This window comes from Streptomyces sp. Ru71 (genome assembly GCF_002920535.1).
Classification (GTDB): domain Bacteria; phylum Actinomycetota; class Actinomycetes; order Streptomycetales; family Streptomycetaceae; genus Streptomyces.
Window position 1 is genome coordinate 1 of sequence record NZ_PQSS01000015.1, and the last position, 55,120, is coordinate 55,120.

The window sequence follows — 55,120 nt, forward strand, 5'->3', positions numbered from 1 at the left end:
CCGTCCTCGGGTCCTGGTCGGTGAGCGAGTCGACGATGCCGCGCGCCGCGTAGAAGGCGTCGCTGGTCGCCGCCTGGTGCGGGTCGACGCAGGTCGGGTCGGAGGACAGGGCGAACGTCAGACGGCCTCCCGCGTCCGCGCCGGGCCGGCCGCTGCCAAAGGAGCCGGAGGAGCAGGCGGTCAGCGGCAGGGACAGGCACAGCGCGGAGACGAGCAGGACGGCATGGCGTCTGGGACGGGGCATGGCGGAGGAACTCCAGTGGCGAGGACGGTGAAGGAAAGGGGGGAGGGCTGGATCAGAGAGACGAGGGGCCGATGTCCGGGGTGAAGGAGGGGGCACGGCGGTGTGCCCCCTCCTTCACCCCGGGTGTCAGGGACGGCCGAACCGGAAGCCGACACCGCGGACGGTGACGATCCAGTCCCGGGCGCCCAACTTGGTGCGTAACGCGCTGACATGGGTGTCGATGGTGCGGCTGGCGCGGGCGCCGGGTGTGTAACCGGAGCTGTGGAAGCCCCATACGTCGGCCATCAGCTGGGCCCGTGAGTGCACGGTGTGCGGCTCGGAGGCGAGCCGGTAGAGCAGGTCGAACTCCTTGCGGGTCAGGCTGATCGGCCGTCCGTTGAGCCGCACCGCCCGGGTCTCGGGATCGATGCAGAGGGAGCCGAGCGCGAGGGGTGCCGCCCCGGCCGCCGGCGCCGCCCGCAGCCGGGTGCGCCGCAGCACCGCTTCGATGCGGGCCAGCAGCTCCCGCAGGCCGTACGGCTTGGCCATGCAGTCGTCGCACCCCGCCTGTAAGCAGAGGATGCGGTCGAGATTCACACCCGAATCGGTGAAGGCGATGATGGGGACGTCACTGACGGCGCGTACGGTGCGGCACACCTCCAGGCCGTCGATGTCCGACAACCGCAGATCGACGAGAAGCAGGTCGAACTTGTCGTGTATTTCCAGCGCCTCGCTTCCTGTGCTGCATTCCTGCACGTCGAATCCATGGCGTTTCAGCTCGCTGCTCAGGGATTTGCCGCCGGACACGTCGGAGTCGACCACCAATGCTCGCATGTTCTCCCCCGATTTCTGTGCCGCAGGCGTACACCCGATGAGCAGGCTGGCGGATATCACTGGGGAACCACAAGGCAGGTCCCCTTTCTTTCACAAGCCTGTAAAGTCGGTGAGGAGCGACGCCGGTGGCGCTCCGCCACCCATAGGGGCGCGAACTCCCAGGCTAGGTCGGTGCGTTGCGGTCGGCAGTGAGCTGAGTCACAAGGCGTGTCCGGGGTCGGCGCCGTGGCCGGGGACTGCCGCGGATTTGTACATCCTCTGACCTTTCTCTGACATTTCTCTGTCGTTCCTCTGCCGCTTTTATGCCGGCGGCCAACGTCAAGAAATCAAGGCACCGGTTGACGATCGTCTGACAGCTCCCTTTGCAGGTCCTGGACTTCGCCGGTTGAAAACACAAGCAGTGGTGGATCAGGCTGTCGGTGTCGCTCGAAATGACCCTCACGAGGAGGGAGAGCTGTATGGATGCTTCCGTGGTCGTCGTGGGAGCGGGGCCCGCCGGGCTCATGCTCGCCGGAGAATTGCGGCTGGCCGGCATCGACGTCATCGTGCTGGAACGACTGGTGCGGCGTACCGGAGAATCACGCGGACTGGGATTCACCGTCCGCACCCTGGAGACCTTCGACCAGCGCGGGCTCCTGCCCCGCTTCGGTGACCTGCACACCGGCACCGAGGGCCACTTCGGCGGGATACCGCTCGACTTCGGCGTCCTCGGCGCGGGGCACCGGGCGGCCAGGACCGTCCCGCAGTCCGTCACCGAGACCGTCCTGGAGAGCTGGGCGCGCGAGCTCGGCGCCGACATCCGGCGCGGGCACACGTTCCTCTCCCTGGACCAGGACGAGACGTCGGTCGCGGTGCGGGTGGGCACGGACAGCGGGGAGCAGACCCTGCGCGCCCGCTACCTGGTCGGCACCGACGGCGGCCGCAGCAGCGTGCGCAAGGCGGCCGGCTTCGACTTCCCCGGCACCGCCGCCACCACCGAACTGCTCCTCGCCGACATCCGGGGCGTCGACGTGACACCCCGCATGACCGGTGAAGTGGTCTCCGGGGGCATGGTGATGGCCGCGCCGCTCGGCGGCGGCGTGCACCGGGTCATCGTCGGCGAGCGCGGCACCCCACCGCGCCGGCGCGACGGACCGCCCCGCTACGACGAGGTCGCCGACACCTGGAAACGGCTGACCGGGGCGGACATCTCGCACGCCGAACCCGTCTGGGTGAGCGCCTTCACGGACGCCACCCGGCAGGTCACCGAGTACCGGCGCGGGCGGGTCCTGCTGGCCGGGGACGCCGCGCACATCCATCTGCCGGCCGGCGGACAGGGCATGAACACCTCGATCCAGGACTCGGTGAACCTGGGCTGGAAGCTCGCCGCCGTGCTCCGCGGGACCGCACCCGCCGGCCTGCTCGACACCTACCACACCGAACGCCACCGTGTGGGCCGCCAGTTGCTGGCCAACACCCGCGCGCAGTCGCTGCTCATCCTCGGCGGCGACGAGGTGCAGCCCCTGCGGGACGTGCTGGGCGAACTGCTCGCCTACGAGGACGTCGCCCGGCATCTCGCCGCCAAGGTCAGCGGTGTGGAGATCCGCTACGACGTCGGCGGCGGGCGGCATCCGCTGCTCGGCGCCCGGCTGCCCGCACTGCGCCTGACCGCCGGGCGGCGGACCACCAGCAGCACCGCCCTGCTCAGGAGCGGGCGCGGCGTCCTGCTGGACCTGGAGGACAACCGGTGGCTGCGCCGCCGCGCCGCCCCCTGGCGCGACCGCGTCGACATCGTCACCGCCACGCCCGAGGAAGCCCTCGCCGCCCCGGAGGAAGCCCTCGCCGCCCCGGAGCAGGCCTCCGCCGCACCCGAGGCGCCGGCGGCGCACCCCACTTCCGCGGTGCTGCTGCGCCCGGACGGCTATGTGGCCTGGGCCGCGCCCGGCAGCCACCACGACCTGCCCACCGCACTGGACCGCTGGTTCGGTCCCGCCCGGACCCGTCTGCGAGACCGGTCCCGGACCCGTTCCCGAGAGAGGTAACGATGCACAGCACCCTGATCGTCGCGCGGATGGAACTCGGCTCGGCCGACGACGTCGCGCGCCTGTTCCGCGAGTTCGACGCCACGGAGATGCCCCACGTCATGGGCACCCGGCGGCGTCAGCTCTTCGCCTACCGCGGTCTGTACTTCCACCTGCAGGACTTCGACGACAACGACGGCGGCGAACGCATCGAGACCGCCAAGTCGGACCCGAGGTTCGTGGCCATCAGCGAGGACCTCAAGCCGCACATCGAGGCCTACGACCCCGCCACCTGGCGCTCCCCGGCCGACGCCCTGGCGCACCGCTTCTACCAGTGGAACGCCTCATGAGCGTCGACGACGCCCGCCGGGTCGTGATCACGGGCATCGGTGTCACCGCGCCCGGCGGAATCGGTACCAAGAACTTCTGGCAGCTGCTCGTCGACGGGCGCACCGCGACCCGCCGCATCTCCTTCTTCGACGCCTCGCCCTTCCGCTCGCAGATCGCCGCCGAGGTCGACTTCGACGCCGAACTGGCCGGGCTGACCCCGCAGGAGATCCGCCGCATGGACCGGGCCGCGCAGTTCGCGGTCGTCACCGCGCGGGAGGCGGTCGAGGACAGCGGCCTCGCCTTCGACAGCCTCGACCCGAGCCGCACCGGCGTGACCATCGGCAGCGCGGTCGGCGCCACCACGGGACTCGACCAGGAGTACCGCACGGTCAGCGACGGCGGCCGGCTCGACGTGGTCGACCACCACTACGCCGTACCCCACCTCTACAACTTCCTGGTGCCGAGCTCCTTCGCCACGGAGGTGGCCTGGGCGGTGGGCGCCGAGGGCCCCAGCACGGTGATCTCCACCGGCTGCACCTCCGGCCTCGACGCCGTCGGCTACGCCACGGAGGTCATCCGCGACGGCCTCGCCGACGTCATGGTCGCCGGCGCCACCGACGCGCCCATCTCCCCGATCACCGTGGCCTGCTTCGACGCCATCAAGGCCACCACCGCACGCAACGACGACCCGGAACACGCCTCACGCCCCTTCGACGCCAGCCGCAACGGCTTCGTCCTCGGCGAGGGCTGCGCCGTGTTCGTCCTGGAACGCCTCGACCGCGCCCGCGCCCGGGGCGCGCACATCTACGCCGAGGTCGCCGGCTACGCCACCCGCTCCAACGCCTTCCACATGACGGGCCTGCGCCCCGACGGCCGGGAGATGGCCGAGGCCATCCGGGTCGCCCTGGACGAGGCCCGGCTCGACGCGGACCGGATCGACTACATCAACGCGCACGGCTCCGGCACCAAGCAGAACGACCGGCACGAGACCGCCGCCTTCAAGGCGAGCCTCGGCGACCACGCCTACCGCACGCCCGTCAGCTCCATCAAGTCGATGGTGGGGCACTCGCTCGGCGCCATCGGCTCCATCGAGATCGCCGCCTCCGCGCTGGCCATGGAGCACCACGTGGTTCCCCCCACGGCCAACCTGCACACCCCCGACCCCGAGTGCGACCTGGACTACGTGCCCCTCGTCGCCCGTGACCAGCTCACCGACACGGTGCTGTCGGTGGGCAGCGGCTTCGGCGGGTTCCAGAGCGCCGTGGTGCTCGCCCGGCCCGAGCGGAGCGCACGATGAGCCCGCGCGCGGTGGTCACCGGGCTCGGCGTGGCGGCCCCCAACGGACTGGGCGTGGACGACTACTGGAAGGCCACGCTGGAGGGGCGCAGCGGCATCCGGGGCATCACCCGGTTCGACGCGTCCTCGTACCCCTCCCGGCTGGCCGGCGAGATCACCGGGTTCGTCGCGGAGGACCTGCTGCCCAGCAGGCTGCTGCCGCAGACCGACCGGATGACCCGGATCGCCCTGGTCGGCGCGGACTGGGCGCTCGCCGACGCGGACGTGAGCCCCGGCCGGCTGCCGGACTACGACATCGGTGTGATCACCGCCAGTCACTCGGGCGGCTTCGAGTTCGGCCAGAACGAGCTGAAGGCCCTGTGGAGCAAGGGCGGCCAGTACGTCTCCGCCTACCAGTCCTTCGCCTGGTTCTACGCCGTCAACAGCGGCCAGATCTCCATCCGGCACGGCATGCGCGGACCCAGCAGCGTCGTCGTCAGCGACCAGGCCGGCGGCCTCGACGCCCTGGCGCAGGCCCGCCGGCAGGTGCGCAAAGGCACCCCGGTGGTCGTCTCCGGCGCCGTCGACGCGTCGATCTGCTCCTGGGGCTGGGTGGCCCAGCTGGCCGGCGGCCGGCTCACCACCAGCGACGATCCGCGCCGCGCCTACCTGCCCTTCGACGCCGGTGCCTCCGGGCACGTTCCGGGCGAGGGCGGTGCCCTGCTGGTCGTGGAGGACGCCGAGCACGCCGAGCGCCGCGGCGCCCCACGGATCTACGGCGAGATCGCCGGCCACGCGGCCACCATGGACCCCCGGCCCGGCAGCGACCGCGCGCCCGGACTGCGTACCGCCGTCGAACTCGCCCTGCGCGACGCGGGAACCGACGCCGACGACGTCGACGTGGTCTTCGCGGACGCCGCGGCCGTCCCCGAACTGGACCGGATCGAGGCCGAGGCGATCAGCGCGGTGTTCGGGCCGCGCGGCGTCCCGGTCACCGCTCCCAAGACCATGACCGGCCGCCTGTACTCCGGTGCCGCCCCCCTCGATGTCGCCGCCGCGCTGCTCAGCATCCGCGACGGCGTCATCCCGCCGACCGTCGGCACCGCCCTCGCCGGCGACTACGACATCGACCTGGTCACCGGCGTGCCCAGGACGGCACCGGTGCGCACCGCGCTGGTGCTGGCCCGCGGCCAGGGCGGCTTCAACTCCGCCATGGTCGTCCGCGCCGCCGGCCGCTGACCCACACCTGCCGGCTCCCACCACCCACGGAAAGGCTCTTCCATGTCCACATCCGCCCTGTTCACCCTCGACGACCTGCGCCGCGTCCTGCGCGAGGCGGCCGGCGCCGACGAGGGCGTCGACCTCGACGGCGACATCCTCGACACCGAGTTCGAGGCCCTCGGCTACGAGTCGCTCGCCCTGCTGGAGACCGGCGGGCGCATCGAGCGCGAGTGGGGCATCTCGCTCGACGACGACGCGCTCGGCGACGCCGACACCCCGCGCGCCCTGATCGACGCGGTCAACGCGCGGCTGTCCGCCGCCAAGGCCGCCTGAGGAGGACCACCATGACACAGAGCACCCCACGCGTCGCCCTGGTCACCGGGGCCACCAGCGGCATCGGACTGGCCGTGGCACGCCTGCTGGCCGGCCAGGGACACCGCGTGTACATCGGCGCGCGCAGCGCCGAGAACGTCGCCGAGACCGTCAAGCGCCTCCAGGACGAGGGGCTGGAGGTGGACGGCTCGGTCGTCGACGTCCGCTCGCCGGAAGAGGTGCGGGCCTTCGTCGGCGCGGCCGTCGAACGGTTCGGCACGATCGACGTCCTCGTGAACAACGCGGGCCGCAGCGGCGGCGGAGTCACCGCCGACCTCGCGGACGAACTGTGGGACGACGTCCTCGAAACCAACCTCACCAGCGTCTTCCGGGTCACCCGGGAGGTGCTGAACGCGGGCGGCCTGCGCACCAAGGACCGCGGCCGCATCATCAACATCGCCTCGACGGCCGGCAAGCAGGGCGTCGTGCTCGGCGCCCCCTACTCGGCGTCCAAACACGGTGTCGTCGGCTTCACCAAGGCCCTCGGCAACGAACTCGCGCCCACCGGCATCACCGTCAACGCCGTCTGCCCCGGATACGTCGAGACCCCGCTGGCGCAGCGGGTACGGCAGGGCTACGCGGCCGCCTACGACACCACCGAGGACGCGATCCTGGAGAAGTTCCAGGCGAAGATCCCGCTCGGCCGCTACTCGACGCCCGAGGAGGTCGCGGGCCTGGTCGGCTATCTGGCCTCCGACACGGCCGCCTCCATCACCGCGCAGGCCCTCAACGTCTGCGGCGGACTCGGCAACTACTGACCACCCACTTCATCGGAGGCATCATGACGAAGCGTCAGGTCGAACACGCCATCACGGTGGGAGCGGCCGCGGCCGACGTCTACCGGCTGCTCGCCGAGGTCGAGAACTGGCCGCGGCTCTTCCCGCCGTCCGTGTACGTCGACTACCTGGAGCGCGACGGCAACGAGGAGCGCATCCGCATCTGGGCCACCGCCAACGGCGAGCCCAAGAACTGGACGTCCCGCCGCGTCCTCGACCCCGAGGGCCTGCGCATCCGGTTCTGGCAGGAGGTCTCCGCCCCGCCCGTCAAGGAGATGACCGGCACCTGGATCATCGAGCCCCTCGGCGCGGCCGAGACCCGGGTGCGGCTGCTGCACGAGTACCGCGCCATCGACGACGACCCCGAGGGCCTCGCCTGGATCGACGAGGCCGTGGACCGCAACAGCAGGGCCGAACTGCCCGGCCTGAAGACCAACCTGGAACTGTCCACGCAGGCCGCCGGACTGACCCTGTCCTTCGAGGACAGCGTCCGCATCGACGGCTCGGCCAAGGACGTGTTCGACTTCCTCAACGAGGCCCAGCTGTGGACCGAGCGGCTGCCGCACGTCGCCGCCGTCGAACTCACCGAGGACACACCGGGCCTGCAGACCCTGCGCATGGACACCCGCACCAAGGACGGCTCCACCCACACCACCGAGTCCGTGCGGGTCACCTTCCCGCACCACAGGATCGCCTACAAGCAGACCACCCTGCCCGCCCTGCTGACCCTGCACACCGGCTACTGGCAGCTCGACGAGGGCCCCGACGGCGTCACCACCGCCACCTCCCAGCACACCGTCGTCATCGCCGAGGAGAACATCGCACCTGTCCTCGGTCCGGACGCCGGCGTGCCCGAGGCGCGCGCCTACCTTCGGGAGGCTCTCGGCGGCAACAGCCGCGCCACCCTGGGCCACGCCAAGGAGTACGCGGAAGCGCGGCGCTGACCATGGCCGCACCCCCGCACACGGCGGGACACACCGACGTGATCGTCGTCGGCGCCGGGCCGGTCGGGCTGCTGCTCGCCGGTGAACTCAGGCTCGCCGGCGCCGGCGTCACCGTCCTGGAGCAGCTCACCGAGCCGACCCGGGAGTCACGCGCCTCCACCCTGCACACCCGCACCATGGAGATCCTGGCCGAGCGCGGACTGCTGGACCGCCTCGGCCCCCTGCCCGGCGGCGGCCCCGGCCACTTCGGCGGCCTCCCGCTCGACCTGGGTGCCGCCGCCCCCGGGCATCCGCACGCCGGTCAGTGGAAGTGCCCGCAGAGCCGCCTCGAAGCGGTCCTGCAGGTGTGGGCGAGCGAACTTGGCGCCCGCGTGCGGCGCGGCCACGCCGTCACCGGACTGCGCCAGTTCGACGACCGCGTCGTCGTCTCCGCCATCGAACTGGGCGGCCAGCCAGAGCAGTTGACGGCCTCCTACGTCGTCGGCTGCGACGGCGAACGCAGCACCGTACGGCAACTCGCCGGGTTCGACTTCCCCGGCGACGACGGCACCCTGGAGATGCTCCGGGCGGACGTGGCCGGCATAGACGTGCCCGACCGGCGCTTCGAGCGCAGGCCCCACGGGCTCGCCACCGCGCACCGCTGGCCCGACGGCACCACCCGGATCATGGTCCACGTCCACGGCGCGACACCCGGGGCGCGCACCGGCCCGCCCGCCTTCGAGGAGGTCGTCGCCGCCTGGGCGAAGGTCACCGGCGAGGACATCGGCCACGGCACGCCCGTATGGCTGAACGCCTTCGACAACACCCGCCGGCAGGCAGCCCGCTACGTCCGGGGCCGTGTCCTGCTCGCCGGGGACGCCGCCCACGTCCAGATGCCGGTCGGCGGACAGGCCCTCAACCTCGGCCTGCAGGACGCCGCCGCACTGGGCCGGGCGCTCGCCGCCCACGCCACCGGACGCGCCCGCGGCGGCGAACTCGACGCCTACCACGCCGCCCGCCACCGCGCCGGCGCCCGCACTCTCACCGACATCCAGGCACAGGCCCGGCTGCTGCTCGGCGGACCCGAGGTGGACGGCCTGCGCTCGGTGTTCGCCGAACTGCTGGAGCTGGACGTGGTGCGCACCCACCTCGCCCGCGGCATCAGCGGGCTGCGCGACACCGGCCACACCCCCGAAACCCCCGAGAAGACCAGGAGTTGACCCATGAGCCGGCTCACCGGAAAGACCGCACTCGTCACCGGGTCCAGCCGCGGCATCGGCCGCGCCATCGCCGTGCGCCTCGCCCGGGAGGGCGCGCTCGTGGCCGTCCACTACGCCGCGAACGAGGCCGCCGCCCAGGAGACCCTGGAGCTGATCGAGAAGGACGGCGGCCACGGCTTCACCGTCCGCGCCGAACTCGGCGTGCCCGGAGACGTCCACGAACTCTTCCTCGGACTCGAACAGCAGCTGAAGGACCGTACCGGGGAGACCACCCTCGACATCGTCGTCAACAACGCGGGGGAGACCACCCAGGAGGGCGTACGGCCCGAGGACGTCACGGCGGAGCAGTTCGACCGCCTCTTCGCCGTCAACGCCAAGGCCCCCTACTTCCTCCTCCAGCGGGCCCTGCCGCACATACCCGAGGGCGGCCGCGTCATCAACATCTCCTCCGGGCTGACCCGGGTCGCCAACCCCGACCAGGTGGCGTACGCCATGACCAAGGGCGCGATCGAGCAGCTCACCCTGCACCTCGCGCGGCTCCTCGCCCCGCGCGGGATCACCATCAACAGCGTGGCCCCGGGCATCACCGACAACGGCAGCCCCGTGTTCGGCATCCCCGAGGCCGTCGAGCAGATGGCCGCGCTCTCCGCGTTCAACCGGGTCGGCGAGGCCGGGGACGTCGCCGACGTGGTGACGTTCCTCGCCACCCACGAGGCGCGCTGGATCACCGGGGCGTTCATCGACGCCAGCGGCGGGACGCTCCTCGGATGAGCGTCGACGAGCGGGTGCGGGAGCTGGCCGGCCTGAAGGAGAGCGTCGCTTCGGGCCCGGACCCGGCCGCCACCGAACGCCAGCACGCCCGGGGCAAGCTCACCGCACGCGAACGCATCGACCTGCTCCTCGACAAGGGCAGCTTCACCGAGGTCGAGGCGCTGCGCCGGCACCGCGCCACCGGCTTCGGCCTGGAGTCGAAACGCCCGCACACCGACGGGGTCGTCACCGGCTGGGGCACGGTGGAGGGCCGTACGGTCTTCGTCTACGCCCATGACTTCCGCATCTTCGGGGGCGCCCTGGGCGAGGCCCACGCCCAGAAGATCCACAAGCTCATGGACATGGCCATCGCGGCCGGTGCCCCGCTGGTCTCCCTCAACGACGGCGCAGGCGCCCGCATCCAGGAGGGCGTCTCGGCCCTGGCCGGCTACGGCGGCATCTTCCAGCGCAACACCCGTGCCTCCGGAGTGATCCCGCAGATCAGCGTGATGCTCGGTCCGTGCGCGGGCGGCGCCGCCTACAGCCCCGCGCTCACCGACTTCGTGTTCATGGTCCGCGACACGGCCCAGATGTTCATCACCGGACCCGACGTGGTCCAGGCGGTCACCGGTGAGGAGATCACCCACAACGGGCTCGGCGGCGCCGATGTGCACGCCGCCACCTCGGGCGTCGCGCACTTCGTCCACGACGACGAGGAGAGCTGCCTGGAGGAGGTCCGCTACCTGCTGTCGCTGCTGCCGGCCAACAACCGCGAACTGCCGCCCCGGGCCGCCGCCGACGACCCCGCCGACCGCGAGTCGGAGGCGTTGCTGCGCCTGGTCCCCGCCGACGGCAACATCGCCTACGACATCCGGGACGTCATCGAGGAGATCGTCGACGACGGCGAGTACCTGGAGGTGCACCAGGGCTTCGCACCGAACCTGGTGTGCGCGCTGACCCGGCTGGACGGCCACGTCGTCGGCATCGTCGCCAACCAGCCGTCGGCGTTCGCCGGGGTGCTGGACATCGCGGCGAGCGAGAAGGGCGCGCGGTTCGTGCAGTTCTGCGACTCCTTCAACATCCCGCTGGTCACCCTCGTCGACGTCCCCGGCTTCCTGCCGGGCGTCGGGCAGGAGCACGACGGCATCATCCGGCACGGCGCGAAACTGCTGTACGCCTACTGCAACGCCACCGTGCCGCGCGTCTCGATCGTCCTGCGCAAGGCCTACGGCGGCGCCTACATCGTGATGGACTCGCGTTCCATCGGGGCGGACCTGGCGCTGGCCTGGCCCACCAACGAGATCGCCGTCATGGGCGCGGAGGGCGCGGCGGGCGTGGTCTTCCGCCGCGAGATCGCCGCCGCCGACGACCCCGCGGCGATGCGCGCCCGGAAGATCGCCGAGTACCGCGAACAACTGGTCCACCCCTACTACGCGGCGGAGCGCGGACTCCTCGACGACGTCATCGACCCCCGGCAGACCCGGCCCCTGCTGTGCCGCGCCCTGGCCATGCTCGCCACCAAACACGCGGACCTGCCGCCCCGCAAGCACGGCAACCCGCCCCAGTAGCCCACCACCCCGGCCACGGGCCCGCGTCGGCCCCAGCGAAAGGTAACCCAGTCATGGACGTCGGACTCCTCTTCGACCTGCGCAACCCCGAGCAGTGGCACCGGCCCTGGGCCGGGCACTACGCGCGCACCCTGGAGTTCTGCGAGGAAGCCGACCGGCGCGGCGCGGGCGGCCTGTGGTTCACCGAGCACCACCTCTTCGCGGACGGCTATCTGCCCCAGCCCCTCACCTTCGCCGCGGCGGCCGCCGCCCGCACCCGCACCGCCCGCATCGGCACCTCCGTCGTGCTGCCCGCCCTGCACCATCCCGTCGACCTCGCCGAACAGGCCGCCCTGGTGGACCTGATCAGCGGCGGACGCCTCGAACTGGGCCTCGGCGCCGGCTACCGGCTGCCCGAGTACGACCTGTTCGGCGCCGACTTCACCCGGCGCTTCAAACACACCGAGAACAACATCGCCGAGATCCTGCGGCTGTGGCGGGAGCGCGCCGTGACCCCGTCACCGATCCAGGACCCGCCGCCGGTGTGGGGCGGGTTCTACGGCCCGCGCGGCGCACGGATCGCCGGCCGGCTCGGCATCGGCCTGCTGCACATCTCCCGCCCGCTGTTCGCGCACTACCGGGAGGGCCTCGTCGAAGGAGGCCACGACCCGGACACCGCACGCGTCTCCGACCTGCTGCCCATCATCCTCTCCAGCGACCCCGAGGCCGCCTGGCGGCGCATCGGACCGCACCTGGTCCATCAGGTCAACTCCTACCGTCAGGGCGCCCTGGAGGGCCGCGGCGGGGACGACGGCTTCCAGCCCCTGACCCTCGAAGACCTGCGCGACCCGGACGCCGAGGACACCCGCGGACTGCTGGACATCCTCACCCCCGAGGACGCGGCCGACCGGATCAGGGAACTCACCGACGGACTGCCCGTACGGCACCTGATCTTCTGGGCGAGCATCGCCGGCATGCCGGACGACCTGGTGACCGAGAACATCGAGCTGATCACCGAGAAACTGCCGCCGCTGCTCGCCCGGGACACCGCCGCGACCGGATCACCGGCATGACGACGGCACCCGCCCACCTCGCACGACGCGAGGGGAGCTGGAGCCTTCGGGACTGGGCTGTCCTGCTCACCCTGTCCGCCAACATGATCCTCGACGCGATCGAGGTCTCCATCGTCCTGGTCGCCCTGCCCACCATCCGCGCCGACCTCGGCCTGTCGCTGTGGACCGTCCAGTGGCTGATGAGCGGCTTCGCCCTCGGCTTCGCCGCCCTGCTGATCGCCGGCCCCCGGCTGACCGCGCGCTGGGGCAGGCGCCGCGTCTACCTGGCCGCGATGCTCGGCTTCGCCGCTGCGTCGGTCGCCGGCTCCCTCGCCGACGCCCCCGCGCTGCTGATCGCCACCCGCGTGGTCAAGGGACTGTGCGCGGCCCTCACCGCGCCCACCGGCCTCGCCATCATCGCCACGCTCTTCCCCGAGGAACGCCGAGCACGCCGTGCCGTCTCCGTCTACTCCCTCTTCGGCGCCGCCGGCTTCACCGCCGGGCTCCTGCTGTCCGGCCTGCTGCTCCAGGTCAGCTGGCGCGGGACGTTCCTCTTCCCGGCGCCGCTGGCCCTGGCGCTGCTGCTGGTCGCGCTGCGCCTGATCCCGCGCGACCGGGGCACCGGGCCGCCCGCCCGTCCCGTCGCCCCGCTGCTGCGCAACGGTCCCCTGCTGCGTACGGCCCTGTGCGCGGCGACCCTCAACGGCACCTACCACAGCCTGCTGTTCCTGATCACCTTCCGGACGCAGGAGGAACTCGGCTGGGCCCCCTGGCGCAGCGCGCTCGCCCTGCTGCCGGCGTGTCTGCCGCTCGCCGTGACCGTGCCGTTCGCCGCGCCCATGGTGGCCCGGTGGGGAACCCGGCGGCTCATCGCCCTGGGAGCCGCCGCTCCGCTCGCCGGGCAGGCCCTGTCCCTGTGGCGGCCCCGGGCCGGGTACGCCACCGGGACGCTGCCGGCACTCGCCCTGGTCGGCGCCGGGTTCGTGCTGTCCTTCGCCGCCCTCAACATGCGCGCCGCCGACGCGGTCCCGCCCGTGGACCGGCCGGCCGCCGTACCGCTCTACCAGACGGCCGTGCAGCTCGGTGCCGTACCGATGCTGCCGCTCACCGCCTGGCTGCTCACCACGGGGGACGGCTACCGCCCGGCCCTCGCCCTGATCACCGCCGTCGGCGCGGTCGGCCTGCTGACCGCGACCGCCGGAACCCGCACCACCGACAGAGAGGATCAGCCATGAGCCGAGAGCAGCCCCCGCTCTCCCTCGCCGTCATCACCGCCACGGTCCGCGACGGCCGGTTCGGCCCGACCGTGGCCCAGTGGTTCCGCACCCAGGCCGCGTCCCGCCCCGACGTCGTCACGCACGCCGTCGACCTGCGCGACTTCCCCCTCCCGCTGACCCTGCCCGAACCCGGGCAGCAGCCCCCGGCGCAGGCGGCCCGCGTCCGGGACGAGCTGGGAGCGGTGCTGGCCCGGGCCGACGCCTATGTGGTGGTGACCCCGGAGTACAACCACAGCTTCCCCGCCTCCCTGAAGAACGTCCTCGACTGGTTCCTCACCCCGTGGGCGGCCAAGCCCGTCGGCTTCGTCTCCTACGGGGGGCTGGCCGGCGGACTGCGCGCCGTCGAGCAGCTGCGCCAGGTCTTCGCCGAACTGCACGCCGTGACCGTCCGCGAGAGCGTCAGCTTCCACAACGCCTGGGAGCGCTTCGACGAACACGGCGAACCGGTCGACACCGCCGCGAGCGAGGCGGCGGCGAAGACCCTGCTGGACCAGCTCGTCTGGTGGGGACGGGCCCTGCGCTCGGCACGCGAGGAGCACCCCTATGGCGGCTGACACCCGGCCCGTGCCGCTCGGCACGCCGCCCGACATCCGGCGCTCCGACGTCAGGGCCGTCTTCGTCACCCAGTGGTACGTCCCCGGCCGTGCCGCCGGGCTCGCCTCGCTCGACGAGGTGGCGGAGCAGTGGGCCGGCACCCCGTGGCCGACGGGCATCCTGTCCTTCGCCGCCTACCTCGGCACCGACGACGACACCGCCCTCACCTATGTGCAGGCGAGCCGGCCCGACACCTACCGCCCCTTCGTGCGCGCGCTGCGCGGCCCGGCCCGCGCCGAAGGCGTCGAGTACCGGCTGCGCCGCAGCGTCGTTCTGGAGCCGGGCCTGCCGGGCGCGGTCGTCGTGGCGAGCTTCGACGTCGACGGCCCCGAACGCCAGGAAAGGATCATCGAGTCCGTGGCCGGCGCGGTCACCGGCGCCCCCGCCGAGCAGCACCCGGGCATGCTGACGGCCAACTTCCACGCCAGCACGGACGGCACCCGCGTCCTCAACTACGCGGAGTGGACGACCGACGAGGCCCACGTGGCGTTCCTCGCCGGAGCGACCCGCAGGGCGACGTTGCGGGCCACCGGGGAGACACCCGGCGTGCGCCCCATCGGCTTCAAGCGCTACCACCTGCACCGCAGCATCAGCATCGAACATCCCCCGAACGACAGGAGACAGCCGTGACCATCCTGGTGACCGGCGCCCGAGGCCGCGTCGGCCGCACCGTGCTGCGCCAACTGCTCGACGCCGGTGCCCCGGTGCGCGCGGCGAGCAGCAGCCCCGGCACCGCCGGACCGCCCGGGCAGGTGCCCACCGCACACCTCGACCTGGCCGCACCCGGCACCTTCGCGGACGCCCTGACGGGCGTGCGCAAGGTCTTCCTGTACGCGCGGCCCGACACCGCCGCCAAGTTCACCGAGGCCGCCGTGGCGGCCGGGGTCGAACACGTGGTGCTGCTGTCGTCGCTGGCCATCGACGCGGACGGGGCGCAGGACAGCCCCATCGCCCAGCAGCACCTGGTGGTCGAGGAGGCGCTGCGGGCGTCCGGGATCGGCTTCACGTTCGTGCGGGCCGGGGCGTTCGCCGCCAACGCCCTGCAGTGGGCCGGGCAGATCCGCGAGCGGCGGGCGCTGCGGCTGGCCTACCCGGACACCCACAGCGAGCCCGTCCACGAGGCCGACCTGGCCGCGGTCGCGGTCCGGGCCCTGCTCGACGACACCCACCGGGGGGCCGTCCTGCGGATCACGGGACCGCAGTCGCTGTCCGCGCGCCGGCAGGCCGAGCTGATCGGCCGGGCCATCGGCGAGAGCGTGGAGGTGACCCGGATCAGCCGCGCCGAGTACCGCGCACAGCTGACCGCCGTGTTCCCGGAGGCGATCGTGGACACGCTGCTGGACTTCCAGGCCGAACGCGACGGAGTGCCGAACCCGCCGCACCCGGACGCGGAGGCGGTGCTGGGCCGGCCGGCGCTCGGGTTCGGCCAGTGGGCGACGGAGCACGCCGAGGACTTCCGCTGACGCGACGCCGGCCGCCGACCCACGCGGTGCCCCGCCCCCAGCCGGGGGGCGGGGCACCGCGTCGTCGTGCCGGGCGCGTCACCACTCGACGGGCAGCTCCCTGACCCCGCGCATCACCCGGTTGGTGTTCCAGACGACCTCGTCGGCCGGCACGGCGAGCCGCAGCCCGGGGAGCCGGCGGACGAGGGTGGCGATGACGGTCTGCAGCTCCACCCGGGCGAGCGGCGCCGCCGGGCAGTGGTGCGGGCCGTGCCCGAAGGCCAGGTGCGGGTTGGAGGCCCGGGTGAAGTCGAGCTCCTCGGGCCGCTCGAAGACCGTCTCGTCCCGGTTGGCCGAGTCGTTCTGGGCCACCACGGCGTCCCCGGCCCTGATGACCCGCCCGCCGAGGGTGAAGTCCTCCACGGCTATCCGGGAGAACGGCGCGACGCTGGTCGCCAGCGGCGTGTACCGCAGCAGCTCCTCCACGGCCCCCGGCACCAGGTCGGGGTCCTTGACCAGGGACTCCCACAGCTCGGGCCGCGACAGCAGGGTGAACAGGAAGTTGCCGGTCTGGTTGGCGGTCGTCTCGTGCCCGGCGGTGAGCAGGTCGACCGCGAAGATGGCCAGTTCGCGCTCGCTGAGCCGGTCGCTGCCCTCGCGGGAGGTGACGAGCCGGCTGAGGAGGTCGTCGCCGGGCGCGGCGACACGGCGGGCGATCAGATCGCGCAGATACGCGTCGAGGCTGTCGCGCGCGGCCTGGATGGAACCAGGGTCCTCGACGGTGAGCGCCATCATCTCGTCGGTCCAGGCACGGAACCGGTCGCGGTCCTCGGCCGGGATGCCGAAGGTCTCGCAGATCACCGTGATGCCCATCGGCCAGGCCAGCTGGTGCGCGAGGTCGGCGGGCGGACCCGCGGCCTCAAGCTCGTCGACGAGCGTGTCGACGATGGACTGCACCCGCGGGCGTACGGCGTTGACCTGCCGCACGGTGAACGCCTGGGCGGCCAGCCGGCGCAACCGGGTGTGCTCCGGGGGATCCATGCTCAGCAGCGACTCGGCCTGCTGGATGAGCGGGCTGGAGCGCGGCACGTCCTTGCCGACGGCCGCCGCCCGGCTGAGCCGGGGATCGGCGAGCACCGCGCGGACGTCGTCGTACCGGGTCACCAGCCAGGCGTCGCCGCCGTGCGGCATGGTCACCCGGGCGACCGGCTCGTCGCGGCGCAGCCGGGCGTAGGAGGGGTCGAGGTCGAGGCGCTGTGAGGTGAAGTCGGAGGCGAGGAACGGGCAGGACGCGGGGGATTCACCGGAATCGGTCGAAGTCATCGAGCGTTCTCCGTCGCTGAAAGGAACACAGATGCTGACCCGACGACTGTAAAAGTCGTTCCGTGCGTCGACCGTCAGTGATTCAATGAATTGTCCATAATTCCATGTCAAGAAAATGAGAACCGCGACAAGGGGGCCGCTCGTCCCGCAGCCCCGCGTCACGTCACACGTGTCCGACCCGGAATCCCACCCCTCTCACGGTGCGGATCCAGTCACTGTGTCCCAACTTGCTGCGCAGTGAGCTGACATGGGTGTCCACGGTGCGGCTCGCCCGGGGGCCGAGCGCTTCCGGCCGCGGATCCTCCCAGATCTCCTGCATCAGGCGCTGCCGGCTGACCACCTTCTCGGAGTGCCGGGCGAGGTAGTACAGCAGGTCGAACTCCTTGCGGGTCAGGGAGATCGGCCTGCCGCGCACCATCACCTCACGGGCGGCGGCGTCGATGCTGAGTCCGCCGATCGACACGGTCGTCAGGGAGTCGCGGGAGCCCTCGCGCGGGTGCGTGCGGCGCGTCACCGCCTCGATCCTGGCGATCAACTCCCTTACTTCGTACGGCTTGTCGAGGCAGTCGTCCGCGCCGGCGCGCAGGGCGAGGACGCGGTCCAGTTCGTCACCGCCGGCGGTGAACGCGATGATCGGTGTGTGCGCCGTCTCGCGCATGCGCCGGCACACCTCCAGACCGTCGATATCCGGCAGGTCGAGGTCGAGCAGGACCAGACCGGCCTGCGCGTACGCCTCCAGCGCCGCCGTGCCGGTGGCCGCGACGGTGACGTCGTGGCCGTGGCGTTCCAGTCGGTCCGCCGACGAGCCGGGGCCCTCGGCCGGATTTCCCACCGCGAGTATGTGCACGTTTTCTCCTTCGCTCGGATCGAAGCGTGCGGGTGCTGTGGACTATTCGGTGTGCGCCTCCCTCATCGGGTGGTCGCGCTTCCTTGATGATTCATCGAAAACGCGGATGGGGAACGGCCCGACGGCGGTCTTAAAAAAGAGTTCACAACCCAAGCGGTTGTGCCGCGCCGTCAGCCGGCCGTTCCATAGGCCTGCAGGAAGGTGTCCACGGCGGCCCGGCCCACGGTGTGCAGTTCGCTCTCGGGGACCTCGCGGGTGCCCAGTCGGGACCGGGCCTCCATGGGGGCGGTCAGCAGGGCCAGGAACTGCTCGGCGGCCTCGGCCGGGTCGCACGGCCGCAGCCGCCCGGCGAGCGACAGGCGCGCGAGGCGGTCCGCCAGCGCCTGCTTGAGACGGCTCGCGCCCCGCCCCCACACGACCTCCAGCAGGTCGGGGAACTGGGTGATCTCCGCGTACAGCAGCCGCCGCAGCGACCAGGACCGCTCGTCGCAACACTGCAACAGCAGCCGGTGGGCGACGTCTTCGAGTCTTTCCCTCAGGTCGCCGGCCTGCGGCTGCCCGGCCTCGTTGCCGGTGCCTTCGTCGGCCAGCAGGTCGACCACGGCGAGGTTCTCGGCCATGACGGCGTCCGCGGTGGCCTCCAGGGCGCTGCGGAAGAGGTTCTCCTTGTCCCCGAGGTGGTTGTAGACGGTGTGCTTCGCCACCCCCGCGACCTCGGCGATCTCCTCCATGCAGGCCCGGGCGTAGCCCCGTCGGGCGAACACGGTGAAGGCGGCGCCCAGGATCGCCTCCCGCTTGTCGATACGGCCACGGGACGCCGTGCGGCCGGGGGCCTTGGCTGCCTTCGTTCCAGTCACGTGCGCCATCGTACCGGGCCGGGCCGGAAACTGCACTGACTGGTGCAGTTTGGTGGGCTCGTCATTGCAACTGAACGCTCCCGGACCCTAGAGTGCACTCGTCAGTGCATTTTTTCGCTCGCACGCGTCAACCTTCCCCGTCCTCCTTCGACCGACCGGAGAAGCGTCATGGCACAACCCCCGGACGAACGTCTCGACCCGGCACTGCGCCGGCTGATCGCAGTGATCCTGCTCGGCGGGATCATGGGCATCCTGGACGGCTCGATGGTCGCCGTCGCCGCCGAGACCCTGGCCGAGGACTTCCACACCTCGCTCGCCACGATCAGTTGGGTCTCCACCAGCTATCTGCTGGCCCTCACCGTCTCCATCCCCGTCACCACCTGGGCCGTCGACCGGTTCGGCGGCCGCCGGCTGTGGCTGCTCGGCCTGGTCGTCTTTCTCGCCGGCTCCATCGGCTCGGGCCTGGCCTGGAACGCGGGCAGCCTCATCGTCTTCCGCGTCGTCCAGGGCCTCGGCGCGGGCCTGCTCGACCCGCTGATGCTCACCCTGCTCGCGCGCTCCGCCGGACCCGCCCGCGCCGGGCGGGTGATGGGGCTGATGGGCGTCGTCGGCTCCAGCGGCCCGGTGCTCGGCCCCGTCGTCGGCGGGATCATCCTGCAGGGCCTGCCGTGGCGGTGGATGTTCCTGGTCAACGTGCCGATCGGGCTCGTCGCCCTGCTGCTCGCGCTCAGGACGGTGCCGAGGGACACCCCGCCCGTCGACCAGCAGCACACCCCGCTGGACGTCCTCGGCATCGCCCTGCTCGGCCCCGGCGTCGCCTCCGGCGTCCTCGCCCTGTCCCAGGCCGCCGAGCGCGCCACGGTCACCGTGTGGCAGGTCCTCGTACCGCTCGCCGCCGCGATCGTCCTGCTCGGCGGGTACGCCGTGCACGCGCTGGGCGCCCGGCGCACCCCGCCGCTGATCGACCTGCGGCTGTTCACCCGGCGCAGCTTCTCGGCGAGCGTCACGGTCGGTTCGCTGGTGGGACTCGCCACCTTCGCGAGCCTGTTCGCGCTGCCGCTGTACTACCAGCAGGCGCGCGGCCACGGCACGTTCGCGACCGCGCTGCTGCTGGCGCCGCTCGGGGTCGGCTCCGCGATCTCCATGCCGCTGACCGGGCGGCTGTCCGACCGGATCGGCTCGCGCTACCTGGTGCTGGCCGGAGCCGTCGTCGCCGGGCTCAGCGCGCTCGCCCTCACCCGGGCCGGCGCCCACACGGCCGAGGCGTGGACGGCTGTCGCCGCCTTCACCCTCGGACTCGGACTGGGCTCGGTCGGCGCACCGACCATCGCGTCGCTGTACCGCACGCTGCCCCCGGCGCTCGTACCGCAGGGCAGTTCGGTGCTGTACATGCTCAACCAGCTCGGCGCGTCGATCGGCATCGCGCTCGTCGCGCTCGTCGTGCAGACGGCCGGCGACGGCGACGCCGTACGCGGATTCCACGCGGCCGCCTGGACCGTCACCGTGGCACTCGCCGTGACGCTGGCCGCCGCCACACTCCTGCCCGGTCCACCGAAACCGGCCCCGCAGGACGACGGCGGCGATGCCGCGGTCACCGAGGACGCCGAGGCAGTGGAGCCCGGCAGCGCCGTAACGGCCGTGGCGGGCAAGGGGGATGCGCAGTGAGCGCACTGGTCGTCGCGGGCGGCACGGACGGAATCGGCAAGGCGCTCGCCGAGCTGTATCTCGACCGAGGTGACACGGTCGTCGTCATCGGCCGGGCCGAGGACAAGGGCCGGGCGTTCCTCGACGCCGCCCGGGAGCGGGGCGCGGGCGAGCGGGCGCACTTCGTGCGGGCCGATCTCAGCCTGCTGGCGCAGACCTCCCGGGCCGTCGAGGAGATCCGGGACCTGCTGCCGGTGGTGGACGCGCTGGTGCTGTGCGCCCGGCACTACCGCTCGCTGCGGACCGAGACCCCGGAGGGCCTGGAGGAGAACTTCGCCCTGTTCTACCTCAGCCGCTATCTGCTGGGCCACGGACTCGTCGAGTCGCTGCGGAAGGCCGACCGCCCGGTCGTCGTGAACGTCGCCGGACCCGGCGCCGACCTCGGGCTGGTGCGCTGGGACGACCTGCAGCTGCGGCGCGGCTACCACGGGGGAGCGGCGCTGGGGCAGGGAGGCAAACTCAACGACCTTCTCGGTGTGTCCTTCGCCGAGCGGTACGGGGTGACGCCCGGCATCCGCTACGTCCTCATCCACCCCGGGGTCACCGCGACCAGCTTCTCCGGCGTGTACGACGAGGCGACGCTGCCCCACATCAAGTCGATGCAGCGGCACGCCAAACCGGTCTCGGCGGCGCTGCCGCCGATCGTCGCCGCGATCGACTCGCCGCCGAACGAGCCCCTCAGCGCGTTCGTGGAAGGCCACCGCATCGGTGTCGACTCACCGGGCTTCGACCGCCGTGCCGCCCGGCGGCTGGAGGAGCTCACCGAGCAACTCCTGTCGGGCGTCTGACATTCCTGCCAAAACCTTGCGCACTTCTGAGACGGCGCCTCTTGGGCGCGGGGGAGGACCCGACGGACACTGGCCCCGTCCGGCGGATCTTCCCCCGCCCCCTCCCCCGGAACCTGCCCGAGGAGCCTCGTATGTCATCGCAGCCTTCCCCCACCACTGCCCGGCCCGTGCTGGACGACCCCGACAGCGCCACAGCGCTCGTCACCACGGTGGCGGTGTCCGGCCCCGGGCAACAGCAGGAGGTCGCCGAGTCGTTGGCCGCCCACTGGGAGTCGCGTCCCTGGCCGCGGGAGCTGATCTCGCTGACCGTGTACACCGACGGCGACGGCGACTCGGTTCTGGTCTACGCCCAGTGGTCGTCGCCTAAGGCGCCGGCACAGGCGCTCGGCGACGGCGGGAATCCGCTGCCGGACGGGCTCGGCGCGGTCGCCGACACGGTGGCCTTCCGGCACTACCGGGCCGTGCGGGGCACCGCCGTACCGGAGGATGCGCCCGCGCCGCAGTCGTTCCCGGTCGCCTTCTTCGACACCGCCGACGAGAGCGCCGCCCGCGCCTGGCTGGACGGCCTGCTGGAGTCGGAGGAGCGCTCCGAGGGCGAGGACCGCGCCTACCCCGGCGCGGTCGCCGCCCATCTGCACATCAGCCTGGACGGCACCCGCGTGCTCAGCTTCTCCGAGTGGCTCACGGAGGAGCAGGCGGTCGCCCACATCACGGCCGTGTGGGAGCCGGTGCTGAAGGAGTTCGGCGGCACCGGCTCGCTGTACCGGCACTTCCGGACCCTGCGCGGGTAGGCCCGGCCCCGCCAGGGGTCAGTGCGCGGTCCGGCGAGGGGTCAGTGCGCGGTCTCGGGCGGTGGCCAGGGCCCAGATCACGAAGGTGTCGATGGCCATCATCACCACGGACCACACCGGCGCGTACGGCAGGAAGAGGAACTGCATGACCAGGCTGAGCGAGGCCAGGAACATACCCGCCAGCCGCGCCCAGGTCATGTCCTTGAGCAGACCCCAGCCGGTGACCGCGGCCAGCGCCCCGACGACGATGTGGATGACGCCCCACCCGGTCAGGCTGATCTCGTAGACGTACGTACCGATCCGCGCGTACACGTCGTCCTCGGCGACCGCCGCGATGCCCTGCAGTACAGCGAGGACGCCGCTGCACAGCAGCATGACGGCGGCGAAGACGACCCCGCCCGCGGCCCAGCCGGCGCTGGTGTCGGACCGTTCCGGACACAAGGAGCTGTCCGGGCGGTTGGGCTGTGCGGCTTGCTGGCTCATGGGTGTCCCTTCAGCCGGCTCCGCGGGTGAAGACCCGCCTGGCGTCTTCGAGCCTCGGGGGGAGCGCGGGCGCACGGCCATGCGGGCTGCGCCGACCGGGTGATGCGCTCTCGCTGTCGGCATGCGCTCGCGGGCCGGCGCCCTTTCACTGGGACGGAGCGAGAATCCGGCGGCGAAGGAGGCGGCATGGCGGGACACCGGCACCGGGCACGGAGTGCGGCGGCAGTACTGCTGACGGCGGTCGTGGCGACGACGGCTGTCGGCTGCTCGGACGACAGCGGCTCGTCCGGCACCCCGAGCAACGCGGCGTCGGCCGCCGCCTCCGCGGCCTCCCGGGGAGCGTCGGCGGCATCGTCACTGGCGTCGCAGGCGGCGTCGGCCGCGTCCTCGCTCGCCTCCGAGGCGTCGGAAGCACTGGCCTCCGCGAGCGCCGAGGCCAAGCGGCAGCTTGAGGAGGCCGGGAAGGGCGTCGACGCCGAGGACGATGTGAAGCTCGGCGCCGTCACCACCGGCAGCGACGGACGTGTCGCGGTCCCGGTGACCGCTCACAACACCGCCGACTCCGCAAAGTCGTTCGCGGTGCAGGTCACCTTCAAGGACGCGGACGGCAACCTGCTGGACACGGTCGTCGTCACGCTCAAGGACGTGCCCGCCGGTAAGTCCGACAACGCCGTCGCGAACAGCCACCGCAAGCTGACCGCCGGCGTACGGGCCGACATCGGCACGGCCCTGCGCTACTGAGCCCGACCGGCCGGACCGGCCGGCCCGGCCAACGGTCACCGGGCGCCGTCCCGGCTCAGCGGGTCATGGCGTGACCGTTCCGTCCTCGGATGCCGCCAGGGCCAGCGGCCTGGGCGAGCCCGAGGGCACCTTGCGGACGAACGCCGAGCGCAGAGCGTGGTACGGGGCGTCGGGGGTGAAGAAGATGCGGCGCATCCGGGCCAGTTCGTCGCGCCGGTACTCGGTGAGTGCCCGCCGGGACTCGTCACGCTCCCGCCTGGCCCGTTTGGCGTCGAGGCGTTCGCGCAGATCCGCCGAACGCGCCAGCGTCGCGGCCAGGCGGTCGACGTCGTGGCCGAACGCCGAGGGCGCGGCCGGGACCAGCCGGTCGACCAGGCCGAGCCGGGCGGCGGAGACGGAGCTGACCGGCAGCGCCTCCCGCACCAGCCGTGCCGCGGTCTCCGCACCGGCACGCCGGGGCAGGCTGTAGGTCCAGTACTCCGACCCGTACAGCCCCATGCGCCGGTAGTGCGGGTTGAGCACGGCCCCGGTACGGCACCACACCTCGTCCGCGGCCAGGGCGAGCATCACCCCGCCGGCCGCCGCGTTGCCGCCGAGCGCGGCGACCACCAGCCGGTCCGTGGTCCGCAGCACCGCCTCGACCAGGTCGTTCATGGCGTTGAGGTTGGTCCACGACTCACCGGCCGGATCGGCGGCGGCCTCGATGACGCCCAGATGGATGCCGTTGGAGAAGAAGTCCCGTCCGCCGCTCAGGACCAGCACCGGGGTGGGCCGCTCCAGGGCGTGCCGGTAGGCGGCGAGCAGCCGGCGGCACTGCTCGGAGCTCATCGCCCCGCCGGGGAAGGAGAAGGTGAGGAAGCCGACGTCGCCGCGCTGCCGGTAGCGGATGTCGGCCCAGGTGCGCCGCTGCGCGGGCAGTTCGAGCGGCACGGGGACCTCGGGGACGCCCCGCAGCCGGTCGCCGAGCACATCGGTGGCGGGCCGGCGGAAAGGGTGGGGGTCGCCGGAGACCCGGCGGGGCCGCAGCTCCGGGATCCACACCGCGCCGTCCCGGGTGGCCCGGCAGACGGCACCGTGGCGAGTGGCCAGCAGTTCGCCGGGTCGGCCGCGCAACGCGTCCTCGGGATACCCGCCGTGCAGGAACAGTTCCTGGCCGAGGAGGGTGTCGCGCACCCCGGGCTGGGAGTCGGCGCCGCGCAGCTTGCGCAGGACGGTGTCGGTGTCGTCCTTGTGCCAGTCGATCCGCCGCCGCTCCTGCCGGAAGAACTCCCGCCGGACGACCTCGACCGACGGATCGCTCTGCCGCTGCGGTTTGTAGGAGCCGCCCGCGTAGCGCTCCACGGCTTGCAGGACCGCGGCCACCGCCGCGTCGGACACCTCGCCCCGGTACAGGTCGCTCTTGCCGACCGGCCGCACCGCGAAGGGCACCGACGCCCAGATGTCCCCGGCGTCCATGCCCGCCTCGGCCTGCAGGACCGTCACCCCCCAGCGCGGCACCCCCTCGGCGATGGCCCAGTCGAGCGAGGACGGGCCGCGGTCACCGGGCGGACCCGGGTGCACGATCAGACAGGTGTGCTCCCGCCAGATGTCCTCCGGAACGGCCGTCTTGAGCATCGGTGCGACGATCAGATCGGGGCCGAACTCGCGCACGGCCGCGCGGACCGCGTCGTCACCGTGCGAGGCGAGCACCACGTCCAGGCGGTGGCCGCGGTCGGCGAGTTCGGCGTACACCCGCTGGCACAGGCTGTTGAGGGCGCCGGCGACGAGGAGGATGTCCATACGGCCTCTTCACGGGGGACGAAGCGGAGGGCGGATGCCCCGGACCGACAGCAGGATCGTCGCATCATCGACACCGGCTGTGGACCGCAACGACCGGTATTGTCGATTTCCGCTCGGATGGCCCACCGCGGCAGGCCGACTGCCGCTACCGTGCGGGGCGTTCCGCTCTCTCATCCCTTGAGCAGAGGCAGGCAGGGGTCGGCGAGGAGGGCGTCCAGGTCGGGGTCGGCGTCCGCCGCCCAGGCCGCGTAGCCGTCGGGGCGGACCAGTACGGCGCCGGGCAGTCCGTCCACCGGCTCGGCGCGGACCGCGTCGAGGTCGGGCGGGAGGACACCCGCGAAATCCAGCAGGACGGGCTTGCCGGTGCGGAACAGTGACGGGTCGACGCCGGCCACCCGGTGACCGGCCAGCGGGTGGCCGCCGGGCACGTCGTAGGAGTGCGCCAGCCCCGACATCAGCCCGGCCAGATGCCGGTTGGCCTCGGGCAGGCGCATCAGGTCGATGAACACCTCGCGCAGTTCGGCGATGTCGGCGCTGGGGCGCGGGTCGGCCAGGACGCGCTGCGCCCGGGTGATGTGCAGCGCCCAGGCGCCGGCGGGGTGCCGTTCGGCGTGGTAGGTGTCCAGCAGGTCGGCCGGCGCCCGGTCCCGCAGCACCGCGGCCAGCTTCCAGCCCAGGTTGAAGGCGTCCTGCACGCCCAGGTTCAGGCCGAGCCCACCGAACGGCGGGTGGATGTGCGCGGCGTCCCCGGCGAAGAACACCCGGCCCAGCCGGTAGTCGTCGACCTGCCGGGTGGCGTCGCCGAACCGGGAGGCGTTGTCCACGGCGGCCAGCACGGTCTGCTCGCCGTACACGACGCGCAGCAGCTCGGCGATCTCCTCGAAGGTCACCGGCCTGTCCCTGGCCCCCTCCTCCGCGTCCGCCACCCCGCCGGTGAACCGGTAGCGGTCGCCGCCCACGGGCACCAGCATCACCCAGTGGCCGTCGGTCTCGCGGGTGAGCGTGCTGACCTGCCCGAGGGACGTCGGAACGAGATCGGACACCGAGGACAGCCGCACGTCGGCCAGCACCGCGGTGAACGTCCCCGCCCTGCCGGGGAACGGCACGCCGAGCAGCTTCCTGACGCTGCTGTGTCCGCCGTCGCAGGCCACCAGATACGGGGCCGCCATGCGTCGGTCGCCGGCCGTCACCACCACGCCGTCGTCCGACTGCTCCACCGCCGTCAACGGCGTGCCGCGCAGCACCTCGACGCCCAGCGCCGTGGCGCGCTCCTCCAGCACCTCCTCGATCTCCCACTGCGGGATGAAGAGCGGCTGGGGGTGCGCGGTGTCCCAGGCCGTGCAGTCGAGCGGCACGGGCAGCAGCGCGAAGTTGCCGCCCACCGGCTCGCGGGAGAACGCCCTTGCCCGCATCGGCTCCAACAGGCCGCGCAGTTCCAGCAGTTCCTGGGTGCGCGGCTGGATCGCGCCGCCCTTGGTCTGCTCGATCCGGGCCGGCAGGCGCTCCACCACCAGGGTTTCCACACCGGTCAGCGCCAGCTCGCAGGCCAGCGTCAGCCCGGTGGGGCCGGCGCCCACCACGATCACTTCGGTCATCGGTCCTCCTCGGGTCAACCGGGTGCAAATCTACACTCGGTGCAGAAAAAAGCTACACCGGGTGCAGGAAAGTTCCAAGTGCAGGTTTTCGCTACGCTGGACGCATGACAGGGCTGAGGGAACGCAAGCGGGCTCGGACACACGCCGCCATCTCGGACGCGGCCATCGCGCTCTTCCTGGAGCACGGCTTCGACCAGGTGTCGGTCGCGCAGGTGGCGGAGGCCGCCGAGGTGTCCAAGCGGACGGTGTTCGCCTACTTCCCCACCAAGGAGGACCTCGTCGTCCACCGCTTCGCCGACCACCGGACCGAAGCGGCCCGCGTGGTGCGCGCCCGCCCCTCCGGCACGGGACCGCTGGCCGCCCTGCGCGCCCACTTCCTGGCCGCCCTGCGCGACCGCGACCCGGTCACCGGCCTCAACGACGTGCCGCAGATCCTCGCCCTGACCCGCATGGTCCGGGAAACCCCGGCGCTGCGGTCGGCGGCGCTGCGTTTCCAGGAGGGGGCCGAGCAGGCGCTCGCGGAGGCGCTCCAGGAGGCCGTCGGCGTACCCGATCTGACCGCGCGCCTGGCTGCGAGCCATGTGCTGAACACGCAGTGGCTGCTGTCCATGGACAACTTCCGGGCGCTGGCCGCCGGCCGCTCCGCCGACGAGCGTTACCCCGAGGCGGTCGCGGACGCCGAGCACGCCTTCACGCTGCTGTCGAAGGGGCTGGGCGGGTACCTGTAGGGGCCGTCGACCGAACGGCTGTCGCCTGACGCACCGTCACCGGTCCCGTCGACGGCGGCCCCGACGCCGCCCGTTCAGGCGGCGGACCGGCTGTCCGCCCGGGCGCGGGTGGCTGTGGGGGAGGCGGCGGGAGCTGCCTCGCCCGCCCCGGGTATGCCGAACAGCGGCAGGCCGTGGCGTGCGCGGAACCGGCGGGCGTACACGGCGGTCACCGCGGCGACCAGGGCGAGCAGCGCGACGGACTGGACGCGGGCGAGCAACGGGACCACGTCCGTGGGAAGGGCGAGCGCGGCCAGCACTCCGGACCCGCCGTCGAGGAGCTGCTCCGCGCCCCACAGAAGGGTGAGGAACCGCAGCGCCCGCCGGAAGTCGGCGCTCTCCCGCCACAGCCGGCTCCGGGCCCGGGCCGCCGCTCCCCGGTGCAGCCGCTGACCGAGCTGGAAGGCCAGCGGCCTGCCGGTGAACCCGGTGCCGAGCACCCAGCCGCCGACCACGAGGGACAGCACCGCGTCCTTGCACAGCAGGACGCGGGTCCCGCCGCCCATGAAGGACGCCAGTCCGGCGGCGGCCAGCAGCACGGTGAAGAACAGGTCCACCCCGTCGATCCGCCGATGCCGTATCGCGCCGGACAGCAGATGCAGTGCCGGTGGTGCGCCGCTCAGCAGCAGCGCCGTGGCCTGGCCGGCGCCCAGAGCACGGGCCGCGTAGTAGACGACCAGCGGCAGGAGGATGTCGACGGCGAGGGAGACCAGCGGGCCGTAGAGCCTCCCCGTCGGCTGCGCGCCGCTTGGCTTCCCGCCGGTCGGCTTCCCGGCCGTGCCCGACCCTGCGATGTGATCCGTCGTGTGCGTCATGGTCGTCCCTCCTCCTTCGCGGGACCCGCGGCAGGTGGCGGCGGGTGACGTGCGCCGACCGGCGTTCCCGAGTCGCGGGCGGACGCCCTGCGATCTGCGCAGAACGTTAGGTGTCGGACAAGCCCTGTCGGATCGGAGCAGGGGTGGAGAACCGGGTGGACATCAGGTGGAGGAACGGGAGGGGCGATTCACGCCCAGGTACTGCACCCCAGGGTGCAGAGCCCCGGTCGCGAGGCCGGTGCCGGGGCGTTGTCAGACCCGTCTGCGATGGTGGGTGCACCGGTGGCAGAGACGTCACCCGGATCGGCGTCGAAGGGGGAGACCGTGGAAACGCGCAGCGACGGCTGGGCCGGCATGGGCTGGGACGGATGGCAGGATCACGACGAGGTCCTGCGACGGCTGAACCAGGGTGCGGATCCGGAGGTGTGGGGCGGGGGACGACCGCTGCACCGTGCCGCGGCCTTCGGCTCGCCCGAGGTGGTGACCGAACTGGCCCGGCGCGTCGCGGACGTGGACGCGACCGAGGACGGGGCGACCGCGCTGTGGGAGGCGCTGTTCGCGGGCCGGCCCGGCAACGCCCGGGCCCTCGCCGCCGCCGGGGCCGATCCGTGGCGCCCCCTCATCGGCGGCTGGTCACCGGGGCGGCTCAGCCTGGCCGGTCCGACGCCGGACCTGTTCCCGCGTCCGGACGGCGAGCCGGGGCTGACCGAGCAGGAACAGGCGAGCGCCGACGAGGGCCGGCGCCTCGTCGCCGCACTGGGCACCTTCCACTACGACGGCCTGGGCCTGGCATGCGTCGCCGGCATCGACGCCGACGAGGCGATACGCAGGCTTGAGGCGACGCCGGCCGACGGCGAGGAGATGCGCGAACTCGTGGAGGATCCGTACGAGTACGACCTCGACGAGAGCCTGTCGTTCGTCGGGGTCACCACGGTGCCGGGCGGCTGCGTCGTCACCCAGCCGTGGGGGTACGCGCCGTCGATGCCCGGCGTCCAGACCCGGTTGTCCGCCGGCACCGTGAGCTACGGCCTGTACGCCAACCCCAAGAGCGGCAACCAGGGCAGCGTCACGCGCGACGGCGTCATCGAGGGATGGGACCTGCACCCGGGCGGTGCGCCGTGGCCGGACGCGACCTCCGAGGAGGTGCTGCGGTCCTATCTGTACTCCTCCCACGCGGTGGCCTACTGCTGCGCCTATGTGGGACTGCGGCTCACCGACGCACGAGCGGTCGTCGGCCCGCCCGACGCGTGGGTGCGACTGCCCGAGGCGGACTACTGGTCCCATTGATCCATGGCAGTGACACACGAGCAGTTGGCGGGGGCGGCGCGCGCCGCACTGGGTGGCGGGCGGCGGCTGGAAGCCGTCGAGCGGGTCGCGGGAGGCAGCAAGAAGGGGGTCTACCGCCTGGTGATGGACGACGCGACCACCGCGATCGCCTACATCTGGGACGACAGCGAGAACTACTGGCCGTCGGCGGAGGGCGACGACGACCTCACCGACCCGTTCTCGCACGGTCTCGGGCTCGGCCTGTTCGAGGCCGCGCACGCGCGGCTGGCGGCGCTGTGCGTCCGCGTCCCGGCGATCCGTCTCGTCGGCCGCGCAGGCACCCACTGCGCGGCCGACCTGGCGATCGTCGACGACGTCCCGGGCGAGAACCTGGAGGAACTGCTCGCCCGCGATCCGCGCGCGGCAGCCCCCGTCATGGCCGAGCTGGGCGAGGCGCTGGAGCTGATGCGACGTCACCGGGCCCCGGCCTACGGCAAGGTGGCCGTGGTGGACGAGGGGCGAAGGTCGCGGGGGACGTCGTGCGAGGGCGTGGTGCTGGAGCGCGCCCTGCGTGACCTCGCCGAGGCGGCGGCGCGCGACACGCGGATCGCGTGCGAGCGTGACCGGCTGCGGGAGCGGCTGCTCGGCCTGGCGTCGGCGGTGCGGCCCCGCACGGAATTCGCCGTCGTGCACGGCGAGTTGGGACCCGACCATGTGCTGGTGGACGCGGACGGCCGTCCTGTGCTGATCGACATCGAGGGCTCGATGTACTTCGACGTCGAGTGGGAGCACGCCTTTCTGCGCATCCGTCTGGGTGACGCCTACGGTCCGCTCGCGGCCGGCGGGCTGGACGAGGACCGGCTCGCGCTGTACACGCTGGCGCAGCGGCTGTCGCTGACGGCGGGCCCCCTGCGGCTGCTCGACGGTGACTTCCCCGACCGGGCGGCCATGGCGGGCATCGCCGAGTACAACCTGACCAAGGCCCTGGAGTTCGCCCGCACCTGAACACCGCGTCGCCGCGATGGCTTCGTGGAGGCGGAAACACCCTCCATGGCCTCACGAGGCGGTCAGCGCAGGCCTCCGCTGCCGTAGGGACCGTACAGGTCGAGCAGCCGGGTCCGGGCGGCGTGCAGCCGGTGGGCGACGACGCCGCCCACCCACTGCGAGATGCTCCGCCCGAACTCGGGGTCGGCATCGCACAGCGCGCGCACGAACACGGCGTCGAACTCGTAGGCGCGCACCGGCGTCGAGGCCCTCGCCCCCAGCTGCCACATGTGCGGGGCGAAGAGCCAGGAACAGCCGACCAGCTCGTCGTGCCCGAGGGACTCGATGACGGCCGGCCGGCGGCCCGGTACCCGCATGTGCAGCTCGACCGTGCCGGTCCGGACGATCCAGAACCGGTCGGCACGGCCGCCCTCGTCGAAGATGCGGGCCCCCATCGTGAAGGCCACCTCCCGGCCGTTGTCCAGCAGCCGCTGCCGGTGCTCGGCGGGCAGCACCCGCGGCATGCTCGTCGTGAGGGGAGCGTTCATGGCAGGCCTCCAGAAGTCTCGACCCCTGCCCTGCCCAGCGTGGTCGCCCGTGAGGCGCCGGACCATGGGCCACTCGGCCCTGGCCGGGGACGTGCGGCCCCTGTGGCGGCGACCGCTGTGCGAAGAGGCTGGAAGCAGGTCGCCGAAGAGGAGGCATCCCTCATGGTCCGCACCGTGGTCGCCGGGCTCGACGGTTCCCGGGAGAGCCGGGGCGCCGCCGAGTGGGCCGCGCGCGAAGCAGCACTGCGTGGTCTGCCGCTGACGATCGTGCACGTCGCCGAACCGGTTCCCCTTCCGTGGGCGCAGGCTCCGCTCCTGGGTGAGGAGACCCGGGCGCGGTGGTCCGAGCGGATCTCCCGGGAAACGGCCGACGGCCTGCGGCTGCGTCATCCCGGTGTGGACCTCGCCGTGGTGCGGTTGGCGGGGCGGGCGGCCGACCTGCTGTCGGCCGCCGCCGCGGACGCGGAACTGATCGCTCTGGGCTCCCGCGGCATGAGCGGTGTCGCCGGCTACCTGGTCGGCTCGGTGGGACAGGCCGTGATCGCACGGACCCAGGTGCCCGTCGTACTCGTGCGGGCCGGTGAGCAGGCCGCCGACGAGCACGAGAGCGACCCGGTGGGCATCCCGTCCGCCGCCACCGCCTTCCGGCCCGTCGTCCTCGGTCTCGACACCGCCGGGCCGGCCGAGGAGCTGATCAGGTTCGCGTTCGACGAAGCCGACCGGCGCCGCACCGCCCTGCGCGTCGTGCACGCCTGGGCGCTGCCGACGTACTACCTCTACGGCCTGTCCCTCGATGCCGGGCTGCACGACAAGATCGCTCGGGACAAGGGCGCCGAGTTGGCCGAGGCGCTGCGCGCGTGGCGGCGCAAGTTCCCCGCCGTCGAGGTGGGCGAGGAGTCCCGCTCGGGCAGCGCCGCCGCCCTCCTGATCGACGCGGCGCACGCCGCCTCGCTGGTCGTCGTCGGCCGCCGCGTCCGCCGCGCCCCCGTCGGGCCGCACATCGGTCCGGTGGCCCACGCGGTGCTGCACCACGCCCCCGCCCCCGTCGCCGTGGTGGCGCACGACTGATCCGTGCGGCGGGCCCCACCGCCCCGCCGGACCGGCCGGAGTCACCGGCTCGCGCGACGTCGGGACAACAAGGAGAGGAGGCGGAGCGCCATGACCGTCAACGTGCTGGTCGCCTACGGGACGACCAACGGGTCCACCGCACGCATCGCCGAGACGGTCGCCGAGGTGCTGCGCAACCGGGGACTGGCGGCCCATGCCATGCCGGCCGGGGCCGTCAGGGACGTGACGCAGTACGACGCCGTCGTGGTCGGCGGCGCTCTGTACACCGGCCGCTGGCACAGGGACGCCCGCCGGTTCGTCCGCCGCAACCGGCGCGCGCTGTCGGTACGTCCCGTGTGGCTGTTCAGCAGCGGCCCGCTGGACCCGTCGGCGTCCGAGCGGGACATCCCGCCCGTGCCCGGGGTGCGGCGCACGCTGCTGCGGCTCGATGCCCGCGAGCACGTCACCTTCGGCGGCTGCCTGGAGGAGGGCGCGAAGGGACGCGTCGCACGGATGATCCTGCGTGGCGGCAAGGGCGGCGACTTCCGCGACTTCCCGAGGATCGAGCAGTGGGCGGCACGGGTCGCCGGTGAGATCGCCTCGGAGACCGACGGCTGACCGCTCGGTACGGCTTCGTCCCGAAGGCGTGGGCTGCCGCTCGGTCGCCGGTCACGCCGCCCTGACGAGGCGGTTGGCGAAGGTCGACATCGTGTAGGTGCCGATGGCCATGACGACCTCCAGCGCGTTGCGTTCGGTGTATCCGTGGGCGAGGAAGTCCTTGACGGTGTCGTCGTCGACGGCTCCGGTGGTGGCGAGGACGTCGAGGGTGAAAGCGCGGATCGCCGCGAGCCGTTCGTCCTCCGGGGCGCGTCGCTCGCGCAGGGCGGTGACGAGTGCGGGGTCCGCGCCGAGCTTGCGGAGCTTGCCGGTGTGCAGGGCGACGCACAGATGGCACTCGTTGCGGACGGCGACCGTCGTGATGACGACCTCCCTCGACAGCGGATCGAGGGTGGAGCGCTCGAAGCTCGCGCTCAGCGACAGGAAACCGTTGAGCAGCTCGGGAGATGCGGCAAGTCGGGCGACGGCGTCGGGCACCGCGCCGCCGGACGCGTCGGCCAGGGCCTGCATCGCCGGTCGCGACTCCTGCGGGGCGCTTTCCACGGTGTGTGCGGGGAACATGGAGCCTCCTAGAATGGTCAACATGGTTGACGACGAGATGATGGTAAACCAGGTTGCCTTTTCTGGGAAGGGAGACGGGAAGGGAGAGGGGCAGGGCGCCGGGAAGGACGGCGGCAGGGGAGTGGGGCAGGGGGAGCCGCGCGCCGACGCAGGTCGCCCGAGAGCCGGCTACGAGTTGCCGCTGCTGCTGTTCGCGGGCTTTCGCACGCTCATCGACGAGCTGCACACCGAACTCGCCCGGCAGGGACACCCCGAGGTCCGCCCGGCGCACGGATTCGCCCTCCAGGCCATCGGGCCGGACGGCAGTGTCGCCACCGACATCGCCCGCCGCCTGGGCATCTCCAAGCAGGCGGCGGGCAAGACCGTCGACCGCCTGGTCGCGCTGGGCTACGCCGAGCGCGCCGACGACCCCGCCGACGCCCGCCGCAAACTGGTCCGCCTGACAGCGCGCGGCTTCGACGTACTGGCCCGCTCGGCCGCGATCTTCGACCGGCTGCGCGCCGACTGGTCCGCCGAGCTGGGCGAGGAACGGGTGAGCGCTATGGAGGACGACCTGCGCGCGGTGGTGTCCCCCGGAGCCTTCCGGCTGGACGCGGCCGGGTGGATCGGCGGCGCGATCTGATCGCCCCGGCAGGACGACGACGTACGGGATCCGGCGCGTACGCCTCGCGGGGGCGCGGCCTCATGACCGTGACATCGTCCCGTGGGGGAGGCGTGCGAGGCAGGGAAGCCGCGGCCCGGGCCCGACCCGACGGTGGCACACCGGAGCCGCCGGCCGGGCCCGACCGTCGCCGCCGTCCCGGGAGCGGGCCATGACCCCGGGGGGCGACGGCGTCCCGTGCGTACGGGAGGTTTCCGCGCCCGGACGTCCCAGGGGTTCGGCTGACCCAGGGCCCATGGCCCCGAGGCGGCTCCGCGATGCCGGCCCGGTCCGGCCGCGAGCGGTGGTGCCGGTCCCGCTCCGCGCGGTGCCTGTCCCTTACCGTGGCCTTCGGTGCGGTACCTCCGTGCAGGAGATGGGGAGCGAGACCGTGGCGTTCGCGGAGTCGGCCGAGGGTGGAAAGCCGCCCTCCCGTGAGCCGGCCGGGGCGCCCGAGCGGCGGTCCTGGGCGCCGCTGCTGGCAGTGTGCGCCGGCTACTTCATGGTGATCCTGGACGTGACCGTCATCAACGTCGCGGTGCCGGTGATCGGCCGGCAGCTGTCCGCCTCGCTCACCGGCATCCAGTGGATCACCGACGGCTACACCCTGGTCTTCGCCGGGTTCCTGCTCACCGGCGGCGCGCTGGGCGACCGGTTCGGCAACCGCAGGGTCTTCTGCTCGGGCGTGGCGGTGTTCACCGCCTCCTCGGCCGCCTGCGCGCTCGCGCCGAGCAGCGCCTTCCTGGTGGCCGCCCGGCTGGTGGAAGGGCTGGGCGCGGCGCTGATCGTGCCCGGTTCACTGGCCCTGCTCCAGCAGTCCTATCCCGGGCCGGCCGCCCGCTCGCGCGCCTTCGGACTGTGGGGCTCGATGGCGGGCATCGCGGCGTCCGCCGGGCCACTGCTCGGCGGCCTGCTGGTGTCCACGGTGGGCTGGCGCTGGGTCTTCCTCGTCAACCTGCCCGTCGGCGCGGCCTGCCTGCTGCTCACGCTGCGCCATGTGGCGCCCTCGCCGCGGTGCGCCACCCGGCCCCTGGACTGGCCCGCGCAGTGCGCGATCGTGACGACCGTGGCCCTGCTGACGGGCGCACTCAACGAGGCGGGGCGGCGCGGCTGGTCCGACCCGGCGGTTCTCGCCGGTCTGGGCCTCGCGGGGACGGCGGCCGCGGCGTTCGCGGTGCGCGAGCGGCTGGCCCGCTCACCCGTCCTGCCGCTGGGCCTGCTGCGCTCCCGCGAGCTGAGCGGCGGAGCCGTCATCGGCCTGTTGTTCAACTTCGGCTTCTACGGCATGGTCTTCACCGCGAGTCTGGACTTCCAGCACCAGCGTGGCTTCAGCGCCCTGCGCACCGGGCTCGCACTGTTCCCGGCCGTGGCGATGACCATGTTCGCCTCCGTCCTGTCCGGGCGGCTGACCCGCCGTACCGGCGATCGACCGCTGGTGGTCTCCGGCATGCTGCTGGCCGCCCTGGGGCTGGCGGGCTGGGCCGCGGCCGGGGACGACCCCGCCTACGCGCTGCTGGTGGTGCCCCTGATGGCCGCCGGATTCGGGACGTCCTTCGCGCTCACCGGTGCGACGTCCACCGTGATGGGCGCCGTACCCGCGGCCTCGGCGGGTGCCGCCTCCGCGCTGTTCAACACCACCCGGCAGATCGGCAGCGCCACCGGCGTGGCGCTCGGCGGCAGCCTGCTCGCCGCGGCCGCCGACCCCGCCACCGGGCTGCGCACCAGCATGGCCGTCGGGGCGCTCGCCTACCTGACCGCCGCGGGCCTGGCGTGGCTGTGCGTACCGGCGAGCACCGGGCAGAAGTGACGGGCACCCGGCGCGAGAACACCGTGCTGTGGCACAGGGGGCTGGTTGGGCTGGTGGTGCCGGGGCACCCGGTGCGTCGGCCGGCCGAGGGGCCGGCTTCCTCCAGCTCCACGGAGGCGCACGTGGCCATTCGTCACCCCTGGGCCCCTTCCGGTTGTCCAACGAGACGATCGTGCGCCGCTGCGAGGAAGGGGCCGGGTGGAGCTGGAGGCCCACGCCGGGCGCCTGGGCACGGCGCGCACCGCGAGCGAGCTGCGGCCGTGGAGCGAGCGCCCCCGGAGCCAACGCCGCACGCGCCGCGCTGCGCCGCCACCGCCCACCGGGCCGGGCAACGGCTCCTGGCCCGCGGGAACCGCACCGGGGAGCGAAGCTGACGCCAAGAGCCAAGGTGGGCGCATCCGCCCGCGACCCCGGACGGGAAAGGCAAGGAGAGCCCCGGGCCGCAGGGGCCGGCTGACGGACGGGCGTGCCCGGACCGGCAACGGCAGGGAAGGAAGGCGCCGATGGACAGCAGTCCGCTCACCGACCGGACCGTGGTGGTGACCGGAGCCGCCCGGGGACTGGGCGCGGCGCTGGCGCGCGAGGCCGCCCGGCGCGGCGCCCGCGTAGCCCTGCTCGGCCATGAACGCGCCGCCCTGGAGGCCGTCGCGGCATCGCTCCCCGGTCCGGCGCTCGCCCTGGAGACCGACGTCACCGAGCCGGAGGCGCTCGCCGCGGCGGCGCGCACCGTCCACGCCCGCCTCGGGCCGGCCTCGGTCGTGATCGCGAACGCCGGTATCGCCGAGGGCGGTCCGTTCCTGGCGTCGGATCCGGTCACCTGGCGGCGGGTGGTCGACGTGAACCTCGTCGGCAGCGCCTACACCGCCCGCGCCTTCCTGCCCGACCTGATCGCCACGGCGGGTTACCAGCTCCAGGTGGCGTCCCTGGCTTCGCTCGGCGCCGCCCCCCTGATGAGCGCCTACTGCGCCGCCAAGGCAGGCGTGGAGGCCTTCGCGCACAGCCTGCGTGCCGAGGTGGCCCACCGCGGCGTCGGCGTCGGGATCGCCTACCTCGGCTGGATCGACACCGACATGGTGCGGGACGCCGACCGGAGCGACGTCCTGCGCGAGCTGCGCGCGCACATGCCGCCGCCGGCCCGCCGGGTGCACAGCCCGGAGCTGGCCGCCGCCCGGCTGGTCCGGGCCGTGGAGCGCCGCCGTACCGCCGTCTACCTGCCCGCCTGGCTGCGGCTGGTGCAGCCGGTGCGTGCCGCGCTGCCGCCGGTCGTCCTGCGCGTCACCCGCCGCCGGCTGCCCGGCCTGGAGGCCGGGGGCCTCCTGCGGGACACCGGGCCGCTCGGCGCGGGCGGCCGGGCCGACCGCGCGGCACACCGGTCGGGCGGCTGGCCTGCCAACCGCAGCTGAAAGACGTGCGGACCGAGGCCGGCCGTGTCCTGAGGCACGCCCGGGCTGCGCATCCGTAACCGCCGACCGCACGGTAGAGACCGGGAGGCACACCTGAACTCCCCACGGACCCGACCCACGACAGACGACCGGCGGCAAAGGCGGGCGCATGCGAGACGAACACCCCGACACGACGACCGGGCCCCGGCCCAACCCCTCCGGCGAGCCCCTGACCTGCCTGGTGACCGGTGCCAGCGGCTACATCGGCGGCCGGCTGGTGCCGGAACTGCTGGACGCGGGTCACCGGGTGCGCTGCCTGGTCCGCACCCCGCGCAAGCTGCGCGACCAGCCCTGGGCGGACCGGGTGGACATCGTCCAGGGCGACGTCACCGACGCCGCCTCCGTGGCCCGGGCGATGCGGGGCGTCGACGTCGCCTACTACCTCGTGCACGCGCTCGGCAGCGGCCGCGACTTCGAACAGACGGACCGGGAGGCCGCCCGCGTCTTCGGCGACCAGGCCCGCGGGGCCGGCCTCCGCCGCCTCGTCTACCTCGGCGGACTCACCCCCGAGGGCGTCCCCGAGGCGCGGCTGTCCCCGCACCTGCGTTCGCGCGCCGAGGTCGGCCGCATCCTGCTCGACTCCGGTGTGCCCACGGCCGTCCTGCGCGCCGCCGTCATCATCGGCTCCGGCTCGGCCAGTTTCGAGATGCTGCGCCACCTCACCGAACGGCTGCCGGTGATGGTCACCCCGCGCTGGGTGCACACCCGGATCCAGCCGATCGCCGTACGGGACGTGCTGCGCGTCCTGGTGGGCTGCGCCGGTCTGCCGCCCGACGTCAGCCGCGCCTTCGACATCGGCGGCCCCGACGTGCTCACCTACCTGGAGATGATGCGCGGGTACGCCGCCGTCGCCCGGCTGCCGAGGAGGCTCATCCTGCCCGTGCCCGTGCTCACGCCCGGCCTGTCCAGTCAGTGGGTGGGCCTGGTGACCCCGGTGCCGGCCTCGATCGCCCGCCCGCTGACGGAGTCGTTGCGCCACGAGGTGGTGTGCCGGGAGCGGGACATCGAGCGGTATGTGCCCAACCCGCCGGGCCATCCCCTGGGCTTCGCGCGGTCCGTGGACCTGGCGCTGCGCCGGGTGCGCGACGCGCAGGTCAGCACCCGCTGGTCCTCCGCCTCCGTGCCGGGCGCTCCCAGCGACCCGCTGCCCACCGACCCGGACTGGGCCGGTGGAACCCTGTACACCGACGTGCGGGAACGGGACGCGGACGTCGCCCCGGACGCGCTCTGGCAGGTCATCGAGGGCATCGGCGGGGAGAACGGCTGGTACTCCTTCCCGCTCGCCTGGGCCGTACGCGGCTGGCTCGACCGCCTCGTCGGAGGCGTGGGCCTGCGCCGCGGCCGGCGGGACGCCCGGCGGCTGCGGGTGGGCGACTCGCTGGACTTCTGGCGGGTGGAGGAGATCGAGCGCGGGCGGCTGCTGCGGCTGCGCGCCGAGATGCGGCTGCCCGGTCCGGCCTGGCTGGAGATGTACGTCCACGACGACGGCGGCGGAAGGGTCCGCTACCGGCAGCGGGCGCTGTTCCATCCCCACGGGCTGCTCGGCCACCTGTACTGGTGGAGCGTCTCCCCGTTCCACGCGGTCGTCTTCGGCGGCATGGCCCGCAACATCGTCCGGGCCGCGGCACGCGCCCAGGACTCCCGCACCACGCCGGCCGCAGCGCCTGCCGGCCGCCGGCGTCCAGCGGAGAGAAGCTGACCCATGCACGTCCGTGTCGTCCTGTTCACCTCCGATCTGCGCGTGCACGACCACCCGCCGCTGTGCGCCGCCCTGCAGGCCGCCGACGCCGTCGTCCCGCTGTTTGTGCGCGACCGTGCCGTGGCGTCGGCCGGGTTCGCCCCGCCCAACCGCAGTGCCTTCCTCGCCGACTGCCTGGCCGACCTCGACGCCTCGCTGCGCGCCCGCGGCGGGCGGCTCGTGGTCCGCTCCGGCGACCTGGTCGAGGAGGTGTGCCGCGCCGTGACCGAGGCGGACGCCGACGAGGTGCACATGGCGGCGGCGCACAGCGGCTTCGCCACCCGCCGCGAGGACCGGCTGCGCCGCGCCCTGGAGGCCGACGGCCGCCGCCTGTTCGTGCACGACGCGGTCACGGTCGCCGTGCCGCCGGGCGAGGTGACCCCCTCCTCGTCGGACCACTTCGCGGTCTTCACCCCGTACTACCGGCAGTGGGCGCGGGTCCCCCTGCGCGCCGTCGCCGCCTCCCCTCGCCGGGTGCCGGTCCCTGACCACGTGGGGGGCGAGCCCCTGCCCGCGCGCGGCGACATCACCGGCGTCTCGCCCGCGCTGCCGGCCGGCGGCGAGAGCGCCGGACGCAAGCGGGTGACCGCCTTCTGGCGGCGTGGCCTGGACGCCTACGCCGACACGCACGACGATCTGGCCGCCGACGCCACCTCTCGGTTCTCCGCCCACCTGCACTTCGGCACCCTGTCGCCCGTGGACCTGGTCCACCGGGCCCGCCGGCGCGACGGTCCGGGCGCCGACGCGTTCGTACGGCAGCTCGCCTGGCGCGACTTCCACCGTCAGGTGCTCGCCGCCCGCCCGGACGCCGCCCACGCCGACTACCGCACCAAGCGCGACCGATGGCGATCGCGGCACACCGCCGGAGCCGACATCGAGGCGTGGCAGGAGGGCCGCACCGGCTACCCGGTGATCGACGCCGCGATGCGGCAACTGCGCCACGAGGGCTGGATGCACAACCGGGCACGGCTGCTGACGGCGAGCTTCCTCGCCAAGACCCTCTACGTCGACTGGCGCGTCGGAGCCGCCCACTTCCTGCACTGGCTCGTCGACGGCGACGTGGCCAACAACCAGCTCAACTGGCAGTGGATGGCCGGCACCGGCACCGACACCCGGCCGGGCCGGGTCCTCAACCCCGTCACCCAGGCGAAGCGGTACGACCCCGACGGCACCTATGTCCGGCGCTGGCTGCCCGAACTCGCCGGCCTCGACACCCCGTCGGTCCACGAACCGTGGAAGCTGCCGGCCGGGCAGCGCGCCGCGCTCGACTACCCGGAGCCGGTGGTGGCCCTTTCCGAAGGGCTGGACCGGTTCCGGCGGGCCCGCGCCGGCCTTCGGTGAGCCACCGCTCCGGCAGCCTCAGCGCGTCCAGTCGTCGCCGTAGGGCCGGCTCAGCGTTTCCACGGCCTCCCGCAGCCCGGCGCAGCGGGCGAAGCCGGCCAGGGCCCGTCGGCCCCAGCCGGGTCCGACGGGCAGTACGGCGGGCCGCCGGCGCGCACCCGGCGCTCCCCAGGTGAGCCCGGCGACATGGCGGGCCAGCGGCACCGACGCGGTGGAGCGGGTCTGCGCCCACAGCACGACCGCGGCCGGGCCGGTGCGCCGTACACAGGCCAGCAGTGCCTCCGCCGGCACCGCGGCACCCAGCGTCCGGGTCGGCACCCCCCGCTCACCCAGTGCGGCGGTCAGCGCCTCCAGGGCCAGCGAGTGCTGTTCGCCGGGGGTGCACGCCAGCACCACGGGCGGGGCCCCGGGGAGCGGTTCGGCCCGGGGCAGCAGGAACGGCGCACTGCGCAGGGTGCTGGAGACGTGCCAGGACAGCAGGTGCTCGACCTCCACATAGCGGTCGCCGGACGACTCCCATTTGCGGCCGACGGCACGCAGCGCGGGCACCATCACCTCCTCCCAGGCCACCGTCAGTCCGTGCCGCCGGACGCTCTCCACGAGCCGGCGCTCCATTTCGGGTGCGTCCATCCGCACCGCGGCACGGGCCAGGCCCCGGCACTCCTGCCGTACGTCGCCCAGCGGGAGCCCGCTGCCGGCGCCACCGGGGCGCACCGGGGGCGGGGAGGGCGGCGTGCCGACGGCCCGGGTGGACGCGCGTGCCGGTTCCGGCGGGGACCCGTCGGCGCCGTCCGCGGCGAACCGCAGCCGGGCCACACGTGCCGCCTCGGCCGGCGGGACGCCCGTCGCCGTCAGCCGGCACATCTCCTCCACCATCGCGATGTCACGGGGTGCCCAGCGGCGGTGCCGCCCCCGGACGCGCACGGCCGGCCCGATCCCGTACCGGCGGTCCCAGGAACGCAGAGTGGTCGGAGACACGCCGAGCCGACGGGCCAGCGCCCCTGTCGTCACGCCCGCGGCGGTCCTGTCGTCGGGGGACTCGATGTCAGCGGCCATCCGGTCGTCGAGGGGCAAGTCGTCGGGGGGCAAGCCTCCCACCTCCCGCCGAGCGGACAGCCATTCCGATGCGCAATCGATGCGAGTTGTCTCCATGCTCCTCCCGCGCGCAGGGTGAAGCAAGACCCGCTGTCCCTTTCCGGGCAGTGGCGGCCCGGGTGGTGGCTTCGCACAGGAGGCTCGACATGAACCCGCTCCCATCGGCCCCCACCGCGTTGGCCGACCCCGTCGAGTGGGGCGCCTGTGATGACTGGGCCGTGCTGCACCGCCGGTGGTCCGGACTCGTGCACGCCCTGGCCAGGCAGGCGCTCGGAGACCCGCGGGAGGCGGAGGACGTCACCCAGCAGGTGTTCGCCGCGGCCTGGCGGGGCCGCGACGGTTACACGCCGGAGCGGGGCACGTTTCCCGCATGGCTGGTCGGCATCACCCGGCGCAAGGTGGCGGACGCCCTCGCCGCCCGCGCCCGGCGTGCCGAGCTGGCCGCGGCCGCCGCCGGCCTGCTGCCGTCACCGGGGGAGCAGGCCGGCGGCGACCCCGAGGCGGCGCTGGACCGACTGGTCGTGGGGCGGGCTCTGGAACGGCTCAGCGAGCCACAGCGCCGGGTGCTGAGGCTCGCCTTCTACCAGGACCTCACCCAGACGCAGATCGCCCGCGTGACGGGGTGGCCCCTGGGCACGGTCAAGAGCCACACCCGCCGCGGCCTGGACCGCATGCGCCGCCGACTGCTGGAGGAGGGCGTGCCGCCCACCTGACAGGGCGGTGAGAGCAGCTCGGTGCGCTTATGTCCGATGCAGTTTCGTTGCAGGCTGTGGGGACGAGCGAAGCCGGCCCGACCGCGCTCGATAGGCCATGCATATCAGCGCATACCTGGACAAAAGCTGTCCACCCCACCTAGCTTGAGTGACACCTCTGCCGGGTGGACGACGCACCACATGCCCGGCGGCTCCCGTGGCCTCGCGGCCGTCGGCTGCCGTCGGTCGACCCGTGATGGGAGGACGCCACCGTGAACTGGCTCGACCTGGCCGCCTGCCGCTTCGAGGACCCCGAGCTCTTCTTCCCCCTCACCGAGGACGGTGCCTCGCTGGCCCAGATAGAACGGGCCCGGCGGATCTGTCACGGCTGTCCGGTCCTGCGCGAGTGCCGCACCTGGGCGGTCCGGCGTGGTGAGACGGACGGCGTGTGGGGAGGGCTGACGGCACGTCAGCGCAAGTCCCTGTCCGCGGGCCGCGCGACCGACCAGCGCACCCGGCGGCTGTGAGGCCCCAGCGGGACGGCACGCACCGACCAGCCGCGGGGCCCCGCCGTTCACCTGCTGCCGGCAGGCCGATCGGACGGACGGGTGCGCACGTCGCCGCCCCGGGGCCTGAGCGGCACGCCCGCCTCGGTGAGCACACGGTGCACGAAACCGTACGACCGGCCGTGGGCCTCGGCTATGGCGCGGATCGAGCGTCCCTGCTCGTACTCCCGTTTGAGGTCGTCGGCCAGTTCCTGGCGTTCGGTACCCGTGATCCACTTTCCCTTGGACACGCAGATCTCCCCTCGCGACGTCGAGACGTGATCACCGGTTGCCCACGCCGCCGCGATCCATGTCGACCGGTGCGCAGACATAGAGGCCCGGTGTGTCGAGTCACGTCCGACCTGCGCGCGGCCTCACCCGGCTCGTCCTCCATGCCTCGACCAGCCGGGACGAATTCGCCAGGCCACGCCACCTCTTCCGGCGCACCGGAACACCCGCCAGCATGTATCGCTCCGGACGGGCTCCCAGTGGGCCACAACGGGTCGGCCGCGGCATGCCCGCGGTCGTGCCCGGTGCCGCCCGCGCCCGTTCCGGCAGGAGCGAGGGCAAGGGGTGGGCATGCGCAGTGCGACGGTTCAGCGCGCGGTCGAGTGGCTCGCGGCGGCTGCCAGGGATCCCCGGGCGTGCAAAAGGGACTGGGACCGTGGCACGGGCACGGTCCTGCTGGAAGCCGGACGCATGTGGGACGTGCTCAGCGTGCCCGAGCGGCTCGGCCTGTGCGCCCTGGACGTGATGCACCGCACGGTGCCGGGCCCGCTCGGGCCCACCCTGGTGGACTGCGTCGCGCACAGAGTCGGCTTCTTCCTGCCGCCGGACCCGGCCGGGGCGTGGGAAGGGGTGGGGGTGCGCCACTCCGGCGCCGGCGCCTGGGTCGCCGTGCCGCCGCCCTACCGTGCCTCCGGGTGCCTGGAGTGGCTCGTGCCGCCGGACGGGTGCGGAACCCTGTACGACGCGCACCGGCTGGAGCCGGCCCTGCGCGAGGCGTCCGGCGTCCTCACCCTGCTGACGTCCGACGCACTCCTCACCCGCGACGCCGGCACGCCCCGGTGTTTGTGAGCGCGACGAGGGGCAAGCCGAACCCCATGAGTGAACCGAGCAAGGGAACGGATCAGCGCGACCCCAAGACCGCTGACGGAGTGTCGACCATCACGCTGGCGGCCGGACGCGCGGCGGACGACGCGTCCGGCGCCCTGGACACCGCGGCCAGGGGCCTGGAAGCGGGCCGGCAGGCGGCGATCGCCGCGTCCGGGCAGGTGACCGCGGCGGCCAGGACGGCCTGGACGGCCATCGCGCAGCGCAAGCTCGTCGCCACGGGGATCGGCGCGGGCCTGACCGCGCTGAGCGCCGCGTCCTACGCCGTGGGCCGCCGCTCCTCCCGGCGCCCGCAGGGCCCCCTGACCCGCCTGACGGGCGGCCGCATCTGACGGCCCGCGGGACCCGGCGCAACAGGCACCCGCGGGACCCGGCGCAACAGGCGCGCGCCGGGTCCGGCGTCTCCCGCATCGGTCTGCGGCAGGCTCCTCCCGCTCCGCGGTCAGGCGACCGCCGCCCGCCGTGATCCCGGGGTGTGTGGCGTTACCCGGGCGGGGGTGGGTAGGCGCGGATGTGACGCGAGGAGTGAAGGCGGTCGTGGTGGACTCGATTCCGGTGGGCGAAGGCGGCGTCACCCCGGGCGCGCGGACCGTGGGGACGCGGGTGTCCCTGGACGGGGCCGGCGCGCGGATCGCCCACGCCCGGGACCTGGCCGCCGCCTTCCTCACCCGTGCGCGGGCCGAGCACGGGCTGGCGGTCTCGCAGCGCGCCGTGGACGTGACCCAGCTGGTGGTGAGCGAGCTGGTCACCAACGCCCACAAGTACGCGCCCGGCCCGGTTCTGATGGACCTTCGGATCGTCGGCGCCCTGGTCGAGGTGGCCGTCTGGGACTCCGGTCCGGGTCTGCCGGTGGCCCGTCCGGGGGACGTGGGCAGGGTGGGGCAGCACGGCCTGGAGATCGTGATGGCCGTGCCCAGAACCTGGAGGTGGAACGGGAACCGGTGGGCAAACGCGTCACCGCCCGCATCGCCCTGCACGACGGCTCCGACGACGCGGCCGCCGGAGCGTGGTCTGTGTGACAAGGCACCGCTTGGGCTCCGGCCCAGGCGCGAATCACCCGGACGGGCGAGCCTGAGATGTCCGCGGCGAGGCACCCGGACGAAGCGCGTGCCTCGCCTGCGAAACCTCTTCCGAGCAGCCGGGGCCCCGCCCAGTGGTCCGGCCCGGCCACGTTGCGCCCACGACCGGGCCGGTCCGGACCACTGATGCCCCGCCCCCCCACAGCCGAGCGGTCAGGGAGCTACGGCGCGACCTGTCTGCGGGGAGATCCGGCCGGTGCACAGGCCCTTGCTCGCCAGGGTCTGCGCGATGCGGGGGATCGCGGCGAGCGTGTTGGCGGGCCACTCGTGCATGAGGATGATCTGGCCGGCCGTGAGCCGGGCGGTGGCCTGCACGATGGCGTCGGTGCTCGCCCCGTTCCAGTCCTGGGAGTCCACGTCCCAGATGATCTGGGTCAGACCGTACTTGGCCTCGATCGCCTGCACCGTCGCGTTGGTCTCGCCGTAGGGCGGCCGGAACAGTCTCGGCGTGCCGCCCCCGGCATTCGCGATGGCCTGCTGGGTGCGGGAGATCTCGGAGTCGATCTGGGCCTGGCCCAGCTGTGTCAGGTGGGGATGGGTGTAGCTGTGGTTGCCTATCCACATGCCGGCGGCGACCTCCGCCCGGACCTGGGCGGGGTGGGCGGCCGCGTACTGGCCCTCGTTGAACATCGTGGCCCTGAGTCCGTACTGCCTAAGGGCGTTGAGCAGGGCGGGTGTGTGGGTGTCGGAGGGGCCGTCGTCGAAGGTGAGGCCGACGTAGCCGGTGCAGCCGGCGGCGTGTGCCGGGGTGGCCGGGACGGTGAGGGTGCCGGCCAGGGCCGTCGCGCTGACGGCCAGTCCGACGGCCAGTGAGCGTGCTGCGGTGCGCATGGGGGGTTCTCCTCGTGTCGTGTCGGCTGCCTGCCGCCGCGCCCTCAACCGCTCACCGTGATGCTGGAGCTCCCGCTGCTCTGGTAGCCCTCGGTGGCGAGGATCATGTAGTAGCTGAAGCTGCCCAGCCGCATGCCGTAGCGGGCCCACGCGTCGAAGTGGTTGCCGGTGGTGATGGTGCCGCCCGTCCTCCGGGACTGCCTGACGCTCCAGTACTGGTTGAAGGTCTTGGTGCCTTCCACCGAGGGGGCGTTGTAGCGCGTCGTCTGGTAGACGTCGTAGGTGCCGCCGTCGCTGGTGACCGTGCCCTTGTACGTTCCGGTGGGCCGGTAGGTGCCCCAGTTGTCGACGATGTAGTACTCGACGAGCGGGTTGGAGGTCCACCCGTACAGCGCGAGGTAGCCGTTGCCGGACGGGCTGAAGCCGCCCCAGTACTGCACGTTCCTGCGTCCGCCGTTGCTCCAGCCCTTGCCCGCGACGAAGTTGCCGCAGTTGCGCCACGAGGTGCTGTAGCTGCCGCCGGATCCCAGCGTCATCGAGACCGACCCGCCGCCGTCGGTCCAGAACGAGTAGTAGAAGCCGTTGTTGATGCCGGTCTGGTTGGTGGTGATGGTCGTGTCGGCGTGCGCCGTGCCGGGCAGCAGCAGGCCGGACGCGGACGCGGCGAGCGCCAGCGTGCCGGTGCGGGTGATGAAGCCTCGGCGGTCCATCGGGCGGGAGAGAGGGTTCTCCATGTCCATGCTTCCTCCTGAAGCAGCCGGAGAGGGGACCCCTATGCCGGAATGGCATGTCCACGCCATCAGTGGGGGTGCGGGTCGTCTCCACTGGGGGCGGGCCGGGGTTGCTCAGGAGTATGCGCAGCCGCAAAACGCCGGTCAATGCGTTCGTTTCCGAAACTTCCTCGAAATTCGCCGTCCATGAAACGCCCCGACTTCCGAAAGCTTCGAATCCTCGGCGAATCCGCACTCCACAGCCGTAGCGAGCCCGTCTCGGGGTAACCGCGTAGACACGTGAAGTCTGCACGGGCAAGGAAGACATGGACGGACGTTCGCTGCGCGCGGTGGGCTGGGCCCGCTCGCTGCCGCTCGACAGCCAGGTCAAGACGGCGCGTGACTGGGCGCGGGCCCATCTGGACGAGCTCGGCTGGACGAGCCGGCATCCCGGCACGGCGGACGACGTGCTGCTGGTCGTGTCCGAACTGGTCACCAACGCGCACGTGCACGGGCACAGCACCGCGCAGCTGGTGATGTCGTGGGACAGCCAGTGCCTGCACATCGCGGTGCACGACGCCTCGCCGGTGCTGCCGGCGCCCCGCGAGCCCGACGAGCTGCGGCCCGGTGGGCGGGGCATCCTGCTCATGGAGGCGCTGGCCGACCGCTGGGAGGCCCGGCGCTGCCCGCACGGCAAGACCGTCATCGCCTGTTTCCGTCCCCCGGCCGACTCGGCAGGCTGACGCCCCTTCGAAACAGTCGGAAGCCGACCACCCGGCCTCTCGGTGCCGGCGTGGCTTCCCACCCCACCTCCCGCATGCCATGTCAAGCCCGGGGAGTTGTGAGTTCCTGCTGGTAACGGTTTGGCCGCGTGCGTGCACGACCGTTGACCGGCTATCCGCCCTGCCCTACTGTCCAGCCGCAGGACTTTCGAGCATCAGCTCGAAACATTCGGAAGGCGGAATGACCCCCATGCGTACACGGATGTCCCGGGTGCTCACCTGCGCCGCGACGCTCGCCCTCGCGGCGGCGAGCCTCACGGCCTGCGGAAACGGCAGCGGCGGCGGCTCCTCGAACGACGGCAGGATTCATGTGCTCGTCTACGGCGACGCCAGCAACAAGGTCGAGAAGCAGATCGTGGACACCTTCAACAAGACGTCCGACGTGAAGGCCGTCCTCGACACCATCCCCGGCGCCGACTACCAGCAGAAGCTGCAGACGATCATCAACACCCCGCAGGCGCCGGACATCTTCTTCAACTGGGGCGGCGGCAGCATCCAGCCGTTCGTCAAGGCCGACCTGCTGATGCCGCTGGACGACATGATCAAGCAGAACCCGGCGCTGAAGGACAAGTTCCTGCCCGCCGTCTTCAACAGTGCCGTCATCGACGGCAAGCCCTACGGCATCCCCATGCGCGGCACGCAGCCGGTGCTGCTGTTCCACAACAAGGAGGTGCTCGACAAGGCCGGTGTGCAGCCGCCGCGCACCTGGGACGAACTGCTCGGCGCCGTACGCAAGTTGAAGGCCGAGGGTGTCACGCCGATCGCCCTCGGCGGCGGCGACCAGTGGCCCACGCTGATGTGGTTCGAGTACGTCTACGACCGGGTCGCCGGACCCGGCCTGTTCCAGAAGGCCCTCGACGGCGACAAGGACGTCTGGGCGAGCGCGGACAGCAAGAAGGCGCTCGGCATGCTCAAGGACCTCGTGGACGCCGGGGCCTTCGGCAAGACCTACGACTCGGTGAAGTACACCAACGGCGCCTCCCCGGCCCTGGTGGCCTCCGGCAAGGCCGGCTTCGAGCTGATGGGCTCCTGGTACTACGCCCAACAGCAGCAGGACGCCAAGGACTTCGCCGCCAAGGGCCTGGGCTACACCACCTTCCCGACCATCCCCGGCGGCAAGGGCGACGCCAGTGACGTGGTCGGCAACACCAACAACTTCTACTCGGTGCTGAAGAAGACCAAGCACCCCGAGGCCGTCGCCGCCTTCCTGAAGCTCATGTACTCCGACGAGTTCGTCAAGGCCCAGCTCGCCATAGGCAACCTGCCGACCACCACCAACACCCCGCCGCTCCTGGGCACCTCGGCCAGCCCCGAGTACTCACGCTTCCAGTACGACCTCGTCGCCAAGGCCAAGTCCTTCCAGCTCTCCTGGGACCAGGCCTACCCGCCGGCCGCGATCACGCCCATCCACCAGGCCGTCCAGCAGTTCTTCAACGGGCAACTGGACGCGGACGGCTTCGCCACGGCCATGCAGGCCCTCCCGACCGAGTGACCCCCTCATGACCACACAGATCTTCAGCGCTCCGCCCGCCACCGCGGCCACCGCCAAGGCCCGGCGGCCGGAGGGCTCCTCCGGCACCCACGGCACGCGCCCCGGCTTCGCCTGGGCGCTGCCCGCCACCGTGTTCTTCGCCCTCTTCGCCATCGCTCCGCTGATCATGGTGGCGGTGCTGTCCTTCACGAGCTGGAACGGCCTCGGCTCGCCCGAGTTCGTCGGGACGGACAACTGGAGCCGCCTGTTCGACGACCCGGTGATGATCAAGAGCATCTGGCTGACCCTGCTGCTCACCGCCCTCGGCGTGGCCCTGCAGACCCCGCTGAGCATCGTCCTCGGCGTCTGGGCCGCCGGACACCAGCGCAACCGCGCGGTGCTGTCGGCGATCTACTTCATCCCGCTGCTGCTGTCCTCCACCGCCGTCTCCGTGCTCTGGCGGGCCCTGCTCGACCCGAACTTCGGCATCCCCGCCCGGATGACCTGGCTGTTCGGGGACGGCAACCTCTTCGGCGAGCAGACCACGGCCATCGGCGTGCTGGCCTTCGTCTCCACCTGGCAGTTCACCCCGTTCCACACGCTGATCTACCAGGGCGCCGCCCGTGCCGTTCCGCAGGTGCTCTACCAGGCGGCCGCGATCGACGGGGCCGGACGCTACCGCCAGTTCTTCCACATCACCCTGCCGCAGCTGCGCAACGCGGTCATCACCTCGACGATCCTGATGATCGTCGGCGGGCTCACCACCTTCGAGACGGTGCTCATCCTCACCCAGGGCGGACCGGGCACCGACACCACCATCAGCGCCTACTACATGTACCAAAAGGCCTTCAAGGGCTTCGACTTCGGCGCCGGGTCGGCCATCGCCCTGTGCCTGGTCGTGGCCGCCACCGTCATCTCGCTGGTCGTCGTCCGGGTCTCCGGCTACGACAAGATGCGCAGCTCCATGGAGGGTGTCTCATGAGGCGACGCCCCAACTACCTGGCCGGCGCCGGCTCGATCGTCTGGCTGGTGCTGGTGGGCCTGCCGCTGTACGTCATGCTCGCCGCCACCCTGCGCTCCCGGCAGGACTACGCCACGGGCGGCCCGCTGTCCTTCCCCGGCGACTTCACCCTCGACAACTACACCGGTGCCTTCGACTCCGGCTTCGGCCGCTACTTTTTCAACACCATCGTCGTCACCGTCTGCGTCGTCGCCCTCGTCCTGCTGCTGGTGCCGCCGCTGGCCTACGCGATCGTGCGCAGCCGCAGCCGGGTCACCTCGCACATCTTCCGGCTGTTCCTGCTGGGCCTCGCCATCCCCGCCCAGGCCGTCATCGTCCCGATGTTCTACCTGATCAGCGAGGCGGGCCTGTACGACAACCTGCTCGGGGTCATCCTGCCCACCGCCGCCTTCTGCCTGCCGATGTCGGCGCTCATCCTCAGCGGGGCCATGCGTGACATCTCCCCGGAGCTGTTCGAGGCCATGACGATGGACGGCGCGAGCCCCAGGCGGATGTTCTTCCAGCTCGTCGTCCCCCTCTCGCGCGGCGGCCTGTCCACGATCGTGGTCTTCTCCGCGCTGCAGGCCTGGAACGGCTTCCTGTTCCCGCTCGTCCTGACCCAGTCCGACTCCACCAAGGTGATCACCCTGGGTCTGTACAACTTCCAGACCGAACACGGCATCGACATCCCCGGCCTGCTCGGAGCCGTGACGCTGTCCATGGTGCCCGTCCTGCTCGTCTACCTGTTCGCCCGCAGGGCCCTCGTCCAGGGCCTGATGGGCGTGGGAGGAAAGTGACCGCCAACGTGGCCGTAGAGACCACCTCCGCAACCCCCCTGTGGAACGACCCCGCCCAGGACATCGCCACCCGCGTGTCCGCGCTGATCGACGCCATGACCCTGAAGGAGAAGATCGCCCAGCTGTACGGGGTGTGGGTCGGCGCCTCCGACGAGGGCGGCGAAGTGGCCCCGCACCAGCACGACATGGAGGACGCGGTCGACCTCGACGCCCTCCTGCCGGCCGGTCTGGGCCAGCTCACCCGCCCCTTCGGCACCGCGCCCGTCGACCCCGCGCTCGGCGCGCTGTCCCTGCTGCGCACCCAGACGCGGATCGCCGCCGCCAACCGCTTCGGCATCCCGGCGCTCGCGCACGAGGAGTGCCTGGCCGGGTTCGCCACCTGGGGCGCCACCGCCTACCCGGTCCCGCTGTCCTGGGGCGCCACCTTCGACCCGGGGCTGATCCGCGAGATGGCCGCCGCCATCGGCCGCGACATGCGGTCCGTCGGCGTCCACCAGGGCCTCGCGCCCGTGCTCGACGTGGTCCGCGACGCACGCTGGGGCCGCGTGGAGGAGACCATCGGGGAGGACCCCTACCTCGTCGGCAGCATCGGCACCGCCTACGTCCAGGGTCTGCAGTCCGCCGGTGTCGTCGCGACCCTCAAGCACTTCGTCGGCTACTCGGCCTCCCGCGCCGGCCGCAACCTCGCGCCTGTGGGCATGGGCCCGCGCGAGCGGGCGGACGTCCTGCTGCCCCCCTTCGAGATGGCGGTGTGGGAGGGCGGGGCGCAGTCCGTCATGCACGCCTACACCGACACCGACGGCATGCCCTCGGCGGCCGACGAGGACCTCCTCACCGGTCTGCTGCGCGACACCTGGGGCTTCGACGGCACGGTCGTCGCCGACTACTTCGGCATCGCGTTCCTCAAGACCCTGCACGGCGTCGCCGGCGACTGGGCCGAGGCGGCGCAAGCGGCCCTGGGCGCGGGCGTCGACGTCGAACTGCCCACCGTCAAGACCTACGGCGCCCCCCTCACCGAAGCCGTCGCCGCCGGCCGGGTGCCGGAGGCGCTGATCGACCGCGCCCTGCGCCGGGTGCTCACCCAGAAGGCCCGGCTCGGCCTGCTCGACGCGGACTGGGACCCGGTGCCGGCCGCGCTGCGCGGAGCCGACCTGGACGACCCGGACGCCCTGCGCGGCACGATCGACCTGGACCCGCCCGCCAACCGGGAACTGGCCCGTGCGGTCGCCGAGGAAGCGGTCGTCCTGCTGACCAACGACGGCACCCTGCCCCTGGACCGGCCCCGCCGCATCGCCCTCGTCGGCCCCAACGCGGCAGAACCCACGGCCGTGCTCGGCTGCTACTCCTTCCCCCAGCACGTCGGCGTCCACCACCCCGAGACCCCGCCCGGCATCGACCTGCCCACGCTGCACGACGCCCTGCGCGCCGAGTTCCCGGACGCGCACCTCACCGTCGTACGCGGGACCGGCGTCGACGACGGCGACGTCACCGGCATCGCCGAGGCCGTGCGCACCGCCCGCGAGGCCGACGTCGTCATCGCGGCCCTGGGTGACCGTGCGGGCCTGTTCGGGCGGGGCACCAGCGGTGAGGGCTGCGACGCCGGGTCGCTGGCCCTGCCCGGCGCCCAGCAGCAGCTCCTCGACGAGCTGCTCGCCACCGGCACGCCCGTGGTGGCGGTGCTGCTCGCCGGCCGGCCCTACGCGCTGGGCCGCGCCGCCGACGAGGCCGCCGCGATCGTGCAGTCCTTCTTCCCCGGCGCCGGCGGAACCACCGCCCTCGCCGGCGTGCTCAGCGGCCGGACCAACCCGTCGGGACGGCTGCCCGTCAGTGTGCCCCGCGACACCGGCGCCCAGCCGGCCACCTACCTCGGCGCCCGCCTGGCCCAGGCCAGCGACGTCTCCAGCGTCGACCCCACCGCGGCCTTCCCCTTCGGGCACGGCCTGTCCTACACGTCCTTCCACTGGGACGACCTGGTCGTCGAGCGGCCCGAGGCGGACACCGGCGGGGAGTTCTCCCTCTCCTTCACGGTGCGCAACACCGGCGGGCGGCACGGCACCGAGGTCGTCCAGCTCTATCTGCACGACCCCGTCGCCTCCGTCGTCCAGCCGGTGCAGCGGCTCGTCGGCTACACCCGGCTCCCGCTCGCCCCGAGGGAGGAGCGCCGCCTGCGGGTGACCGTGCCGGCCGACCTCGCCTCCTTCACCGGCCGCGACGGGCGCCGGGTGATCGAACCGGGAGAACTCCAGCTGCGCCTGGCGGCCTCCAGCGCCGACGTGCGTCTCACGGCGACGGTCACCGTGACCGGCGCGGCCCGCATCGTGGACCACACCCGGCGGTTCCACCCGCGCTTCACGACAGAGCCGTACCTGCGGGCCTGACGGGCGCCGGCGGCAGGCGCACACTGGGGGGATACGCGGCCCGGCCCGCCCCTCGGAGGAGCCATGCCCCACCTCGGCACGCCCGTCCCACCCGACCCCGCACGGTCCGGCGGTGCGTGCCGCCGGGCCGTGCGCCGGGTGCTGCGCCGTCGTCGCGCCCCCGCCGGACGGGTGCCGAGGGCGGCCCAGATGCGGGCCCTGCTGGCGGTGCTCGACGACACAGTGGCGGCGCAGTCGCCGGTGGACGCGGCCGTCGCCGCGTGCGGCTCGCCCGACGGCGCGACGGGGCAGGCGGCCCAGGACTGTGGGCGGGCCGCCCGCACCCTGCTCCGCCTGCGCGCCCGCCTGGGCGAGCTGCCGATCACCGAGCCCGACCTGATCGACGTACAGGCGAGCGCGGGACGGCTGCTGGCCTACGACCAGTGGATGGTGCAGCAGGCCCTGAACGTGGCCTTCACCACGCATCCCGACGCCCGCACCGAGGCGGCCCGGCTGGAACTCAACGGTCTGGGACGGCCCGCCGACACCCTGCGGCGGCTGAGGGACGCCCTCGCCCGGATGAGCCGGGTGGCGGAGGAGTGCCGGGCGCCGGCCCCATGAGAGCGCACCGCTCGCCGCCCCGGTGAGGCGGTTCTAAAGTGGCCTGCATCCCGCCGGACCGGCTGGTCACTCACCCCTGCAGGAGGCGGTCGAGACAAGGAGCGCACCGTGCGTGAGATCCTGCCGGCACTCGAACGCTGGTACGCCGCCGGTGTGCCGTTCGGGCTCGCCACGATCGTCGCGGTCAGCCGCAGCGCGCCGCGCGGGCCCGGCGCCGCCATGGCCGTGGGACCGGACGACGAGGTCGTGGGAAGCGTGTCCGGGGGCTGCGTGGAAGGCGCGGTGTTCGAGCTCGCCCAGGAGGTCGTGGACAGCGGCGAGGCCCGCCTGGAGACCTTCGGCTACAGCGACGAGGACGCGTTCGCGGTCGGACTGACCTGCGGGGGAGAGATCACCCTGCTGGTGCGCGCGGTGACGGCCGCGACGGAGCCCGTCTTCGGGGCGGTCGCCGCGTCCGTCGCCGCGCACGAGCCGGTGACCCTGGCGACCGTCGTCGACGGACCCGCCCCGCGCGGGTCCACCCTCGCCGTCTGGCCGGACCGGGAGGCCGGCACTCTGGGCACGCCCGGACTCGATGTCGCCGTCACCGCCGACGCGCGCGGCGAACTCGCCCTCGGCGCCACGGTCCTGCGCCACTACGGACCGCGCGGAGAGCGCCGCGAGGACGACGTCTCCGTCTTCCTGCAGTCCTTCGCCCCGCCACCGCGCATGCTGGTCTTCGGCGCCATCGACTACGCCGCCGCCGTGGCCCGGATCGGCGACTTCCTCGGCTACCGGGTCACCGTGTGCGACGCCCGCCCCGTCTTCGCCACGCCCAAGCGGTTCCCCGCGGGCGTCGAGGTCGTCGTCGACTGGCCGCACCGGTACCTGAGCGGCACCGACACCGACGGACGCACGGTGATCTGCGTCCTCACCCACGACCCGAAGTTCGACGTGCCGCTGCTGCGGGAGGCACTGCGCCGGCCGGCCGCCTACATCGGGGCGATGGGCAGCCGCCGCACCCACGACGAGCGGATCGCCAGACTGGCGGAGGCCGGACTCGCCGACGGCGAGCTGTCCCGGCTGCGCTCACCGCTCGGCCTCGACCTCGGCGCGCGTACGCCCGAGGAGGTCGCCGTGTCCGTCGCCGCCGAGATCGTCGCCCTGCGCTGGGGCGGCAGCGGGCAGCCGCTCACCGCGACCAGCGGGGCCATCCACCCGCCGGCGGCCGGCTGAGCGTCAGGCGGACTTGCCGGGGGCCGAGCGGCGCACGGGGGCGAGCTGGTCGAAGCAGTAGTAGACGGCGAGCAGGGCGTGGGTGGCGAGCATCGCGACGGGGCTGACGTAGGCGAGTACCACGGTGGCCAGGTAGCACAGCCCTCCGACGCCGAAACGGCGCAGCGCCGCGCGGCGGTCCGCGGCCGGGACCGGCGTGTGGAGCCTGCTCGCGTCGCTGGTGAAGGCGAGGAAGAGCAGGGAGAAGGCGACGCCCATCGCGACCATCGTGGCGGCGTAGACCGCTGCGGCGGTGTGCGCGTCGGAGTCGGGGGCCGTCAGATAGGTGGCGAGCAGGCGGGTGGGGAAGGGGATCACGGAGACGGTCAGCAGCAGGAACAGGTTGGCGAAGAGCGTGCGGCGGTCGACCCGGCGGGCCAGGGCGCACATGGCGTGGTGGTTGATCCAGATGATGCCGATGACGAGGAAGCTGACCAGGTAGGCGAAGTAGGCGG

At 73.0% G+C, this 55,120-nt stretch carries 53 protein-coding genes and 3 pseudogenes (1 of these 56 cut by a window edge); 40 read left to right on the forward strand and 16 right to left on the reverse strand.

The window, feature by feature from the left end; genetic code table 11:
* Together C3489_RS12025 and C3489_RS12030 are read right to left on the reverse strand one after the other, a co-directional pair.
* A pseudogene (locus C3489_RS12025) lies at window positions 1–244 on the reverse strand (ABC transporter substrate-binding protein); the annotation flags it as partial.
* 126 nt (window positions 245–370) lie between these two features.
* Window positions 371–1,057 (reverse strand): response regulator transcription factor, encoded by a 687-nt coding sequence (locus C3489_RS12030; protein ID WP_103781752.1) that lies wholly within the window; start codon window positions 1,055–1,057, stop codon window positions 371–373.
* A 458-nt stretch (window positions 1,058–1,515) separates the two neighbouring features.
* On the opposite strand from C3489_RS12030, the gene C3489_RS12035 reads away from it, so the two are divergent.
* From C3489_RS12035 to C3489_RS12100, 14 genes and pseudogenes are all read left to right on the forward strand, one after another.
* Window positions 1,516–3,078 carry an FAD-dependent monooxygenase gene (locus C3489_RS12035; RefSeq protein ID WP_103781753.1) on the forward strand — a complete coding sequence of 521 codons (1,563 nt, stop codon included), beginning with the start codon at window positions 1,516–1,518 and terminating at the stop codon, window positions 3,076–3,078.
* Window positions 3,079–3,080: 2 nt separating this feature from the next.
* On the forward strand, window positions 3,081–3,407 hold the full coding sequence (locus C3489_RS12040) for a TcmI family type II polyketide cyclase (RefSeq protein WP_103781754.1): 327 nt from the start codon (window positions 3,081–3,083) through the stop codon (window positions 3,405–3,407).
* Window positions 3,404–4,684 carry a beta-ketoacyl synthase gene (locus C3489_RS12045; protein WP_103781755.1) on the forward strand — a complete coding sequence of 427 codons (1,281 nt, stop codon included), beginning with the start codon at window positions 3,404–3,406 and terminating at the stop codon, window positions 4,682–4,684. The genes C3489_RS12040 and C3489_RS12045 overlap by 4 nt, the downstream gene beginning before the upstream one ends.
* Window positions 4,681–5,901 carry a ketosynthase chain-length factor gene (locus C3489_RS12050; RefSeq protein ID WP_103781756.1) on the forward strand — a complete coding sequence of 407 codons (1,221 nt, stop codon included), beginning with the start codon at window positions 4,681–4,683 and terminating at the stop codon, window positions 5,899–5,901. Before C3489_RS12045 ends, C3489_RS12050 begins: the two co-directional genes overlap by 4 nt.
* A gap of 42 nt (window positions 5,902–5,943) precedes the next feature.
* On the forward strand, window positions 5,944–6,216 hold the full coding sequence (locus C3489_RS12055) for a phosphopantetheine-binding protein (protein ID WP_103781757.1): 273 nt from the start codon (window positions 5,944–5,946) through the stop codon (window positions 6,214–6,216).
* Window positions 6,217–6,227: 11 nt separating this feature from the next.
* Window positions 6,228–7,013, forward strand: coding sequence for a 3-oxoacyl-ACP reductase FabG (fabG, locus tag C3489_RS12060; protein ID WP_103781758.1), 786 nt, complete (start codon window positions 6,228–6,230; stop codon window positions 7,011–7,013).
* A gap of 23 nt (window positions 7,014–7,036) precedes the next feature.
* On the forward strand, window positions 7,037–7,975 hold the full coding sequence (locus C3489_RS12065; RefSeq protein ID WP_103781759.1) for an aromatase/cyclase: 939 nt from the start codon (window positions 7,037–7,039) through the stop codon (window positions 7,973–7,975).
* A 2-nt stretch (window positions 7,976–7,977) separates the two neighbouring features.
* Window positions 7,978–9,945 (forward strand): annotated as a pseudogene (locus C3489_RS39845) (SDR family oxidoreductase).
* Window positions 9,942–11,492: an acyl-CoA carboxylase subunit beta gene (locus tag C3489_RS12075; RefSeq protein ID WP_103781760.1), complete on the forward strand. Its 1,551-nt coding sequence runs from the start codon at window positions 9,942–9,944 to the stop codon at window positions 11,490–11,492. The pseudogene C3489_RS39845 and the gene C3489_RS12075 overlap by 4 nt, the downstream one beginning before the upstream one ends.
* Window positions 11,493–11,545: 53 nt before the next feature.
* Complete coding sequence (locus tag C3489_RS12080) at window positions 11,546–12,544, forward strand: LLM class flavin-dependent oxidoreductase (RefSeq protein WP_103781761.1); 999 nt, start codon at window positions 11,546–11,548, stop codon at window positions 12,542–12,544.
* Window positions 12,541–13,758 (forward strand): MFS transporter, encoded by a 1,218-nt coding sequence (locus C3489_RS12085; RefSeq protein WP_103781762.1) that lies wholly within the window; start codon window positions 12,541–12,543, stop codon window positions 13,756–13,758. Before C3489_RS12080 ends, C3489_RS12085 begins: the two co-directional genes overlap by 4 nt.
* Entirely contained in the window at window positions 13,755–14,354 is a 600-nt protein-coding gene (locus tag C3489_RS12090) for an NADPH-dependent FMN reductase (protein WP_103781763.1), read from the forward strand. Before C3489_RS12085 ends, C3489_RS12090 begins: the two co-directional genes overlap by 4 nt.
* Entirely contained in the window at window positions 14,344–15,024 is a 681-nt protein-coding gene (locus C3489_RS12095; protein WP_103781764.1) for a putative quinol monooxygenase, read from the forward strand. The genes C3489_RS12090 and C3489_RS12095 overlap by 11 nt, the downstream gene beginning before the upstream one ends.
* The gene (locus C3489_RS12100) at window positions 15,021–15,857 is read left to right on the forward strand and encodes an SDR family oxidoreductase (RefSeq protein WP_103781765.1); all 837 of its coding nucleotides are present in this window, start codon (window positions 15,021–15,023) and stop codon (window positions 15,855–15,857) included. Before C3489_RS12095 ends, C3489_RS12100 begins: the two co-directional genes overlap by 4 nt.
* Before the next feature lie 78 nt (window positions 15,858–15,935).
* Here the strand turns inward: C3489_RS12100 and C3489_RS12105 are convergent, their stop codons facing one another.
* From C3489_RS12105 to C3489_RS12115, 3 genes are all read right to left on the reverse strand, one after another.
* Window positions 15,936–17,159, reverse strand: a complete 1,224-nt coding sequence (locus tag C3489_RS12105; RefSeq protein WP_103781766.1) for a cytochrome P450 — start codon at window positions 17,157–17,159, stop codon at window positions 15,936–15,938.
* A gap of 163 nt (window positions 17,160–17,322) precedes the next feature.
* Complete coding sequence (locus tag C3489_RS12110) at window positions 17,323–18,006, reverse strand: response regulator transcription factor (protein ID WP_103781767.1); 684 nt, start codon at window positions 18,004–18,006, stop codon at window positions 17,323–17,325.
* A gap of 170 nt (window positions 18,007–18,176) precedes the next feature.
* A complete protein-coding gene (locus C3489_RS12115; protein ID WP_103781857.1) occupies window positions 18,177–18,872 on the reverse strand; it encodes a TetR/AcrR family transcriptional regulator in 696 nt (231 codons plus the stop codon).
* A 159-nt stretch (window positions 18,873–19,031) separates the two neighbouring features.
* Between C3489_RS12115 and C3489_RS12120 the strand changes: the two genes are divergently transcribed.
* The 3 genes from C3489_RS12120 to C3489_RS12130 all read left to right on the forward strand — a co-directional run bounded on the left by C3489_RS12120 (window position 19,032) and on the right by C3489_RS12130 (window position 22,146).
* Window positions 19,032–20,528, forward strand: a complete 1,497-nt coding sequence (locus C3489_RS12120; RefSeq protein ID WP_103781768.1) for a DHA2 family efflux MFS transporter permease subunit — start codon at window positions 19,032–19,034, stop codon at window positions 20,526–20,528.
* Window positions 20,525–21,355 carry an SDR family NAD(P)-dependent oxidoreductase gene (locus tag C3489_RS12125; protein ID WP_103781769.1) on the forward strand — a complete coding sequence of 277 codons (831 nt, stop codon included), beginning with the start codon at window positions 20,525–20,527 and terminating at the stop codon, window positions 21,353–21,355. The genes C3489_RS12120 and C3489_RS12125 overlap by 4 nt, the downstream gene beginning before the upstream one ends.
* Before the next feature lie 131 nt (window positions 21,356–21,486).
* Complete coding sequence (locus tag C3489_RS12130) at window positions 21,487–22,146, forward strand: hypothetical protein (RefSeq protein WP_103781770.1); 660 nt, start codon at window positions 21,487–21,489, stop codon at window positions 22,144–22,146.
* A gap of 18 nt (window positions 22,147–22,164) precedes the next feature.
* On the opposite strand, the gene C3489_RS12135 is transcribed toward C3489_RS12130, so the two are convergent.
* Window positions 22,165–22,629 carry a hypothetical protein gene (locus tag C3489_RS12135; protein ID WP_103781771.1) on the reverse strand — a complete coding sequence of 155 codons (465 nt, stop codon included), beginning with the start codon at window positions 22,627–22,629 and terminating at the stop codon, window positions 22,165–22,167.
* Window positions 22,630–22,815: 186 nt separating this feature from the next.
* On the opposite strand from C3489_RS12135, the gene C3489_RS12140 reads away from it, so the two are divergent.
* A complete protein-coding gene (locus C3489_RS12140) occupies window positions 22,816–23,370 on the forward strand; it encodes a hypothetical protein (RefSeq protein ID WP_103781772.1) in 555 nt (184 codons plus the stop codon).
* A 63-nt stretch (window positions 23,371–23,433) separates the two neighbouring features.
* On the opposite strand, the gene C3489_RS12145 is transcribed toward C3489_RS12140, so the two are convergent.
* Together C3489_RS12145 and C3489_RS12150 are read right to left on the reverse strand one after the other, a co-directional pair.
* Complete coding sequence (locus C3489_RS12145) at window positions 23,434–25,149, reverse strand: enoyl-CoA hydratase-related protein (RefSeq protein ID WP_103781773.1); 1,716 nt, start codon at window positions 25,147–25,149, stop codon at window positions 23,434–23,436.
* Window positions 25,150–25,319: 170 nt separating this feature from the next.
* Window positions 25,320–26,744, reverse strand: a complete 1,425-nt coding sequence (locus tag C3489_RS12150) for an FAD-dependent oxidoreductase (RefSeq protein ID WP_103781774.1) — start codon at window positions 26,742–26,744, stop codon at window positions 25,320–25,322.
* Window positions 26,745–26,848: 104 nt separating this feature from the next.
* Here C3489_RS12150 and C3489_RS12155 point away from each other — a divergent pair, with 104 nt between their 5' ends.
* Window positions 26,849–27,472, forward strand: a complete 624-nt coding sequence (locus C3489_RS12155; RefSeq protein ID WP_103781775.1) for a TetR family transcriptional regulator — start codon at window positions 26,849–26,851, stop codon at window positions 27,470–27,472.
* A 74-nt stretch (window positions 27,473–27,546) separates the two neighbouring features.
* Here the strand turns inward: C3489_RS12155 and C3489_RS12160 are convergent, their stop codons facing one another.
* Complete coding sequence (locus C3489_RS12160; RefSeq protein WP_258054666.1) at window positions 27,547–28,326, reverse strand: VC0807 family protein; 780 nt, start codon at window positions 28,324–28,326, stop codon at window positions 27,547–27,549.
* Between the two features lie 324 nt (window positions 28,327–28,650).
* Between C3489_RS12160 and C3489_RS12165 the strand changes: the two genes are divergently transcribed.
* Window positions 28,651–29,613, forward strand: a complete 963-nt coding sequence (locus C3489_RS12165; protein ID WP_258054667.1) for an ankyrin repeat domain-containing protein — start codon at window positions 28,651–28,653, stop codon at window positions 29,611–29,613.
* A 3-nt stretch (window positions 29,614–29,616) separates the two neighbouring features.
* Window positions 29,617–30,597, forward strand: coding sequence for a phosphotransferase family protein (locus tag C3489_RS12170; protein WP_181139643.1), 981 nt, complete (start codon window positions 29,617–29,619; stop codon window positions 30,595–30,597).
* A 62-nt stretch (window positions 30,598–30,659) separates the two neighbouring features.
* Here the strand turns inward: C3489_RS12170 and C3489_RS12175 are convergent, their stop codons facing one another.
* Window positions 30,660–31,124 (reverse strand): cyclic nucleotide-binding domain-containing protein, encoded by a 465-nt coding sequence (locus C3489_RS12175; RefSeq protein ID WP_103781778.1) that lies wholly within the window; start codon window positions 31,122–31,124, stop codon window positions 30,660–30,662.
* Between the two features lie 162 nt (window positions 31,125–31,286).
* On the opposite strand from C3489_RS12175, the gene C3489_RS12180 reads away from it, so the two are divergent.
* Together C3489_RS12180 and C3489_RS12185 are read left to right on the forward strand one after the other, a co-directional pair.
* Window positions 31,287–32,192 carry a universal stress protein gene (locus tag C3489_RS12180; RefSeq protein WP_103781779.1) on the forward strand — a complete coding sequence of 302 codons (906 nt, stop codon included), beginning with the start codon at window positions 31,287–31,289 and terminating at the stop codon, window positions 32,190–32,192.
* 90 nt (window positions 32,193–32,282) lie between these two features.
* Window positions 32,283–32,789 (forward strand): flavodoxin domain-containing protein, encoded by a 507-nt coding sequence (locus C3489_RS12185; RefSeq protein ID WP_103781780.1) that lies wholly within the window; start codon window positions 32,283–32,285, stop codon window positions 32,787–32,789.
* Window positions 32,790–32,840: 51 nt separating this feature from the next.
* On the opposite strand, the gene C3489_RS12190 is transcribed toward C3489_RS12185, so the two are convergent.
* Window positions 32,841–33,350, reverse strand: a complete 510-nt coding sequence (locus C3489_RS12190) for a carboxymuconolactone decarboxylase family protein (RefSeq protein ID WP_103781781.1) — start codon at window positions 33,348–33,350, stop codon at window positions 32,841–32,843.
* Window positions 33,351–33,471: 121 nt separating this feature from the next.
* On the opposite strand from C3489_RS12190, the gene C3489_RS12195 reads away from it, so the two are divergent.
* From C3489_RS12195 to C3489_RS12215, 5 genes are all read left to right on the forward strand, one after another.
* Complete coding sequence (locus C3489_RS12195; protein ID WP_374936733.1) at window positions 33,472–33,972, forward strand: MarR family winged helix-turn-helix transcriptional regulator; 501 nt, start codon at window positions 33,472–33,474, stop codon at window positions 33,970–33,972.
* A 394-nt stretch (window positions 33,973–34,366) separates the two neighbouring features.
* Window positions 34,367–35,797, forward strand: a complete 1,431-nt coding sequence (locus tag C3489_RS12200; protein ID WP_103781782.1) for an MFS transporter — start codon at window positions 34,367–34,369, stop codon at window positions 35,795–35,797.
* A gap of 503 nt (window positions 35,798–36,300) precedes the next feature.
* Entirely contained in the window at window positions 36,301–37,200 is a 900-nt protein-coding gene (locus C3489_RS12205) for an SDR family oxidoreductase (RefSeq protein WP_103781783.1), read from the forward strand.
* Between the two features lie 148 nt (window positions 37,201–37,348).
* Window positions 37,349–38,938: an SDR family oxidoreductase gene (locus C3489_RS12210; protein ID WP_103781784.1), complete on the forward strand. Its 1,590-nt coding sequence runs from the start codon at window positions 37,349–37,351 to the stop codon at window positions 38,936–38,938.
* Between the two features lie 3 nt (window positions 38,939–38,941).
* Window positions 38,942–40,318, forward strand: coding sequence for a deoxyribodipyrimidine photo-lyase (locus tag C3489_RS12215; RefSeq protein WP_103781785.1), 1,377 nt, complete (start codon window positions 38,942–38,944; stop codon window positions 40,316–40,318).
* A gap of 18 nt (window positions 40,319–40,336) precedes the next feature.
* Here the strand turns inward: C3489_RS12215 and C3489_RS12220 are convergent, their stop codons facing one another.
* Window positions 40,337–41,374: a MerR family transcriptional regulator gene (locus C3489_RS12220; protein WP_103781859.1), complete on the reverse strand. Its 1,038-nt coding sequence runs from the start codon at window positions 41,372–41,374 to the stop codon at window positions 40,337–40,339.
* Window positions 41,375–41,559: 185 nt separating this feature from the next.
* Here C3489_RS12220 and C3489_RS12225 point away from each other — a divergent pair, with 185 nt between their 5' ends.
* The gene (locus C3489_RS12225; protein WP_103781786.1) at window positions 41,560–42,126 is read left to right on the forward strand and encodes a sigma-70 family RNA polymerase sigma factor; all 567 of its coding nucleotides are present in this window, start codon (window positions 41,560–41,562) and stop codon (window positions 42,124–42,126) included.
* A 251-nt stretch (window positions 42,127–42,377) separates the two neighbouring features.
* Window positions 42,378–42,632: a WhiB family transcriptional regulator gene (locus tag C3489_RS12230; protein WP_103781787.1), complete on the forward strand. Its 255-nt coding sequence runs from the start codon at window positions 42,378–42,380 to the stop codon at window positions 42,630–42,632.
* Window positions 42,633–42,679: 47 nt separating this feature from the next.
* Here C3489_RS12230 and C3489_RS12235 read toward each other — a convergent pair whose 3' ends face one another.
* A complete protein-coding gene (locus tag C3489_RS12235; protein WP_103781788.1) occupies window positions 42,680–42,901 on the reverse strand; it encodes a helix-turn-helix domain-containing protein in 222 nt (73 codons plus the stop codon).
* Window positions 42,902–43,229: 328 nt separating this feature from the next.
* On the opposite strand from C3489_RS12235, the gene C3489_RS12240 reads away from it, so the two are divergent.
* The 3 genes and pseudogenes from C3489_RS12240 to C3489_RS39340 all read left to right on the forward strand — a co-directional run bounded on the left by C3489_RS12240 (window position 43,230) and on the right by C3489_RS39340 (window position 44,782).
* A complete protein-coding gene (locus C3489_RS12240; RefSeq protein ID WP_103781860.1) occupies window positions 43,230–43,727 on the forward strand; it encodes a hypothetical protein in 498 nt (165 codons plus the stop codon).
* Window positions 43,718–44,095: a hypothetical protein gene (locus C3489_RS12245; RefSeq protein ID WP_103781789.1), complete on the forward strand. Its 378-nt coding sequence runs from the start codon at window positions 43,718–43,720 to the stop codon at window positions 44,093–44,095. The genes C3489_RS12240 and C3489_RS12245 overlap by 10 nt, the downstream gene beginning before the upstream one ends.
* A 208-nt stretch (window positions 44,096–44,303) precedes the next feature.
* Window positions 44,304–44,782 (forward strand): annotated as a pseudogene (locus C3489_RS39340) (ATP-binding protein).
* 213 nt (window positions 44,783–44,995) lie between these two features.
* Here C3489_RS39340 and C3489_RS12255 read toward each other — a convergent pair.
* Together C3489_RS12255 and C3489_RS12260 are read right to left on the reverse strand one after the other, a co-directional pair.
* Window positions 44,996–45,673 carry a polysaccharide deacetylase family protein gene (locus C3489_RS12255; protein WP_103781790.1) on the reverse strand — a complete coding sequence of 226 codons (678 nt, stop codon included), beginning with the start codon at window positions 45,671–45,673 and terminating at the stop codon, window positions 44,996–44,998.
* Window positions 45,674–45,717: 44 nt separating this feature from the next.
* The gene (locus C3489_RS12260) at window positions 45,718–46,413 is read right to left on the reverse strand and encodes a glycoside hydrolase family 11 protein (protein WP_103781791.1); all 696 of its coding nucleotides are present in this window, start codon (window positions 46,411–46,413) and stop codon (window positions 45,718–45,720) included.
* A gap of 296 nt (window positions 46,414–46,709) precedes the next feature.
* Here C3489_RS12260 and C3489_RS12265 point away from each other — a divergent pair, with 296 nt between their 5' ends.
* The 7 genes from C3489_RS12265 (at window position 46,710) to C3489_RS12295 (ending at window position 54,626) form a co-directional block, all read left to right on the forward strand.
* Window positions 46,710–47,126, forward strand: a complete 417-nt coding sequence (locus C3489_RS12265; RefSeq protein ID WP_103781792.1) for an ATP-binding protein — start codon at window positions 46,710–46,712, stop codon at window positions 47,124–47,126.
* 229 nt (window positions 47,127–47,355) lie between these two features.
* Window positions 47,356–48,657: an ABC transporter substrate-binding protein gene (locus tag C3489_RS12270; protein WP_374936734.1), complete on the forward strand. Its 1,302-nt coding sequence runs from the start codon at window positions 47,356–47,358 to the stop codon at window positions 48,655–48,657.
* A 7-nt stretch (window positions 48,658–48,664) separates the two neighbouring features.
* Window positions 48,665–49,618, forward strand: coding sequence for a carbohydrate ABC transporter permease (locus C3489_RS12275; RefSeq protein ID WP_103781794.1), 954 nt, complete (start codon window positions 48,665–48,667; stop codon window positions 49,616–49,618).
* Window positions 49,615–50,433, forward strand: a complete 819-nt coding sequence (locus C3489_RS12280) for a carbohydrate ABC transporter permease (RefSeq protein WP_103781795.1) — start codon at window positions 49,615–49,617, stop codon at window positions 50,431–50,433. The genes C3489_RS12275 and C3489_RS12280 overlap by 4 nt, the downstream gene beginning before the upstream one ends.
* Window positions 50,430–52,811, forward strand: a complete 2,382-nt coding sequence (locus C3489_RS12285) for a glycoside hydrolase family 3 N-terminal domain-containing protein (protein ID WP_103781796.1) — start codon at window positions 50,430–50,432, stop codon at window positions 52,809–52,811. The genes C3489_RS12280 and C3489_RS12285 overlap by 4 nt, the downstream gene beginning before the upstream one ends.
* A gap of 63 nt (window positions 52,812–52,874) precedes the next feature.
* A complete protein-coding gene (locus C3489_RS12290; RefSeq protein WP_258054668.1) occupies window positions 52,875–53,411 on the forward strand; it encodes a hypothetical protein in 537 nt (178 codons plus the stop codon).
* Between the two features lie 108 nt (window positions 53,412–53,519).
* Entirely contained in the window at window positions 53,520–54,626 is a 1,107-nt protein-coding gene (locus C3489_RS12295) for an XdhC/CoxI family protein (protein ID WP_103781798.1), read from the forward strand.
* 3 nt (window positions 54,627–54,629) lie between these two features.
* On the opposite strand, the gene C3489_RS12300 is transcribed toward C3489_RS12295, so the two are convergent.
* Window positions 54,630–55,120, reverse strand: the 3' portion of a protein-coding gene (locus tag C3489_RS12300) for a TMEM175 family protein (protein WP_103781799.1). Its footprint extends 184 nt past the window's final position; 491 of the gene's 675 nt are visible here — the last part of the coding sequence; its start codon lies off the right edge, out of view; its stop codon occupies window positions 54,630–54,632.

What these genes read in the sequence shown, in the direction of transcription:
- C3489_RS12030 (WP_103781752.1), bottom strand. Translation starts at nt 1,057, where the DNA reads ATGCGAGCATTGGTGGTCGACTCCGACGTGTCCGGCGGCAAATCCCTG.
- C3489_RS12035 (WP_103781753.1), top strand. Translation starts at nt 1,516, where the DNA reads ATGGATGCTTCCGTGGTCGTCGTGGGAGCGGGGCCCGCCGGGCTCATG.
- C3489_RS12040 (WP_103781754.1), top strand. Translation starts at nt 3,081, where the DNA reads ATGCACAGCACCCTGATCGTCGCGCGGATGGAACTCGGCTCGGCCGAC.
- C3489_RS12045 (WP_103781755.1), top strand. Translation starts at nt 3,404, where the DNA reads ATGAGCGTCGACGACGCCCGCCGGGTCGTGATCACGGGCATCGGTGTC.
- C3489_RS12050 (WP_103781756.1), top strand. Translation starts at nt 4,681, where the DNA reads ATGAGCCCGCGCGCGGTGGTCACCGGGCTCGGCGTGGCGGCCCCCAAC.
- C3489_RS12055 (WP_103781757.1), top strand. Translation starts at nt 5,944, where the DNA reads ATGTCCACATCCGCCCTGTTCACCCTCGACGACCTGCGCCGCGTCCTG.
- fabG (WP_103781758.1), top strand. Translation starts at nt 6,228, where the DNA reads ATGACACAGAGCACCCCACGCGTCGCCCTGGTCACCGGGGCCACCAGC.
- C3489_RS12065 (WP_103781759.1), top strand. Translation starts at nt 7,037, where the DNA reads ATGACGAAGCGTCAGGTCGAACACGCCATCACGGTGGGAGCGGCCGCG.
- C3489_RS12075 (WP_103781760.1), top strand. Translation starts at nt 9,942, where the DNA reads ATGAGCGTCGACGAGCGGGTGCGGGAGCTGGCCGGCCTGAAGGAGAGC.
- C3489_RS12080 (WP_103781761.1), top strand. Translation starts at nt 11,546, where the DNA reads ATGGACGTCGGACTCCTCTTCGACCTGCGCAACCCCGAGCAGTGGCAC.
- C3489_RS12085 (WP_103781762.1), top strand. Translation starts at nt 12,541, where the DNA reads ATGACGACGGCACCCGCCCACCTCGCACGACGCGAGGGGAGCTGGAGC.
- C3489_RS12090 (WP_103781763.1), top strand. Translation starts at nt 13,755, where the DNA reads ATGAGCCGAGAGCAGCCCCCGCTCTCCCTCGCCGTCATCACCGCCACG.
- C3489_RS12095 (WP_103781764.1), top strand. Translation starts at nt 14,344, where the DNA reads ATGGCGGCTGACACCCGGCCCGTGCCGCTCGGCACGCCGCCCGACATC.
- C3489_RS12105 (WP_103781766.1), bottom strand. Translation starts at nt 17,159, where the DNA reads ATGACTTCGACCGATTCCGGTGAATCCCCCGCGTCCTGCCCGTTCCTC.
- C3489_RS12115 (WP_103781857.1), bottom strand. Translation starts at nt 18,872, where the DNA reads ATGGCGCACGTGACTGGAACGAAGGCAGCCAAGGCCCCCGGCCGCACG.
- C3489_RS12120 (WP_103781768.1), top strand. Translation starts at nt 19,032, where the DNA reads ATGGCACAACCCCCGGACGAACGTCTCGACCCGGCACTGCGCCGGCTG.
- C3489_RS12130 (WP_103781770.1), top strand. Translation starts at nt 21,487, where the DNA reads ATGTCATCGCAGCCTTCCCCCACCACTGCCCGGCCCGTGCTGGACGAC.
- C3489_RS12135 (WP_103781771.1), bottom strand. Translation starts at nt 22,629, where the DNA reads ATGAGCCAGCAAGCCGCACAGCCCAACCGCCCGGACAGCTCCTTGTGT.
- C3489_RS12140 (WP_103781772.1), top strand. Translation starts at nt 22,816, where the DNA reads ATGGCGGGACACCGGCACCGGGCACGGAGTGCGGCGGCAGTACTGCTG.
- C3489_RS12145 (WP_103781773.1), bottom strand. Translation starts at nt 25,149, where the DNA reads ATGGACATCCTCCTCGTCGCCGGCGCCCTCAACAGCCTGTGCCAGCGG.
- C3489_RS12150 (WP_103781774.1), bottom strand. Translation starts at nt 26,744, where the DNA reads ATGACCGAAGTGATCGTGGTGGGCGCCGGCCCCACCGGGCTGACGCTG.
- C3489_RS12155 (WP_103781775.1), top strand. Translation starts at nt 26,849, where the DNA reads ATGACAGGGCTGAGGGAACGCAAGCGGGCTCGGACACACGCCGCCATC.
- C3489_RS12160 (WP_258054666.1), bottom strand. Translation starts at nt 28,326, where the DNA reads ATGACGCACACGACGGATCACATCGCAGGGTCGGGCACGGCCGGGAAG.
- C3489_RS12170 (WP_181139643.1), top strand. Translation starts at nt 29,617, where the DNA reads ATGGCAGTGACACACGAGCAGTTGGCGGGGGCGGCGCGCGCCGCACTG.
- C3489_RS12175 (WP_103781778.1), bottom strand. Translation starts at nt 31,124, where the DNA reads ATGAACGCTCCCCTCACGACGAGCATGCCGCGGGTGCTGCCCGCCGAG.
- C3489_RS12180 (WP_103781779.1), top strand. Translation starts at nt 31,287, where the DNA reads ATGGTCCGCACCGTGGTCGCCGGGCTCGACGGTTCCCGGGAGAGCCGG.
- C3489_RS12185 (WP_103781780.1), top strand. Translation starts at nt 32,283, where the DNA reads ATGACCGTCAACGTGCTGGTCGCCTACGGGACGACCAACGGGTCCACC.
- C3489_RS12190 (WP_103781781.1), bottom strand. Translation starts at nt 33,350, where the DNA reads ATGTTCCCCGCACACACCGTGGAAAGCGCCCCGCAGGAGTCGCGACCG.
- C3489_RS12200 (WP_103781782.1), top strand. Translation starts at nt 34,367, where the DNA reads ATGGGGAGCGAGACCGTGGCGTTCGCGGAGTCGGCCGAGGGTGGAAAG.
- C3489_RS12205 (WP_103781783.1), top strand. Translation starts at nt 36,301, where the DNA reads ATGGACAGCAGTCCGCTCACCGACCGGACCGTGGTGGTGACCGGAGCC.
- C3489_RS12210 (WP_103781784.1), top strand. Translation starts at nt 37,349, where the DNA reads ATGCGAGACGAACACCCCGACACGACGACCGGGCCCCGGCCCAACCCC.
- C3489_RS12215 (WP_103781785.1), top strand. Translation starts at nt 38,942, where the DNA reads ATGCACGTCCGTGTCGTCCTGTTCACCTCCGATCTGCGCGTGCACGAC.
- C3489_RS12220 (WP_103781859.1), bottom strand. Translation starts at nt 41,374, where the DNA reads ATGGCCGCTGACATCGAGTCCCCCGACGACAGGACCGCCGCGGGCGTG.
- C3489_RS12225 (WP_103781786.1), top strand. Translation starts at nt 41,560, where the DNA reads ATGAACCCGCTCCCATCGGCCCCCACCGCGTTGGCCGACCCCGTCGAG.
- C3489_RS12240 (WP_103781860.1), top strand. Translation starts at nt 43,230, where the DNA reads ATGCGCAGTGCGACGGTTCAGCGCGCGGTCGAGTGGCTCGCGGCGGCT.
- C3489_RS12255 (WP_103781790.1), bottom strand. Translation starts at nt 45,673, where the DNA reads ATGCGCACCGCAGCACGCTCACTGGCCGTCGGACTGGCCGTCAGCGCG.
- C3489_RS12260 (WP_103781791.1), bottom strand. Translation starts at nt 46,413, where the DNA reads ATGGACATGGAGAACCCTCTCTCCCGCCCGATGGACCGCCGAGGCTTC.
- C3489_RS12265 (WP_103781792.1), top strand. Translation starts at nt 46,710, where the DNA reads ATGGACGGACGTTCGCTGCGCGCGGTGGGCTGGGCCCGCTCGCTGCCG.
- C3489_RS12270 (WP_374936734.1), top strand. Translation starts at nt 47,356, where the DNA reads ATGCGTACACGGATGTCCCGGGTGCTCACCTGCGCCGCGACGCTCGCC.
- C3489_RS12275 (WP_103781794.1), top strand. Translation starts at nt 48,665, where the DNA reads ATGACCACACAGATCTTCAGCGCTCCGCCCGCCACCGCGGCCACCGCC.
- C3489_RS12280 (WP_103781795.1), top strand. Translation starts at nt 49,615, where the DNA reads ATGAGGCGACGCCCCAACTACCTGGCCGGCGCCGGCTCGATCGTCTGG.
- C3489_RS12290 (WP_258054668.1), top strand. Translation starts at nt 52,875, where the DNA reads ATGCCCCACCTCGGCACGCCCGTCCCACCCGACCCCGCACGGTCCGGC.